Below are 56,464 nucleotides of genomic sequence, written 5' to 3' on the forward strand. Positions count from 1 at the left end.
AAAAGCGTTGATTGCGTGACCATTTTCGCGGCGACCGTGGGCGATGGCGTTGCCGTCCGCAAAGTGGCCGAAGGCTTCGACGCTACCGATCCCTTCTCCCGCCGCGCCACTTGGGCCAACCTGCCCATTTCAAGCCTGTGCGTCGGCGTTCTCGATGGCGCCGAGCGCGAATTCTTCGGCAATACCGAGGTCGAGAAGCTCTATGACTCGGCCATAGAAAATACCCGCGCCCTGGGCGCCACCATCGTCCCCTTCGACTATGCCCCGTTCCGCCAAGCCGCTGCCCTGCTCTATGACGGTCCCTGGGTCGCCGAGCGCCTGGCTGCTCTCGAAGATTTCTTTGCCAGCAACGAGGCCGATTTCGACCCGACCGTCCGCGCCATCATCGCCGGCGCCAAGGGCAAGACCGCGGTCGAAGCCTTCAACGGCAAATACCGGCTGGAGGAATTGCGCCGCATCACCGAAGCCGAATGGGCCAAGGCCGATGTGCTGCTGCTCCCCACATCGCCCACCACCTATACCGTGGCCGAAATGCAGGCCGACCCGATCCGGCGCAATTCGCATTTCGGCCGCTACACCAATTTCGTCAATCTGCTCGATTGCGCAGCCATCGCCATTCCGGCGGGCTTCGACAGCGCCGGCCACCTGCCTGCCGGCGTCACTCTTGTCGCTCCCGCCTTCACCGACGATGCATTGGCCCCCCTCGCCGACGCCCTGCACCGCCGCGCCGCCAGCGGCATGGGCCGCGACAAGACCGCGACCCTGCCCGAAGCCAGCAAGGTTCCGGCCGCGCCCGACGCCTTCATTCCCATTGCCGTCGTCGGCGCTCATCTGAGCGGCATGCCGCTCAATCACGAACTAACCGGCCCCGGCGGACGCCTGCTCAGAAGCTGCCGCACCGGAGCCGATTACCAGCTCTTCGCCCTGCCCGGCACAGTCCCGCCCAAGCCGGGCATGGTGCAGCAACCCGGCTTCGCGGGGGCTGGCCTCGAAGTCGAAATCTGGGCTCTCCCCGCCGCCGCCTTCGGCCAATTCGTCGCCCGCATTCCCGCCCCGCTCGGTATTGGCAAGATCAGCCTCGACGACGGCAGCACGGTTTCAGGCTTCCTCTGCGAAGCCCATGCCGTCTCCGGCGCCCAGGACATCACCCATCACGGCGGTTGGCGCAATTTCATCGCCTCCCGCACCTGACCAAGGAGACCAAAGTGCTGACCTGGCTCGCTAAACTTCGCCACCTTATCCAGCAGGGACTGATCGCCCGCATAGAGGCCATCGGCTCCCGCCGCTCCGTCGGCGATCGCCCCAAACGCTGAAGCCCCTTGCCGGCCGCGTGATCCTAGTAGGTCGTGCGGCCGCCGGAGAGGTCGAAGACGCTGGCGGTGGTGAAGCTATTATCCTTGCTGACCAGCCAGGCGACCATGGCGGCGGCTTCCTCGACCTCGAGGAACCGGCCGCGGGGAATGCGGACCAGCATATAGTCGATGAATTCCTGGGTCAGCGTTTCCAGGATGCGCGTTTTGGCGGTGGCCGGGGTGATGGCGTTGACGGCAATATCGAACTTGGCCAGCTCCTTGCCCAGCGATTTGGTGAGGCCGATCACGCCGGCCTTGGCGGCGGAATAGGCGGACAGATTGGGGTTGCCCTCTTTGCCGGCGACCGAGGAGATGTTGACGATGCGCCCGTAATTGCGGGCTTTCATCGATGGGATCACCACCTTGTTGACGTAGAATGTACCATTGAGATTGATCTCGATGACGCGCCGCCATTCTTCGGAATCATAGTCTTCAAGGCTGGCATTGCTGCCGGCGATGCCGGCTGAATTGACCAGGATCGACACCGGACCAATTTCAGCCTCGACCTGGGCGTGGGCAGCGGCGAGGCCGCTGAGGTCGGTGATATCAACGACTTTGCTGGACGCACCTTCGCCCAGTGCTGCTACGGCCTTGTCGAGCGCTGCGGCGTCGCGATCCCACAGGCTCACCTTGGCGCCGGAAGCCAGCATGCGGTGCGCCATGGCAAAACCCAGCCCTTGGGCGCCGCCGGTGATCACGGCGACCTGGCCATTCAAATCGATCTGGTTCATCTTGGAAAAGGCTTTCTACTCAAATAGTTGCGACATCAGTCGTCGGCGATGGTCGCGCCGCAACCGGCACATCGCAGACTCACTGGCGCCCCTCCTCAGGCGGCGCTTCATGCAGACAAGCTATCGCTCTATCGCAGCGCTTAGAAGTCAAAACCCATCTGCGAGAGCGGCGCAGATTTGCGTGGCTTGGCCGGTGCTGGCGTGTCTGTCACGACTTCTACCACCGGATCAGAAACCGGCGCGGGCGCGGGCTTGGCCACCGGGGCAGATACGGCTTTTTGCACGGGAGCCGGCGCCAGCGTTTCCAGCCATTTGCGCACCGGTGCCAGGCGCTTGGCCTGCAAGGCATAGTGGTTTTCCCGGCCCGACTTTTCCTCGCGGATCAGTCCGGCCTCGCGCAACACCCGCAGATGGCGCGAAATGGCGGGGCGGCTAATGTCGAATTCGGCGGCAAGGCGGTGGACCGGCGAAGGCCCGACTTGCAGCAATTCGATGATGCGGCAGCGCGTCGGATCGGCCAGCGCGATGAAGATGGGAACAGGGGCCATAATTCTCTCGTATCGAAGCCCGTCTAAGTAACCCAGGCGTTACCCGTCAAGCCGGAACCGCTTGAAGTAGCAGCTTGTTCACCGGAACGATGTCTTTGCCCTAGTACGGCCTTGACGATGCGATAGTCTTCAAATCTGCGGGCGCGATGCCGGCAAGGAGCCTTCACGCGTGCAAACGATCGTAAAGCCGACCTATTCATGGTGGAGCCGCCAGCAGCGGCCCTATACGATTGCCGAACTGGTCGTTGACTGTGCCGTCCACGTGCTGGGCCTGGTAGTCGCGGTTGCACTTGGCTCTGTCCTGCTGGCCTATGCCACGACCATCACGGCGCCTGAGGCCGTGCCAGCACTATCGCTTTATGTGGGAACGCTGATCGCCGTGTTAGGCGTATCGCTGGCTTACAATATGTGGCCGGTTTCGCCGATCAAACAGGTGTTGGCGCGCTTTGATCAGGCGGCGATCTTCCTTTTTATTGCAGGGACTTACACGCCATTCCTTGCGGTCATCGGCGGCACCACGGCCGGCATGGTGATGACCAGCTTCGTCTGGGGGGCCTCCCTTGTCGGCGTCGCCCTCAAGCTGATCGTGCCGCAGCGCTTTGGGCGGCTCGCCATCGTGCTCTATCTGGCCATCGGCTGGAGCGGCATCCTGGTGTTTCAGTCCCTGGCGCAGACGCTGCCCGCCAGCACGATGTGGCTGATATTGGCCGGCGGCGTGGTCTATTCCTTGGGGATCGTGTTCCACCTGTGGGAACGGCTGAAGTTCCAGAATGCCCTGTGGCACGTTTTCGTAGTCACCGGCGCGAGCTTGCATCTATGGGCCGTGCTCGATTGCATGGTGATCCACCGGCTCTAATTGGCGACGGGCGCCCCGACCCTCGGATGGTCCATCGTGTCGCCGGGCTTGAGCCCGATTTCCACCGAGCGGCCGCCAGGGATTTCCAGCACGAATTGCACCGGCCCGTCGGACGGAATGCCCGTTGGGTCGTGCGGGCGGGCATTGACATGGATGTTTTTCACCACGCCCTTGGCATCCACGAAGATCATGTCGAGCGGGATGAAGGTGTTGCGCATCCAGAAAGAGACTGGCTGTTCGCCTTTGAAATCGAACAGCATGCCGGCGTCATCGGCCAGTTCCTGGCGATACATCAGCCCCTGCGCGCGGCTTTCCGCCGTGTCGACCACTTCCACGTTGAACTTGTAATCGCCGGTCGATGAATGCAGCACCAGCTTGCCTTCATCGCTGCAGGCGGCCAGGGGCGATGCGGCGAGAATGACCGCCATGGCAATGCCAGCCCGGCGCAAGTTGGAGCCGATCCGATGGGCAGACAGGGTCATGCTGAAATTCCTAGTGCGAGGACGGTGCGTCGCCCCAATTATCCGGCCGGATTTCGGCGACCATAAGGCCCTTGGGGCCATTGCCGTAGCGCACCAGCACGAATTGGCCCGGACGCAGCTCGGTAATGCCAAAGCGGCGCAGCGTTTCCATATGCACGAAAATATCGGGCGTGCCCTCGCCGGCGGACAGGAAGCCGAAGCCGCGAATGCGGTTGAACCACTTCACCTCGAGCCGAACCATGCCCGAGGTCGGCTCGACCACGACATGAGTGCGTGGCGCCGGCATTTGCGCGGGGTGGCGGGCGGTGGAATCATCCATGGAAACAATGCGGAAGGCCTGGAGGCCACCGGGGCGGTTGAGCGCCTCTACGACAATCCGCGCGCCTTCATGGGCGGTCTGGTAGCCGTCGCGGCGCAGGCAGGTGACGTGCAGCAGCACATCGGCCATGCCATTGTCGGGGACGATGAAGCCAAAGCCCTTGCCGGCATCGAACCATTTGATGGCGCCGGTGATCTCGATCGTATCGAGGCCCGCTTCGCCTGGCTGAACCGACATGTCGGAACGGTCGCTCGCGCTGCCGTCACCCGATTGGGTTACGGGCTGATCGCCGTCGCCGCTGAACTTGGCCCCCATAGTCCCAAAGCCCTTTAAATACTCGACTCGCTACTGCGAGGTACTCCACACCCAAGCACTCTGGCCGATTCAGCGCCAAAAGTTAAGAAGGTGTTGCGATTTTGTTTAACCGCGGTTGGTCATGGCGCCGGTTGCGGCGGGGCGGCATGCTTGGTAGGCCAAGGTCCAACGGTTTTTGCCCAGGAGAAATGCCATGCAGTTTCTGCACACCATGGTTCGCGTTACCAATGTCGAGGACAGTCTTCGCTTTTATTGTCAAGGACTTGGCTTGGAGGAAGTGCGGCGGACGGAGAACGAAAAGGGGCGGTATACGCTGATTTTCCTGCGCGCGCCGGGCGATGCGGGCGGCGAGGTGGAGCTGACTTATAATTGGGACCCCGAGGAATATACCGGCGGCCGCAATTTCGGGCACCTGGCCTATCGGGTGAAGGATATTTATAAGCTTTGCCAGCATCTTGCGGATATGGGCGTCACCATCAACCGGCCGCCGCGCGATGGCCATATGGCATTCGTGCGCTCGCCGGACGGGATTTCCGTGGAGCTGATTCAGGAGGGCACTCTGCCCCCGCAGGAGCCATGGCTATCGATGCCAAACACCGGAAAATGGTAACGGACTGCTAACGCCGACGCGCGTTAAAGCTAAGGTTTCGCTAACCATCCGGGTTAGCCGCAGGTTAGCGAAACCGATCGTATTTTAGAGACTTCACAGGACCGAGCATTGCCTGTTGCGAATTTGCAACGGACCAGTCCCAGGAAGTCGCCGATGCACCCCCTCCTCCGCCCCATTGCCGCTGCCGTGGTTTGTTCGCTCACTTTGGGAGCCTGCGTGCCGATGGCCATGTTCGCCAGTTCGAGCGGCTCGGCCTATTCGGGCAAGCGCAATGACTGGGGCACGTTCGTCGCCAGCCGGGAGGTGAATGCATTGTGCATCACCCCCAAGCTCAGATTCGTGATTTGGGAATTCGAGGGACGGTTCGGGCGCAAGGTCATCATGAATTCGGGCTATCGCGACGGCCAACACAATTCGGCGGCCGGCGGCGCCGACAGTTCCTACCATACCAAATGCATGGCGGCCGATTTCTACATTCCGGGCGTGCCCAAGCAAGAGCTGATCGCCTTTGCCATGCGGGTTGACGGCGTGGGCGGGCTGGGCTGCTATCCCGGTCGCCAGTTCATCCATGTCGATGTGCGCGACCGGCCGCGCGGCTACAACCGCCCGGTGACTTTCTCAGGCTGTTGAAAAAAGTCACTTTCATGTCGTCAAATGGGTTGCGCATCACGAGAGGCCCAACTATACGAACCCAGCGCTTAGGCGCCCTTCGTCTATCGGTCAGGACGCCACCCTTTCACGGTGGAGAGAGGGGTTCGATTCCCCTAGGGCGTACCATTCTTCTTGCTGAAGTTTGGCCAAGTAGCTAACACTGAGATCCTTGCTCCGCGCCCATCGTCTAGCGGTCAGGACACCGCCCTCTCACGGCGGGAACAGGGGTTCGATTCCCCTTGGGCGTACCAAGCGAACCAGGGGATCAGGTTTCCCCCTTCCCTGATCTGTGTGATTTTCAGAGAAAATAGTGAGAGCTTGGCAGAAAATGGCTGCCTCGCCGCCTTCTCTGTTCTACACTCCCCGAGCGGCAAAACAATCAAAGCACTCAGCCATCGTCCTATCATGGGGCGCGCGCGAGCATGGGATAGTTCCCCTTTGATTTCCGGAGCAACTTGCCCATGATCGAGGCAATCAAAGACATTATTCGCGGTGCGACTGGCATTCCGGATCAGGCGCTGCATGTTTTGCTGGGTCTGACCGTGTACTTCCTCTGTGTGCTGATTTTCCGCGTGCCGTTGCGGAGCTGGTGGCCGTGGCTTGCGGTACTGGCATTACAGCTGATCAATGAGGCGTCTGACGCGATCGGAGATCTGCCGCGGCGCAATGGGATCGAGGTTCGTGGGACGATCCTGGATACGGCAATCACGCTTTTGCTGCCGACGATCATCGTGCTGGTCGCCAAGCTTGCCTTCATGCGGGCCCAAAGGCTGGCGCCGCGCTAGGGATCGGCTACGCCTGTGCCTCAGCCCGTCTCCCGGGGCGCTGTTGGGATGACGGGCGCCCAAGCGCCCGGAACGGCCTGCGCCGTCTCCTCTTTTCGGCGCGCAGCTTTATGCCGTTGGGCCTTGAGGTCTATACCGAGCAATAGCAAAGCCGTCAGATCGGTTTTGAGTGCCAGCTTTTCGATGAGAATGGGTCCGAACAGGCCCATGAGGAATGCCGGCAGGAAGATCAGCTCGGGCGGCATGGCGGGCCAGAGTTTCTGGAACACCTCCCGCGTGGTACCCGTGAAAATCACATGAAACAGGAAGATGGCGTAGGTGTGGGTCCCGAAATAGAACAGGATTTTGGACCGGGGCTTGAACAGGAACAGGAACAGCGCGCTGCACAGCCCGAGGATGACCCGATGGACATTGACGATCGGTCGCGGCAGGTGGAGCAGTTCGAGGACCAATGCGGTGTTGACGACAAGCAGCAGCGCCAGAAGCACGCCCAAGACGACGGTCAGCCAGGCCGGCAGGTCTCCCTCATCGCGTCGCGTCCGGTGGCGTAAATAATAGGCGAACAGGTGCCCTGAAAGGAAGAAAGGCGCCAGATAGCTCCCCTGGAACATCGACATAACGTTGGGTTCCCAGCGCCCGACGAAAATGAAAAACGGCACAAAAAATACAAGCAGCACTACGGCCGCTAGGTCGCTACGCCCCTTGAGCAGGAGGCTCACGGTGAGGAGCAGCGCCGTCAGCACGAATGTGGCCTGCAGGAACCAATAGTGGGCGTATTGGACGAAGAAAATGGACAGGAACGGCTGCTGATCGTAATCCGCTAACGCCCGCATGGCGTAAAAGATGGCGCTTACTACCGCCATGGGTACAAGCAGGCGTTTTACCTTGCTGAGCATAGCCCCCTGCCACTGGCTGACGCTGACAATGGCCGCGCTCAACACAAAGCCGGAGATAAAGGAAAAGATGGGCATGCGCGAATTATCGAGCCCATCATTGACTACGCGCAACGGGTGCCATTGATCCAGCATCAGACCGTCAGTGAGATTGGTGCCGGTAACGTGGAAGGCGACGAGCAGCAGGCAGGCCAGGCCACGGATAGTTTCGACATATTCGAGCCGTCCAGATCTTGCTTGCACCTCAGACCTCACTGGTCGTGACAAACCGAACCGGGCGCCAACAGAAGGCCCGACCTGCTGCGGCTATCGAAGGGCTGCTAGCCATGGCGCATCTGCGTCATTTCAGGCTCACCACCGACCCTTTCCAGACCCACTTCGAGACTGTCGAGAAGGTCGGCGAGCTCGCCTAATCCGGCTAGAAGCCTTCCCTGGCAAAGGGCCGGTCGGCCAGTGTCGAGATCAGAGATACTGCAGGTGACTTTGAATTCGGGCCGAATGTCGCATCTGCCGAACATAGCATTCTCCTCGCATCCTGTTTGCCGCCGCCTGTTGTTGATGTCGTTTATGCCCGAGATCGCCGCTCCTTGTCGGCCCCCAGTATTTGTCGGTCAGGTCTTCCGCCGGATATTTCCACCCAATGGCGGGCAGACCTTCACGCTCGAAAAGCTTGGCTGGTCAGAGAATGGCACGAATAGCTGCAAGCATAGCGCCGCTATTGCGAAACCACTCAAATACATCTGCACATGGTCTTGCATTTGTCATGTCAATATGCAGGCCGTTCAGCGCCAATATTTGACAGTACAGATATTGTCTTCAAATGAACAAGCACAAATTTACTTGCGACGGGCATGCGGGGGATCACCCCCCATTTGTATGATTGCGACAAGCGCGAGCGAGCTGCAGCCAAGCTGGGCTGCACGCCAAGGCGAGCTTCACATGCAGTTGTGTGAACGTTCTGTCTAACTTACTGACATCTCGACAGTGCCGCCGCTGGCACACCAATTTACCTCAGTGCGCGCCCGTCCCCTCCCGAATCCAGTTACGGTGAGGTCGGCGCGACAGACGCCGTCGGGCAGAGTGATCGTCTTGACGCAAAGAGTCGCGCTCTGCCACCCGCACGGCTCCCCCTCAACAGTCCCACCCGTCACCCAAATCTTGCTAATGTCACCACTGTAAGGGGCGATCGTGAGTTTCAATGTGTAGCTAGCCGCAAAGCTGGGTGTAGCTGTCAGCGCGAGTGCAAACACGGCCGCAATAATCTTCTTCATGATGTCCCCCAAGGTAATGAGGTCAGAAGATCGGTCCGGACGATCGTTGTCAATTCGAGCGCAGTTACCCCTCGGGCCATTGCACCAGCGCCCATTCACTTCAATGTTTAGGAACCGCAGCAAGCGTGTGTTCAACAATAGTGAAAGTGAGCAGCTTGCAGCGCGACGTCCGCATTTTTCTGTGGTTAATGCAGCAGATTCGTGCTCAATATTTGTTGAGCCCAGATTTCTGGGAACGCCCACGAGAGAATGGCCCTGATGTCACGTCTCTCGGATCTGAAGAATGGCCGCTACGCCTGTAGCTGCCAAGCTTTGTGTCGGGGGCAGAAATGGCGATCTTCAAGATACGGACACTCGCTGGCGATCTGGTCACTGTAGAAGACGGGCGGGACCTGACCACGCTGTGCAATACGTTGCGGGACCTGGGCTATCTGCAGGTGCAACGGCGCGATTCCCACTATTCCCCCTCGATGATGACCCTGGTGTCCTTCATGGCGCATGCGGTGGTTTCGATTGAGCTGGCCTCGGCCGCCGGGGAAGTTGAAGGCGCGGTGTCCTCCAATATCTCTCTTCCAGGGACCTACAACGGCCGGCGTTGATGTCGCGGCGCGGTGCGCGGCACACGGTCGGTTTCAAACAGCTGCAGCGTGTCATCCTCCGGCCGGGGGCGGTAGGCCAGCTCGATCGCCGCTTCTAGCGCGACCCCGATATGGACGCGTAGGGGCGCAGCGTCCGGCGCCCTGGGCGCAATGGCCAGCGCCTGCTCGAGATGGTCGCGGACGCATTCATAGCGGGGATCGGGAAGATTGTGCTTGAGCATGGCGGCCTCGTTGTAGGTAGCCGCACGAACAGGTTGCCCTGATCTGGTTCCCGAGCTGTCAAAGCCGGAGTGGCGATTTTATTCGAATGCGAGTTTCCACAGGGCGGAGGGCCGCCCCTTTCCCGTTGCCTGAAAGCGGCTGGCATCGCATAGCTATCAGGACCGCAGCGAGGGAGGATCGGGCGTGGATTTCATGCGCCTGCTCAAGTCCGTAGAGGAATTGCTCTACGAACTCGTCACCTGGATCTTGTTCTATCCCCTGACGCTGTGGCGCTGTCTGCGGCATCCGGTGCGGATGATGAACTATGCCAGCACCGAGCTGGGTGACGCCGAGGCCGAGCAATATGACGATGCACTCAGCCCGCCGATTTTCCTGCTGCTGACGCTATTCATCGCGCATCTGATCGAGCTGCGCTTCGGCGTGGCGACCAAGGTGGTGTTGCCGGATGTATTTGCGGACGAGCGCAATCTGCTGTTCTTCCGCGCCATCGCCTTCAGCCTGTTCCCGTTGCTGCTGGCGCTGCAAGATGTGCGGCGGCGTGGCGCCAAGCTGACCCGCCGGACATTGAAGCCGGCGTTTTATAGCCAGTGCTACGCGGCGGCGCCGTTCATCCTGTCGATCGATCTGGCGGTGATCATTGCGCAGCATTCCAATGTGGCGGCTGTTGTCGCGAGCCTTGCGGCCTTTGTTGCGGGCCTGATCTGGTATGTGGGCGCGGAGACTGCCTGGCTTTTGCTGGATGGCCGCCTTGGCCGTCCGCGAGCGCTGCTGAACGCCAGCGGGGCTATTGCGCTTGGATTTGTCGCGGTGCTGGTCGTGCTGGTGCTGACGGCTTGGACGATTATGGCGCCGGCCTAAGCCGCCGTCTTCGCTCCGATATGGTGGCGGCCGATGGGTACGATCATGGGGGTGTCGGAGATGGGGTCGATGACCACGCGGGAGGCCATGCCGAAGATTTCGGCGACGATGGCTTCGGTCATGACTTCGGAGGGCCTGCCTTCGGCCACGAGGCGGCCGGCTTTCATGGCAACGATGTGGTCGGCATAGCGGCAGGCCAGGTTCAGGTCGTGCAGCACGACGACGATTGTGCGGCCATTGTTGCGGACCAGATCGGTCAGCAGGTCGAGGACTTCGACCTGGTGGTTGATGTCGAGGAAGGTGGTCGGCTCGTCGAGCAGCAGCAGATCGGTTTGCTGGGCCAAGGCCATGGCGATCCAGACGCGCTGGCGCTGGCCGCCGGAGAGCTCGTCGACGGGGCGATCAGCCAGTTCGAGCGTGTCGGTGGCGCGCAGGGCTTCGGCGACCGCAGCGTCATCCTCGGGGGTCCAGCGGCGGAACCAGCCTTGATGGGGATAGCGGCCACGGCCGACCAGATCGGCAACGACGATGGCGTCGGGGGCGATGGGCGATTGCGGCAGCACGCCGAGGATGGTCGCGACTTCGCGGGTCGGCATGGTGTGGATGGGCTTGCCATCGAGATAGACCGCGCCGCGCGTGGGCGCCAGCAGCCGGGCCATGCCGCGTAGCACGGTGGACTTGCCGCAGGCATTGGCGCCGACAATGACCGTGAGCTTGCCGGGCGGAATGGCCAGGTTGAAATCGGACACGACCTGGCGGTCGCCATAGCCCAGATCCATGCCGGCGGCGATAAATTGGTGTTCAGCGGACATGTGTGTCTCCCGGCATTAGTTGACCCGGCCTGCCCGATTGGATGCGATGAGCAGCCAGAGCAGGAACAGCGCCCCGAAAACGCCGGTGACGACGCCGACGGGCAATTGAATGGATGGCAATGCGTGTTGGGCGACCATGTCGGACCCCAGCATGACCAGCGCGCCGACCAGCGCGGCTTGCAGGAAGCCATTGCCGGCGCCGTTGAGCAGGCGGCGGGCAATCGGGCCGGCGACGAAGGCGACAAAGCTTACCGGGCCGACGGCGGCGGTGGCAAAGGCGGCGTAGCCGACGGCGGCCAGGATCAGGCCCAGCCGGGAGAATTCGACGCGGGCGCCGAGCGCGGTGGCGGTGTCGTCGCCCAATTGCATGGCGTCGAGCGTGCGCACCAATGCGATGGTCAGCGGGATGAGCACGACGAGCGCCATGGCGAGCGGGTAGATATCGCCGGGATTGGCGGCGTTGAGGCTGCCGATCAGCCAGGCCAGGGCTTGCTGGACTTCGAACAGGCGGGCCCGCGTGAAGAGATAGGACATGACGGCGCCCATGATGGCGGCCATGCCGATGCCGATCAGCACCACGCGATAGGCGGTGACGCCATTGCGCCAGGCGAGGCCATAGATGGCCAGAGCCGTCAGCACAGCACCGGCAAAGGCGCCGACCGAAACCCAGAGCCCGGACAGGCCCAGCACGATAATGCAGAACACGGCCGAGGCGCTGGCGCCGTGTGAGATACCGATAATGTCGGGGCTGGCCAATGGGTTACGCAGCAATGTTTGGAAAATGATTCCGGACAAAGCGAAGGACATGCCGGTGAGCACGGCCAGCACGGCGCGTGGGACGCGCACATTGAGCACGATGAAATCGACGCCCTTGTTGACCTCGCCGGTCAGCGGGGAAAGCAGCGAGCGCAACACATCGAGCGGGACGACGGGGAAATCGCCGAGATAGAGTGCGAGCGCGAAGGCCAGGGCTAGCGCGACGGCAAGGCCCACCGTGACGTTGCGCCGGCGGGTGGCGAGGCGGCCGCGAATGGCATGGACCGCTGCGGATGGGGCGGGGGCGATACTCATAGCGAGGCGAGCTTGCGGCGGCGCACCAGCGCGATGAAGAAGGGCGCGCCGAGAAAGGCGGTGACGATGCCGACCTGCACTTCGCCGGGCGGGGCGAGGACGCGCCCCAGCACATCGGCGCCGAGCAGCAGAATCGGCGCCAGCAGCATGGAATAGGGCAATATCCAGCGGTAATTCGGGCCGGTTATCGCGCGCGCCACATGGGGCACGGTGAGACCGACAAAGGCGATGGGGCCGGCGGCGGCAGTAGAGGCGCCGGCCAGGACCACGGCGGCAAGGCCGGCAATGGCGCGGGAGAGGCCTATGCGCTGGCCCAAGGCGCGGGCGACATCTTCGCCCATGGAGAGGCCATCGAGCAGGCGGGCGGAGGCCAGAGCCAGCACGATGCCGACGGCGAGGAAGGGCGCGACCTGGATGACGATATCCATGTTGCGGCCGGCCAGCGACCCAACCTGCCAGAAGCGGACCTCATCGAGCGTGCGGGGGCTGGTGAGCAGGATGGCGCTGATGACCGATTGCAGCGCCGCCGTCATGGCCGCGCCAGCCAGCGCCAGTTTGATCGGCGTGGCGCCTTCCCGGCCCAGCGAGGCGACGGCGTAAACAATCAGCATAGCCGCCCCTGCCCCGGCAAAGGCCAACCAGACATAGATGCTGAGCTGGCTGATGCCCAGGATGGCGACGCCCAGCACGACAAAGAGCGCAGCGCCGGCGTGGATGCCCAGGATGGATGGATCGGCCAGCGGATTGCGGGTGGCGCCTTGCAGTACGGCACCGGCCAGGCCCAAAGCGGCGCCGACCAATAAGCCGATCACTGTGCGCGGCAGTCGCAATTCCCAGATGATGCGGTGATCGGTGGAGTCGGGATTGTAGGCGGTCAGGGCCGCCCAGACAGTGTCGAGGGTCACGGGTCGGGCGCCGACGGTGATCGACAGGAAGGCGACGCACAGCACGATGGCCACGAGCCCGAGGAGGCCGAGCAGGAGAGGCACGCCGCGGCGGGCGTCGAATGTCGGCGCGGAAACGGTCATTGCGCGGTGGTCAGGTTCTCGTCGGCGGCCGCGACCACGGCGGTGAGCTTGTCCAACTCGCCGGCGTAAGCACTGTAATTGCGCAGCCAATAGGCCGGCCATTCGCCGATGGCGCCGGCCGCGGCGGCTTTCATGGCGGTCCAGGTGGGCTTAGCCTCGGCGCTGGCGCGATTGGTCGGCTTGCGATTGTCGATCAGGATTATGTCGGGCTGGTAGGTGTCGGAGCGTTCCCAGCTGACGGTTTCCCAATAGCCGCTATCGGGGTTGAGCCCGGTTTTGAGGAAGCCCAGGCCCCAGCGCTTGAGATCCATCAATTCGGCGGAGCCTTCGGGCGCGGCAACCCATAGCCCGTCATCGCCGGCCCATACGGCCAGGGCGGTCAGATTTGGCTTGGCTTTGGCGGCGGCGGAGAAGGCGTCGCGGGCGCGCTCGAAATTGGCTTTGGCAGCAGCGATTGCGGGGGTCGACAGATCGGCGCCGAAGCTCGTGGCGAGCTTCTCGTATTCTTCGATCAGGCCGACGACGCTATCGAGCTGGGCCGGGCCGGTGACCGGGGCCAGGGCGCGCAGCTGGCCATCCTGGCCCGTGACGGCAGGGCCGCCGCCCCATTCGCGGTCGCCGGGCCAATATTCGGCAATCACCAGGTCGGGTTGCAGCATGGCGGCTTTTTCGATGTCGACTTCGTTATAGGCGACGCCGACCATTTCGATGCCGGTGAGATCGAGCCCCTGCAGCGCCCGCGATTCCTGGGGCTGGCTGCTGGCGATGATGCCGACGGGGCGGATGCCCAGGGGAATGAGCGCGGCGGCGGCGTCCTCGGTGGCGATAATGCGCTGGGGTACGGCGTCGAGCGTGATCGTTTCGCCGGCGCCATCGGTATAGGTCCAGGACTCGGCATGGGCCGCCAGGGGCGACGCCGCGAGCACGAGGGCGAGCAGGGTCTTGAGCGCGGTGTGCATCGCTTACTCCGAAAGGTTCGCGTCGGCGGCTTTGATGGCTGCGGTCAGCTTGTCGAGCGCGCCGGCATAGGCGCCGTAATTGCGCAGCCAATAGGCCGGCCATTCGGTGACGGCGCCGGCAGCGGCGGCTTTGATACTGGTCCAGGTGGGCTGGGCCTGGGCGATCTGCAGCTGGGTGCTGGTGCGATTGTCCAGCATGATCAGGTCGGGTTGGTATTTGTCGGCATTTTCCCAGCTGATATTTTCGAAATAGCCGTGCTGGTCGATGGCGTCCGGCACGATGATGTCGAGGCCCCAGGTCTGGAAATCGGTGAGTTCGGAACTGCCATGCGGGGTGGCGATGTAGAGTGCATCGTTGCCGGCAAAGGCGGCCAGGGCGGTGAGGCCGGGCTTGGCTGATATGGCGGCCTTAAAGGCGTCCCGCGCGGCTTCGAAGCGGGCGCGTTCGGCAGCGATATCGGAATTGGCCAGATCGGCGCCCAGGCTTTGCGCCAGGGTTTCGTAATCCTCGATGATGGCGATGACGGATTCGCCGACGGTGACGCCGGTTATTGGCGCCAGGGCACTCAGCGGGCTATCGGGGCCGGCCAGCTTGTTGCCGCCGCTCCATTCGCCGGAGACGGGCCAATATTCGGCGACGATGAGATCGGGCTGCAGCGCGGCAGCTTTTTCGATGTCGATTTCGCCCCAGCTCTGGCCGATGATTTCGATGCCGGTGAGGTCGAGCCCCTGCAGGGCCTTGGCATCGGCCACGGGACTATCGGCATAAATGCCGACCGGGCGAATGCCGAGCGGGATCAGCCCGGCTGCCGCGTCCTGGCTGGCGATGATGCGGGCGGGAATGGCGTCGAGCGTGACCGTCTTGCCGGTGCCATCGGTATAGCTCCAGCCGGCCGCGAAAGCGGTGGCAGACAGCGACAGGAACAGCGCCAGGAGAGCGAGGCGCAACGAGACTCTGATCATGATCGGCAGCTCCGTCGCGTGGTGGCGAAACGGGGCTACCTAACGGGCGCAAACATGAGAGGTCAAGTCATGTTTGGCAAAACCCGCCCGATCACGCGGGTTTGCGGTATTGGTAGATGCCGACGTCGATCGAGCCTTCGGTGAAGCCGGCCTCGCAATAGCTGAGGTAATAGACCCACTTGCGCTTGAATTCCTCGTCATAGCCGAGCGGGGCAATCATCGGCCAGCGTTCAAGGAACCGCTCGCGCCACAGCTTGAGGGTCTTGGCGTAAGACAGGCGGAAATTCTCCACATTTTCGAGCACCAGGCCGACCTTGTCGCCGAATTCGCGCATCACCGTCTTGGTCAGCAGCATGCCGCCGGGGAAGATGTAGCGCTGGATGAAATCGGGGCCGGAACGATAGCCGTCGAAATCGGCTTCGTTGATGGTGATGGCCTGAATTGCCGCCGTACCGCCGGGCTTGAGCCGATCATGCACAGTCTGGAAATAGCTGGGCCAATTGTCCTCACCCACGGCCTCGATCATTTCGATGGAGCCGATATGGTCGAACTGGCCTTCGGTGTGACGATAATCCTCGAACACCAGGGTGGCGAACTGGTCCAGCCCCTGCTTGGCCAAGCGCTCCTGGCCATATTTGAGCTGTTCGGCCGAGAGGGTGATGCCGCGCAGATTAGCCTTGTAGTCACGCGCGACGGTTTCGGCAAAGCCACCCCAGCCGCAGCCGATCTCGAGCACCGAGGAGCCCGCGGTAATGCCGGCCATATCGGCCACGCGGTGGTATTTGGCCAGTTGGGCTTCCTCGAGGCTTTGATCGCCGGAGGTGAAGACCGCCGAGGAATAGGTCATCGAGGGGTCGAGCCACATGCCGTAGAAGTCGTTGCCGAGATCATAGTGCTCGGCAATGTTCTTCTTGGAGCCTTCGAGCGTATTGCGGCGCGACAGATGGTAATGCAGGTCGCCGGCAGCGCGGCGGAAAAAGCCTGGATTGGCGCTTTCGAACATGTCGCGATTCTGCAGGAAGAAACGGAACAGCGCCGTCAGGTCATCGACCTCGATATCGCCGCGCATATAGGCGGCGGCAAAGCCGACCGTACCGCGCTGCATGGCTTCGGTCAGCACCTTGAAATTGTTGAGCCGCAGCACCGCGTGCTCGCCCGTTGCGGGGCTGCCGACGGTTCTGGTGCGACCATTGGGAAAAATGACGGTAATGCCGCCGTGGCGGGGATGCCCGATCAGCGCAACGCCGATGCGCTCCACGAGCCAAGATACAAAATGAGTCCACGGCGTGGTGCCGGGGCCGGTATTCTCAACTGCTGTTTTGGTCATTGAGCCGCTGGTCCAAATATCGAAAAGCTTGGCGGCGGCTCCTCAGCTGTCGCCTGAATTCAAGCGTCGGCGGCATACCTTTGAGCTACAAAACCAGTGCTTCCCAGTGCATGCCCATGACTACTTTAGCTGTCATAAATGGATATGCAAGCAGCAGTTTCAACTGGGTCACGCCGGATGGCGGGTGGGTCAAAGCACTGAAAATGCTGCTGGAGTGGGCCGAGCCACGACTCACCCGCCCTTTTCGCGGCGCTTGCTCAAAGCCATCCTTACCCACGGTGTCATCCCGGCGCAGGCCGGGATCCAGGTCCGTGGTGATCAGCACACATCCAGCCCCGGGACGGCCTTCAGCATGGATTCCGGCCTGCGCCGGAATGACACCGTGGGCGGTTTCAAATTCAGCGAAACGGCCGTCAGCCCTTGGGCCGGGCCAGGTCGGTCAGGCGGAACTGGACCTGTTCGCGGCCCTGATAATGATCGATGGAGAGGCCGCCGGCGAAGTGGAAGGCGGTGTCGGTTTCGCGCAATAGCGCATCGCCAATGGGGGTGTTGGCGGCGCGGAAGGCGATGGCTTTGAGGCGGGCGCCATCGCCCGACGTCAGGGTGAAGCTGACATGGCCGCCCTTGCCCACGATTTGGGGGAATTTGGCCCGGTGCGCGGGGAAGGCGAAGACCGGATTGGGATTGCCCGAGCCATAGGGGCCGGCCCGCTCGATATCGTGGATGAGATCGACCGTGGCGCCGCGTGCGGTAAGGGCCGCGTCGATCTTGAGCGCGGTCATGGCGCGGGCGGCGGTGACATCGAGCGAGAGCGCCTGGGCCAGGAACGAGCGGAATGGGCCGAGCTGGCCCGGCTTGATGGTGACGCCGGCCGCCATGGCGTGGCCGCCGCCCTTGGCGATGAGGCCGGTTTCGACCGCCTCGATGACGGCGCGGCCCAGATCGACGCCGGGCATGGAGCGGCCCGAGCCGGTGCCGGTGCCGTCGGGCTGCAGGGCGATGGCGAAGGTGGGGCGTTCGAAGCGCTCGCGCAGCCGGGCGGCGATGAGGCCGACCACGCCGGGGTGCCAATTGGCGGAGGCGAGGACCAGTACGGGCGGCCCCTCCCCGCTGCCGATTTCCATTTCGGCGACGGCGGCGGCTTCTTCGACGGCTTCGATCTCGATGCGTTGGCGTTCGGAATTGAGTTCGTCCAGCCGTGCGGCGAGGGCGAGCGCGTGATGTTCGTCATCGACCGTCAGCAATTCGGTGCCCATGGCGGCATTGCCGATGCGGCCGCCGGCATTGATGCGCGGGCCGACGAGGAAGCCCAGGTGGTAGGGATTGAGCGGGCCGCTGACGCGAGCGGCAAGAGCCAGTGCGGCAATGCCCTTGTTGTCGCCGCGGCGGGCGACTTCGAGGCCGCGCACCACGAAAGCGCGGTTGAGGCCGACCAGAGGCACCACGTCGCAGATTGTGGCGAGGGCGACGAGATCAAGCAGCTTGAGCAGGTCGGGCAAGCCGGTGTCGCCGCGCAGACGCAGCGCGCGGTTGACGGCGACCAGCACCATGAAGGTCACGCCGGCGGCGCAGAGATAGCCCAGGCCCGAAATGTCGTCGGGCCGGTTGGGATTGACCAGCGCAGTGGCGTTGGGCAGGTCGTGATCGGACAGGTGGTGGTCGATGACCAGCACATCGGCGCCGCGGGCGCGGGCGTGGGCGATGGGGGCGTCGCTGGTGGTGCCGCAATCGAGTGTGATGATGAGGCTGGCGCCGCCATCGATCAACTTGTCCATGGCCGCGCTATTGGGGCCGTAGCCTTCGAAGATGCGGTCGGGGATGTGCACCTGCGGATTGATGCCGAAATGGTTGAGATAGCGGGCCATCAGGGCGCAGGAACAGGCGCCGTCCACGTCGTAATCGCCGAATAGGGCGATGGTTTCGTTATCGGCAATGGCCTTGGCGAGGCGATCGGCCAGGGCATCCATGGCGGTGAGCGTGGATGGGTCAGGCATCAGGCCGCGAATGGTGGGATCGAGGTGCTTTTCGGCATCCTCCAGCGTCACCTCGCGAGCGGCGATGATGCGGGCCAGGATTTCCGAAATGCCGCTGCGCTGGGCGATGGCGGTGGCCATGCGCGTGGCATTGCCATCGAGACGATCCGTCCAGGCGCGACCGGTGACCGAACGGCTGACGTCAAGAAAAGGGCGAGGCGCTTCGAGCATGGGCGAGAGGTAGGCGATTTAGGGGAGCGGGGGAAGTCCCCTCTTCCTTCTCCCCTTGAGGGAGAAGGTGCCCCGCAGGGGCGGATGAGGGGTTCTGCGCCATCCTCAACGGTGAAGCATGGGATGGCGCAGCACCCCTCACCCTGGCCTTCCGCTGAACGCGTCAGGCCGTCCCTCTCCCTCAAGGGGAGAGGGGTAGGGATCAGCGTGCGTGCTGCGCCTTGATCCAGCGGACGGTCTGGCTCCAGCTGCGCATGACGAGAGTGTTGGTTTCGACCGAGTCGCGGCGCAGGCGGACGCCTTCGAGCAGGGTGCCGTCGGTGACGCCGGTGGCCGCGACCAGGACGTCGCCGGCGGCGAGTTCGGTTACGTCGTAGATGCGGTTGGGGTCGGTGATACCCATGGCGTGGGCGCGCTCGCGTTTGGCAGGGCTATCGAGGATCAGCTTGCCCTGCATCTGCCCGCCAATGCAGCGGAGCGCCGCGGCGGCCAGCACGCCCTCGGGCGCGCCGCCGGAGCCGAGATAGATATCGATGCCGGTATCCTCGGTATTGACCGCATGGATGACGCCGGCAATGTCGCCATCGCTGATCAGCTTGACCGCGACGCCCGTGGTGCGCAGTTCTTCGATCAGCCCGGCATGGCGGGGGCGGTCGAGCACGATGGCGGTGACTTCGCTGAGCGGCACGCCCTTGGCGCTGGCGAGCGCCCGGACATTTTCGGTGGCCGACCAATCGATATGCACCGTGCCGGGCGGATATTCGGCGCCGATGGCAATCTTGTGCATATAGACATTGCGGGCGACATTGAGCAGGCCGCCGCGCTCGGCCATGGCCAGGACCACGATGGAATCGGGTTGGTTCTTGGCGCAGAGGGTGACGCCTTCGAGCGGATCGACGGCGATATCAACCTCGGGGCCCTCCCCCGCGCCCACCGGCTGGCCGATGAACAGCGCGTCGCATTCATGCTCTTCGCCTTCGCCGATGACGACGCGGCCGGAAATGGCGACGCGGTCGAGTTCGGCCTTCATGGCATGCACGGCGGCATCGTCGGCGGCTTTTTCGTCGCCCTTGCCGCGCCATTCGGCGGCGGCAATGGCGGCGCGCTCGGTGACGCGCACCAATTCAAGGGTCAAGCTGCGGTGCAGATGCGCAGGGTTTCTGTCACCCTCAACTTTGGACAGTCTCATGCTTCCTCCCGGGCCTCCGATTTGCCCGGGAACGGGTATCAGAGCGTTTCGATCCGGATCAATTGCGGTTCACCCACTATGAACCCGTCGGCGGCGATCTGCGCAAGCGAGTCGCGCACGTCTGATTCCAAAGTCTGCTGCGTGATCATGACCACGGTGCGGGTCGGCGAGCCGTCCGGCGCGACTGCCTTAGCGCTCAAATCGGACCGCTGGATGACGGAATCGATGGAAATGCCGCGTTCGCCCATGCGGGTGGCGATGGCGGCCAGGGCGCCGGGCACGTCCTTGGCATTGAGGCGGATATAATAGCCGCCCTGATGGGCGCGCATCGGCGCCTCGCGATAGGGCATCAGCTCGTCGCTGGGTACGCCGAGCGGCGGCACGCGGGTGCCGCGGGCAATGTCGAGAATGTCCGACAGCACCGAGGAGGCCGTGGGCGGGCCACCGGCGCCGGGGCCGGCCAGCAGAAGCTCGTGCACGTGGTCGGTTTCGAGCGCCACGGCGTTCATCACGCCATCGACGCCGGCAATGGCGCTTCCCTTGGGCACGAAAGTAGGGTGGACGCGCTGCTCGATGCCATCATCGGTGCGCTGGGCGATGCCGAGCAGCTTGATCTTGTAACCGAGCTCGGCCGCGACCTTGATGTCGTGCTGGCTGATCTTGGAAATGCCCTCGACGCGGATTTTGTCGGGCGCGATTTCGTAGCCGAAGCAGAGCGTGGCAAGGATGGAGAGCTTGTGGGCGGTGTCGTAGCCCTCGACGTCGAAGGTCGGGTCGGCTTCGGCATAGCCGAGCGCCTGCGCGTCTTTCAGGCAATCGGCGAAGGAAATGTCCTCATTGCCCATGCGCGTCAGGATGTAATTGCAGGTGCCGTTCATGATGCCGAACACCTTGGCGATGCGGGCCGAGCCCAGCCCTTCGCGCAGGGTTTTGATCACGGGAATGCCGCCGGCGACCGCAGCCTCAAAGCCGAGCTGGGCGCCGGATTCCTCGGCCAGTTTGGCCAGCAGCACGCCATGCTTGGCCAGCAATGCCTTATTGGCCGTGACGACGGGGCGGCCGATTTCGAGGGCGGCTTTGACGGCGGCAAAAGCCGGGCCGTCTTCGCCGCCGATGAGTTCGACGAACAGATCGATGCCGTCGGACTTGGCGAGCGCCACCGGATCGTCGAACCAGTCGAGCCCAGAAATATCAATGCCGCGGTCGCGGGAACGCGAGCGCGCGGCAACGGCCGTCACCACCAATTGGCGGCCAAGTTTTCGCGTCAGCTCGGCGCCGTCCTTTTGCAGGATGCGCACCAGCGTGGCGCCGACATTGCCCAGGCCCGCCACACCCACGCGCAGCGGCGGCAGCGCCTCGCCATCGCCGAAATCCTGCATGGCCTTGAGGATGCGCGCCCGCGTATCGGAACGCGGTTCGCGGCCCTCGCGCAGGTCGAACACGAACAGCGGATCGCCCGCAACGGTGCGGCCGAAGCGGGTCGGGGTCCAGCCGCGTGCGGCGATAAAGGATTCAACGGTTTGGCGGAAGGAAGCGATATCACTCATGGTGGCGACATCTGCATAGGAATTCGCCTAGCCGTCAATAGGAGTTTGCGCCGAAGGGCGGGACTTCCCTGCCAGACCGCAGGGAAGTCCTAGACGGAAGGAAGGCCCCTACCCCGCCAGCGGCACTACGTTGCTGGTGCCGGGCTTGGAGCCCAGCAGCTTCTTGATGTTGCGGGCGGCCTGGCGGATGCGTTGTTCGTTTTCGACGAAGGCCAGGCGGATATATTGATCGCCATATTCGCCGAAGCCGACGCCGGGGGCGACGCCCACGCCGGTTTCCTTGATCAGGAGCTTGGCGAATTCGAGCGAGCCCATATGGGCGAATTGTGCGGGAATGGGCGCCCAGGCAAACATGGTGGCCTTGGGCACCGGAATGTCCCAGCCCGAGCGGCCGAAGCTTTCGACCAGCACGTCGCGGCGGTATTTGTAGATCTTGCGAACCTCGTCGATCACGTCGTCGCTGCCGTTGAGGGCGGCGGTTGCCGCCACCTGGATCGGGGTGAAGGCGCCGTAATCGAGATAGGATTTGACGCGAGCCAGGGCCGCGATCAGGCGTTCATTACCCACGGCAAAGCCCACGCGCCAGCCGGGCATGGAATAGGTTTTGGACATGGAGGTGAATTCGACGGTGATGTCGATGGCGCCGGGCACCTGCAGCACCGATGGCGGGGGGGCGTCCTCATCGAAATAGATCTCGGAATAGGCGAGGTCGGACAGGATGAAGATGTCGTTGGCCTTACAATACTTGACCACCTCGGTGTAAAAATCGAGGTCGGCCGTATAGGCGGTCGGGTTGGCCGGATAGTTCAGCACCAACGCGATCGGCTTGGGGATCGAGTGCCGCACGGCACGATCCAGCGAGCGCATGAAATCCTCATTGGGGTCAGCCGGCATGGAGCGCACGACACCGCCACTCATGATGAAGCCGAAGGAATGGATGGGATAGGTCGGGTTGGGCACCAGCACCACGTCGCCGGGGGCGGTGATGGCCGAGGCCATATTGGCAAAGCCTTCCTTGGAGCCCAGGGTCGCGACGATCTGCGTATCGGGGTTCAGCTTCACGCCAAAGCGGCGGCCGTAATAGCTGGCCTGGGCCTTGCGCAGGCCGGGAATGCCGCGCGAAGTCGAATAGCGATGGGTGCGCGGGTCCTTGACCGTTTCCTGCAGCTTTTCAACGATGTGCTGGGGGGTCGGCATATCGGGATTGCCCATGCCCAGGTCGATGACATCGACACCGTCGGCGCGGGCCTTGGCCTTGAGCGGATCGATATGGGCAAAGACATAGGGCGGAAGACGGCGGATTTTGTGGAAGTCGTCGCTCATGATTTCCTCGGCGGCCCGCTGGGGACCTTGATCTGGGCCGCGACGCGCCTGGTGCGCTACGCATCTGATACAGATGTCGTGATTATCGCGGAATTATGGTTGTGAACGGGTTAAACGGCCCCGTTTGGGGCGCTTTTCTCATGTTCGGCTCTTCCCGGCCCTTTGGCGGGGCCATTCGGGAAGAGCTAGCGGGCGTTCGCGCCCGCCGCTGCAAAGGCGGCCGCCGACACGAAATTGCCGGCGAGCGAGGCTCCAACCAATGCAAATGTGTACAGGGACGGCATATGTCTTGCCCTTCAGAAGCGTTTTTTGTAATGAAACCAGCTATCGATAAGGCCGTTCATAAATCCTCGTCGGGGTATTGTAAATGGTCCGGAGGACGCCAACCTTCGGGATCAGAACGGCGTATGTGAGGTAATATCTTGAAGCGGATTGCCCTTGTTACAATCGGCACGCAAGGCGACGTTCAACCCTACCTAGCCTTGGCCATTGCGCTCAAGGAGCGCGGCTATTCGGTTGTATTGGGAGCCTCCGAGGAATTCCAGGACATGGTGGAAGGCTATGGCGTGGAATTCCACACGCTCGGCCCCTCCATCCAGGCCTTCCTGCTGCAGCAGCGATTCGAGAATGCGATGAGCCAGTCCATGCTCATCAACGGCCCTTCCCTATTGCGGCAAGGCCAGCAAATTGTGGACACCGCCGCGCGTCACGCCTGGAATATGTGCCAGGGCGCGGACATGCTGATCCTCAACATGAATACCAGTTTCGGCATCGACATTGCCGAGGCGCTGCATGTGCCCGCCGTGATGGTGGCCCTGCAGCCGCTGAACTCGACCAGCGAATTCCCGCTCTGCATCTATTACGGCGCCGATTTCGGGCCGGCCTTCAACAAGCTGACCTATACGGCCATGACCGTGCAGCAGATCTATTACAACCTGCCGCGCAACAAGCTGCGCCGGGAGCTGATGGGGCTGGATTCGCGCAAGAAGGGTGGCTTCTTCCGCAATACGGACGGCACGCCGCTGACCACGCTTTACCCCTATTCCCCCGAGATTTCGCCGCGCCCGCGCGATTGGCCGAAAAGCGCCATCGTCACCGGCTATTGGCAACTCAAGGACCGCACCGACTGGCAGCCTTCCGAGGCGTTCCAGAAATTCCTCTCCGAGGGCGAGGCGCCGGTCTATATCGGGTTTGGCTCAATGCCGTTTGGCGCCGAGCGCAATACCAAGATCTTGAAGGAAGCCGTGGGCATGTGGGGCGGCCGTGCCGTCGTCGCGCGCGGCTGGGGCGGCATCAACCCGCAGGATTTGCCGGATAGTATTTTCGCCATCGAAAAGGCGCCGCACGACAAGCTGTTCAAATATGTCTCGGCGGTGGTGCATCATGGTGGCGCCGGCACGACATCGGCGGGGCTGCATCTGGGCCGGCCGACCTTCGTCGTGCCGCAGACGGTGGACCAGCCCTATTGGGGCCGCCGCGTCTATGAGCTGGGCTGTGGCCCCAAGCCGGTGCGGCTGCGCAAGCTGACCTCGGAAATCCTGGCCGGGGCTTTGGCTGACCTGTCCACCAATGAAGACTATCGTCGCAAGGCCGCCGATATCGCGGAAAAGCTGCATGCCGAGAACGGCACGGACAAGGCGATCACCATCATCGAGCGGGTGATGGCGAATTATGTGCCGCATGCGAACAAGGTCAAGAAGGTCAAGAAGCCGTCGCTTAAGCTGGTTGGTTGAGTTGCGACGGGGCCGTTGGTCCCGCGCCCTACCCCCGACGTTGCAATTTCCCACGATGTCATTCCGGCGCAGGCCGGAATCCATGCTGAAGGCCATCCCGGCGCTGGATGTGCGTGGATAACCACGGACATGGATTCCGGCCTGCGCCGGAATGACCCGGTGCGTGTGGGGAGCTTTGGGGCACAAAAAAGGGAGGCTCGCGCCTCCCTTTTCCATTTCAGCGATGCAACCAGCTTATTGCGCCGGCACGCCCACTTCATCGAGCGCGTCGATGCTTTCGCCGCGGTCGTAGACGTCCTGATTGAGGATGCCTTCGCGCTTGGCGACGATGGTGGGGATCAGGGCTTGGCCGGCGACGTTGACCGCGGTGCGGCCCATGTCGAGGATCGGATCGACGGCGAGCAGCAGGCCGACGCCTTCGAGCGGCAGGCCCAGGGTGGAGAGCGTCAGCGTCAGCATGACCACGGCGCCGGTGAGGCCGGCGGTGGCGGCGGAGCCGATCACCGAGACGAAGACAATGAGCAGGTAGTGATGGAATTCCAGCGGGACGCCGTAGAACTGCGCCACGAAGATAGCAGCGATGGCCGGATAGATCGCCGCGCAACCGTCCATTTTGGTGGTGGCGCCGAGCGGCACGGCGAAGGCAGCGTATTCACGCGGTACGCCCAGATTCTGCTCGGTGACGCGCTCGGTGAGCGGCAGCGTTCCGATCGAGGAGCGGGACACGAAGGCCAGTTGGATGGCCGGCCAGGCGCTCTGGAAGTAGCGGATCGGGTTGAGGCCATGGGCCTGCAACAGGATCGGGTAGACTACGAACAGCACGAGCGCGAGGCCGATATAGATGGCGGCCGAGAACCAGCCGAGCTGCGCCAGCGCATCCCAGCCATAGACGGCGACGGCGTTGCCGAGCAGGCCAATGGTGCCGATCGGGGTCAGGCGGATCACCCACCATAGGATCTTGTGCACGACCTTGAGGAAGGAGCGGTTGAACGCCAGAAACGGATCGGCAGCCGGGCCGACGCGCAGGGCGGCGACGCCAACGGCGATCGAAACCACCAGGATCTGCAGCACGTTGAAGCTGAGGCTGGTGGTAGCCGAACCATCGGTGACGCGGGTCGAGGCGGTGAGGCCCATAATGTTAGAGGGGATCAGACCCTTGAGGAAATCGAGCCAGGAGCCGGTCGAGGACGGCGCCTTGGCAGCGGTTTCGGCGACGGCGGTATTGAGGCCGGGCTGGATGATCAGGCCCAGCGCAATGCCGATGGCCACCGCGATCAGCGCGGTGATGGCGAACCAGAGCAGGGTCTGCCAGACCAGTTTGGCGGCATTGTTGAGTTCGCGCAGATTGGCGATGGACGCCACGATGGCGGTGAACACGAGCACCGGCACCAGCGCCCGCAGCAGCGAGACGAAGGAGGAGCCGATGGTCGACAGCGTCTGGGTCAGCCAATTGGCATTGCCGGCCGCGTCGGGGCCCATATTGCGGGCGATGAAGCCCAGGATGAGGCCGATGACCATGGCGGCGAGCACCTGGAAGCCGAAGGTCCGGTAGAACGGCTTGGGCGCACGCGCCGGGCGCGCGGCAGAAACAGTGGTTGGGGACATGTCAAACCTGTGAAGCACCGAGGAATCGCACACCAATTGAGCGAAGCGCCTCGAAATTAGCCACAAGATAGGCCGGCAAGGCGCTTTTTTCTGCGCATCGTTTTCCGTTTGGCTCAGGCGAGGAGAAAATTCTTCTCGGACGCAGGGCTGTTGCGGCAATGCTGATGCGTGATCAGAGGCGGCGGCACAGTATCGTGGCTAAGCCTGCAATGGCGGGCAGCAAGACCAGCGTCACGGCATAGGCGGTGATCAGCAGACCAAGGCCGGGGTCGAACCACGCCAGAGCCAGCAGAACTGCGCCGGTAAGACCACAGGCGATCCCCACAATGCGATGCACCAGTTTCCACGCTCGGTCCGAAACGATGGGCCAGGGCATGCGCAGGCCGGCATAGGTGTGCCGCTCGGCCTCGAAGAACACGATGCCCAGGATCAGCAGCACGATGCCCAGCCCTGCCCCGGTCAGCCGCACCAGATCGATATCCGAGCCGATGCCGATGACCAAGAGGCCTAACTGGATTGCCGTGACGACGGCCAGCAGCAGCGTCAGCGCGGGATCGAGGATGTGCTGGACCTTGGCGAAGTGATTTTTGCTCAGCAGGCGCCCGAGCAGGAAGAAGGCGGCGAGTATCAGCACTTCGATCAGCGGCGCCACCGGCAGGGCGAGATCGCGCGGCCAGAGCCAATCGGCATAGCTGCCCGACCAATGCGCCGGATAGGCGAAATCGGCGGGAACGCGGAGGAAGCCAACGCCGGTAATGGCGATTGTAACTGCGAGCAGCAGGAGGTGGAAGCGGGTGACGAGGCGTTGCATGGGCGAGGTCCGGAAGGCCAACCAGATATAGGCAGCGGATGCAGCTTGGGAAGAGACAGGCGCCTGCTGACACCATGTGTCATGCCGCCATGACAGGTTGGCCCGGCGTCAACAATTCGCCAATCGCAAAAAGGAGATGACACATGTTCATCATTTTGGGCGCTAGCGGCAATATCGGCTCGCAAGTGGTAAAATCATTGAGCGAAGCGGGGCAGCCGGCGCTGGCCGTGGTGCACAGCGCCGAGAAGGCCAGGGCTTTCGAAGGCGGGAAGGTCGCGGCGGTGGTCGCCGACGTCACGGACAGCGATGCACTCCGCGCGGTGTTTCGGCGTGGCAAGCGGGCCTTTCTGCTCAATCCGCCCGGCGATACGAGCGGCGACAGCAACGCGGCGGAACTGGCCACATCGCGCAGCATCACCGATGCCCTCGCCGATAGCGGGCTTGAGAAGATCGTGGTGGCGTCGACATATGGCGCCAGGCCGGGCGCTGGTGTCGGCGACCTCACGACCCTCTACGACTTCGAGGAGCGGGCGAAGGCCAGCGGCATTGCCACGGCTATCAATCGCGGCGCCTACTACTTCACCAACCTGGCCATGCTGGCGGAGCCGGCCAAGGGCGGGACGCTGCCTGCCATGTTCCCGGCCGCGTTCACGCTGCCAATGGTGCATCCGGCCGATCTCGGAATCGTGGCCGCGGAGCGGCTGCAAAGCCCGATCGACGATACTGGCGTCGTCTATATCGAGGGGCCTGAGCGCTACAGCTTCGGTGATGCAGCGGCTGTGTTTGCGCGGCATCTGGGGCGCGAGGTCACGGTCGCCACGACACCGCGTGAGCAGTGGGAAGACAGTTTTCGCAAGATCGGTTTTTCTGATGAAGCGGCCCGCTCCTATGCGAGGATGACGGCGGCAACGCTGGATAAACTCGATGTTCCGCCATCGCCACGGCGCGGGCGCGTGACGCTGGATGAGTATGTGGCGGGGCTGGTGGGCGGATAAGACCAAAATACCCGGCCATCACCCTCCCCCACAGTGCGGGCAAAACAAAAGGGCCGGTTTCCCGGCCCTTTCGCAAAAATCGATATACCGAAGCTTAGCGCTTGGAGAACTGGAAGGACTTGCGGGCCTTGGCCTTGCCGTACTTCTTGCGTTCGACGACGCGGCTGTCGCGGGTCAGGAAGCCACCCTTCTTGAGGACCGGGCGCAGGGCCGGCTCGAAGAAGTTCAGCGCCTTGGAGATGCCGTGACGAACGGCACCGGCCTGACCGGAGAGGCCACCACCGGCAACGGTGACGACGACGTCGTACTGGTCATTGCGTTCGGTCGCGACGATCGGCTGCTTGACGATCAGCTGCAGAACGGGACGAGCGAAATAGGTAGCGAACTCGCGACCATTGACGGTCACAGTGCCCTTGCCCGGCTTGATCCAGACGCGAGCAACGGCGTTCTTGCGCTTGCCGGTGGCATAGGCGCGGCCGAGCGAATCCAGCTTCTGCTCGTGGATTGGGGCGGTGTTGACGACCGGAGCGACCGAGCTGGTGCCGAGATCTTCGAGGGAGTTGATGGTGTCGGCCATATTACTTCACCCGCACATTCTTGGAGTTCATCGCAGCAACATCCAGCGTGGCCGGGTTCTGCGCTTCATGGGGATGCTCGGCGCCGGAATAGACGCGCAGGTTCTTGAGCTGGGCACGGGTCAGCGGGCCACCAGGCATCATGCGGCGAACGGCGTTCTCGAGAACGCGCTCGGGGAAACGGCCTTCCAGCAGTTCACGAGCGGTACGGTCCTTGATGCCGCCGGGGTAACCGGTGTGCCAGTAGAAGCGGTGCTGGTCGAGCTTGCGGCCGGTCAGCTTCACCTTGTCGGCATTGATGACAATAATATTGTCGCCCATGTCCATGTGGGGGGTGAAGGTCGGCTTGTGCTTGCCGCGCAGGCGCGAAGCGATGATCGAAGCGACACGACCCACGACCAAGCCTTCGGCATTGATCAGGACCCACTTCTTTTCGATCTCGCTCGGTTTTGCCGAGTAAGTGCTCATCGTTGAATTCCTTAGATTTCTGGCTTGCCGACCTTCGTCCAAGGAAGAAAGCAGCATGTTCGGCGGTCCGTGTAGGAGGGAAACGCGATGCCGTCAAGAGCCTTAATAAAGACAAGCAATTTCAATCACTTATCTTTGCGGTATTATGATACCACTCGCTTTGCCCGGATCAGATCGGCCAGATAGAGCGTCCCGGCCCCGGCCAGCAGGAAGGCCATGGCCTGGTGGGCGACCGCCAGATCGATCTGCACCATGGTCAGCAGCGTCGCAATGCCCAGGCACACTTGCAGCAGCACCATGATGGCGAGCCGCGGCAGCCAGGCATTGGCGCCGGCAAAACCCTCGCGGCCAGCCTGTAGCCAGAGCAACACACCCAGATAGAGCACGATGCCATAGGCGATGCAGCGGTGAATGAACTGCACGGTGAGGCCATTTTCAAAGAAATTGCGCCAGAGCGGGTCCATGCGGCCCAGCCCGCTGGGAATCAGCGCGCCATCCATCAGCGGCCAGGTGTTGTAGCCCATGCCCGCATCGATGCCGGCGACGAAGGCGCCTGCTGCGATCTGGAGGATGACGAGCGCGACGAAAGCGCCGGCTGTCCAGAAATGGACGGGTTTGACACTGCCGGTGATATGGCCGGGATGCAGGCTGCGCGGCACATAGACCAGCGCGATGAACAGAATCGCGGCGGCGGTCAGGTGCGCCGCAAGGCGATATTGGGACACCGAGGTCAGCTCGGTGAGGCCCGACGAGACCATCCACCAGCCCAGCACGCCCTGGAAACCGCCGAGCAGGAACAGGCCGAATAGCGGCCAGGCCAGCTGCGCGGTGAAGCGCTTCTGCACCAAAAAGACCAGGAAGGGCACGATGAACAGCACGCCCAGGAACCGGCCCAGCAGGCGGTGGAACCATTCCCAGAAGAAGATCATCTTGAAGTCGTCCACGCTCATCCAGGTATTGTTGACCTGGTATTGCGGGATCTGTTTGTAGGCGTCGAATTCGGCCAGCCATTGCGCGTCATTGAGCGGCGGAATGATGCCGGAAATCGGCTTCCAGCTGGTGATGGACAGCCCCGACTCGGTGAGCCGTGTGATCCCGCCGACCACCACCATGAGCAGCACGAAGGCTGCCATCACATAGAGCCAGATGCGAACCGGGCGAAGGCGATCGGCCGGATAGCTGGTCTGACTGAGGGCGGGCGAATGGGTCGAAGTCACGGCGGTTTCCCGGTATAAGTTGGGGCAAGGGAGTGGTATGCCCCCCCGAACTATCCCGCAAGAGCACCGATGCCGCACATGACCCAGAGCCACCGCAAGTTGATCGGCGTGTTTTTGACCATGATCTCGATCGCCCTGTGGGCCGTGCTTGGCACCGCGATCTATCTGTTGCTGCCGCCCGGCCTGCCCGGCTGGGTGCTGATCATCTATTTCATCATTGCAGGAATGGGCTGGCTGCTGCCGTCGATGGCGATCATTCGTTGGATGGCAAAGCCGGATGTGGCGGGCTGATCAGCCGGTCAGCTTGCCCATGGTTGAAAAGATCACTCCGGTCGCAAATACATCGACATAGCGCCGAGACTGGAAGTAACCGTTGAGCGAGATGCGCGGCAAAGCGTGCAGGCTTTGGGCGTGGTGGGCATAGAGCCCGCCGGGGCGCGTGGTGACGCCGCTGACAAAGCCGAGGTCGCGCGCCATGTCGAATTCGCGCTGGCCCGCCGAGGCCGGGCCGCCAATGGGGTAGGAAATATGGCTGGGGCGTTGGCCGAACTGGGCCAGTAGCACTTCGGCTGATTGCTGCATTTCGGAGCGGGCCTGATCGGCGTCGAGCTTGGCCAGTTCGTAATGGTGCACAGTGTGGGCGCCGATGGTGCAGAGCGGATCATCGGCCAGTTTGCGTAGTTCCTGCCAGTCCATGATCAGGGTGCGGCATTGCTGGGCCAGGTCGTAGCCGTAGCTGCGGGCGAAGCTGTGCATCAGCGCGACGCGGTCGGCCTCGGGCATTTTGCGCATGCGCCAATAGAGCGCGTCATAGGCCTGCTGCTTCTCGGCCGTGGTCCGCGTATCGACATAATCGGTCTCATCGCCCTGGGTGAAAGCAACCGCATCCTGGCGGGCGATAATGTCCTCGATGGCCTGCCACCAGATGTCGCCGACGCCATCGACCAGCGCGGTGGGTACATAGAGCGTGAACGGCGCATTGTGACGGCGGAGCACGGGCAGCGCGTATTGCAGGTTGTCCTTATAGGCGTCGTCAAAGGTCAGGACGACGAAGGGACGGCCCTTTTCGCTGGCTTTGAGCCGGTCGATGGCTTCGTCGAGGCTGACAATGTCGATGCCCAGGTCGCGGACCCGCTCGATGACATAGTCGAGGAAATCCGGCGTCACCTGCAGGATGGCATTAGGCGAGAAATCGGCCGGTGCACCGGGCAGGACCCGGTGCAGGGTGAAGATGACGCCGCGCGAGGCCGATAGGCTTCGCAGCAGGCCGGGCAGCCGGGACAGCCACAGCGCCTCGAACATGGCCCTGATGACGGTATATTTCAGCGACATTGCGGGCTCCGCTCAGGCAGCAACACGCTCGGGGACGGCGGCGATCTCGATCGAACCGAAGCCGGCTTCAGCCAGCTGGATGCGGGTCTGCTCGATGGCTTCGAAGGGTTCGTCCTTGGGAGCGACCAGCAGGATGCGGCCATCCAGCGCGCCGAACATGGACAGGGTAGAGGCCATGCCGACCGGGCCGGTCATGATGACGACCACTTCGTAGATATCGCCCAGGGCCTCGATCAGGGTGATCGGCTTGCTGGAGCGGCGGTCGATTGCGGTCCCCTGCCCCCATGGAATTTCGGCGAAGCTGTTATCGGCCGATTTGTGCACGACATCGCCAAAGCTGACGCTTTCGGTGCTCAGATCGGTGAGGCCCGCCTCGTCGGAGGCACGGCCGCTGCCGGCGTCGACCAGGGCCACGCTCAGGCCCTTGGCGAGCGCGTCGCCCACCAATTCCTCGGCGAGGTCTTCGCAATCTTCGTTGGAGCTCTGGCCGGCCAGGATGACCAGATGGGTGCGGCCCAGCACGAGGTCCGAGGCGAGCTGGCTATAGCTGATGGTGTTCGCGGGTGGCAGGTTTGCACGAACTGGCTCGGCAGGCGCTTTGGCTTCCGCCGTGATCTCTGGCTCGGCCATGATCGCTTGCACCGGCTCCTCGACCGGCTTGGCTGGTGCGACAGGCTCATCTTGCACGGCGACCACAGGCTCGATCCGCTCGGGCGCCGGCTCGTCCTTCACCGGTACGGCCTCGGCCACCGTGGGTTCTTCCCAACGCTGGTCGGGCTCGAGTTCGTCTTCGGAAAAGGGCACTGCTTCCAGTTCGTCCTGCGGGCGGACGCCGGGAACGATGGCCCGACCCGAGATCAGTTCGGAGAAGATGATGATACCGACCTGCAGCGCCACCGAAACGATGCCGACAGCCAGCAGCACCATTGCGGTGCGCGGCGAGGCCGGGGAGACGGACGGGGCCGCGACGCTGATGACGCGGACGTCCGGCAGGGCCGAATTGGAGTCGGTGCGCGAAATGGCTTCGTTATAGCGCTGCAGATAGCCTTCGAGCAGGTCGCGCTGGGCCTTGGCCTCGCGCTCCAGGCCGTCAAGCGTCACCGTATCCTGTGTGGCGGTGGAGGCGGAGGATTTGACGCGAGTCAGGTCCGCCTGCAACGAGGTTTCGACATCGGCCTCGACCTGCGCTTCGGCCTCAAGGGCTTCGGCGACACGGCGGCCTTCGATGGCGATCTGGTTGTTGAGCTCGGCAATCTGGGCGGTCAGCGCCCGGATGGTGGGGTGATTGTCCAGCAAAGTGGCCGAGCGCTGAGCCTTTTCGCCCTGCAACCGAGCCTTTTCTTCGCTCAATTGCTGGATGGCCGGGGATTGGCGCACATCGTTGAGGCTATCGATGGGCTGGCCGCGATCGAGCAGGCCGCGAATGACCGCGGCGCGCGACAGGGCAGTATTCTTGCGCTCCTGGGCGGCGCTGATCTGGCTGGCAATGGTGGAGAGCTGCTGATCGACCAGGCTGGTATTGTTGCCGCCGGTGAACAGGTCATTGTTCACCTTGAAATCAGCAACGGCCCGTTCGGCATCGGTCACGCGGACGCGCAGCTTGTCGATTTCCTCGCGCAGCCAGGTGGATGCCTCGGCAGTGTCGGACAGCGAGAGCTGGGCGCGGCGGGTGACGTGGGCATTGGCGACGGCATTGGCAATGTCGGCGGCCAATTGCGGATTGGTCGAGCGGACCAGCACCGACATGATGCGCGAGTCGCGGGCCTGGATCACGGTCATGCGGTCGTAGAGCGTGCTCAGCACGATTTCATCCACGCTGACCGGCGCCGATTTGCGGCCCAGCATCTGGGTGATCACCGCCATGGGCGAAAAACCGCCGCCGGCCGAACCGTTGAACTCGGGGACCGAGCGCAGGTCGAGCTGATCGACGACCTTAAGCAGGGTATCGCGCGACTTCAGCAGCTCCATCTGGCTGGAAACCACGCTGGCATCCGTCGGATTGGGCGCAACAGCGTCATTGGAGGCGCGGGTATAAACGTTGTCGCGCGGCTCGATCAGGATGGATGCCGAGGATTCATAAAGCCGCGGCTGAAACATCAGGAAGGCGAAGGCAGCAGCCAGCAACAGCAGTGTAATGAGAATGATGCGCGGCAGACGCTTGAAGACGGCGCCAAGCACCGCTCCCACGTCTATTCGCGCATCGCGCACGGCCGGCGACTCATAAGTCATCGCAATCCCTCGTTTGTTGGCAGGATTTATGGCCGCAACGTAGTAAGCAATCCGTTAAACTTCATGCAGATCGCAATAGTACGATGCCGCCTTAAGGGAATTCTTAACCATAGCCGGATGACATTGGCGCCACCTCAAATGCGCGAGATTCTGATGCGCTGGCTGCCAATTCTCATCGTCGCTCTCATGCCGCCGCTGGCGGGTTGCGCCACCACGGGCTCGGCTACCTATCTGGTGGAAACCAAGGGGCCGTATCAACTCGACACCGGCGACTCGGTGCGCGTCACCGTTTACGGCGATGCCGAACTCAGTTCGACCTATCGCGTCGACGACGCCGGCTCCATCGCCTTCCCGCTGGTCGGGCCAGTGCAGGTGCGCGGCACGACGACGACAGGCGCCGCCGCCCGGCTGGCGGCAGCGCTGTCCAACGGCTTCATGCGCAATCCGAACGTGGCCGTGGAAGTGGCGGAATACCGCCCCTTCTTCATCCAGGGCGAAATCGCCCGGGCCGGCCAGTTCCCCTATGTCTATGGCATGACCGTCCGCGCGGCGATCAGTACGGCGGGTGGTTTCTCCGATACGGCCAACCGCGACGAGGCGGTCGTTTACCGTAGACAAGGCAATGAGATGGCCAAGGGCGTTGTTGGGCTCGACTTCCCGATCTTCCCGGGCGATACCATCGTCATCCAGGAAAGATGGTTCTGACGGAGCGATAGATGGCCGAGCCCAAGCTGCGCATCCTGCAAGTGATGCGCGCTCCCGTGGGTGGCCTGTTCCGGCACGTTGCCGATCTCACGCGCGCACTCTCCGAAATGGGGCATGATGTTGGCCTCGTGGTCGACAGCCTTGCCAATGATGCCCAGACCGAAAGCAAGCTTGGGGCGCTGCTGCCCTATGCAAGCCTGGGCATCCATCGCTTTGCCATGCCGCGCGTGCTCGGGCGCGGCGATCTGGTGACGCCGCTGGGCGTGCGCAAGCTCGCTAAATCGCTGGATATCGATGTGCTGCATGGCCATGGCGCCAAGGGCGGCTTTTATGCAAGGCTGGCCCGGATGGGGGGCGGCAAGGCCATTGCCGTCTATACCCCGCATGGCGGGGTGCTGCATTTTTCGCGCGCCTCGCGATCGGGCCGCATCTTTCACCGGCTGGAGCGCCTGTTGATGGGCCAGACCGGCGCCATCATTTTTGAAAGCGCCTATGCGCAAAAGACCTATTCGGCGCTGATTGGCGAGCCCACCTGCCCTACGCGCATCATTCACAATGGCCTGACGCCGGATGAATTCGTGCCGGTGCCGCCCGATGCGGATGCGGCCGATTTCGTGTTTGTCGGCGAATTGCGCGACCTCAAGGGCATTCATGTGCTGGCCGAGGCGCTGGTGGGCGTCCACCGCCCCGATGGTCAGCCCGCAACGCTGACGCTGGCCGGCGACGGTCCCGACCGGGCGGCGTTGGTCGAACAGATTACCCGGCTAAATCTCACAGACCGGATCACCCTGCCCGGCGCGCAGCCAGCGCGGGCAATGTTTTCGCGCGGCCGCTGCATAATCGTGCCCTCGCTGGCCGAATCCCTGCCCTATATCGTGCTGGAAGCGGCCGCCGCGCGGCTGCCGGTGATTGCCACCAATGTCGGCGGCATTCCCGAAATCTTCGATGGCAGCGCGGAAAGCCTGATCCCGCCCAGCGACGTTCCGGCCCTACAACAGGCCATGCAGCGCGTGCTGGATGATCCCCAGGCGGCGCAGGCGGAAATGGAAATACGGCTGGCGCGGATCGAAAGTGCTTTCTCGCTGGCCAACATGGCCGGGCAAATCGAAGCGCTCTATCAATTGCTGTTGGTAAAGACTTAGGCAGTCGGTTTCACCGAGTTTTCATTCCTTGAACTCAAGATGTCGCCAGTTTCGAAGACTGGTGGCATCAGAATGTATCGTGTCGATGCAAAACAAGCCGTGCTGGATCATGTATCCAAGCAGGGCGCGGCGGGCGAGCGTCAGCTTTCGCCCGAGGCGGAGGCGATTATCGCGGCGCCGGTTGAGCGGACGCTGTCGGGCGCCGTGGTCGTGGGCATCGCGCAGGTGATCGAGGCCGTGTTGCTGGCGGGCCTGGGCTATTTCATCTTTGAAACGCTGGTGGCGATCGGCGAGGCCGAATTCTATGTGCCGGTGATCCTGGCATCGTGCCTTCTCGCCAATGTGCTGTTCAACGCCGCCCGCACTCACCGCATTGTCGCCTATCGCACCCTGTTCAATCAGATCGGCCGGGTGCTGGTGGGCTGGACGCTGGTGATGACGGTGCTGGCCGTCGGCATCTTTTTCTTCAAGGCCGCTGACTTGTTCTCGCGGCTGTGGCTGTTGAGCTGGTTCGCCGGTGGCGCCGTGCTGCTGGTCGCCTATCGGCTGGCATTGCGGGCCATAGTCATGCGCTGGACCGCCGCCGGACGGCTGCGGCGCCGCACGGTCATCGTGGGTGGCGGCAAGGATGCCGAAGTGCTGATCGAACAGATCCGCGCCAGCGCCAATAACGATATTCGCCTGCTCGGCCTGTTCGATGACCGGGTCGATGCGCGCTCGCCCGACAGCGTCGCCGGCTCGCCCAAGCTGGGCAAGGTTGCCGATCTCATCGAATTTGCCCGCCGTACGCCGATCGACCTGGTCATCGTGTCCATGCCATTGTCGGCGGAAAAGCGCGTGCTGGAAATGCTGACGCAACTCTGGGTGCTGCCGGTAGATATCCGGCTTTCCGCCCATATGAGCAAGCTGCGCTTCACCGACCGCGCCTATTCCTATGTCGGCGATATCGCCGTGTTCGACATGGCCGACCGGCCGATTTCGGACTGGAACCTGGTGTTCAAATGGGTGTTCGACAAAGTGGTGGCGCTGACTGCACTGATCCTGCTGTCCCCCGTCATGGTCGCCACCGCCATTGCCATCAAACTCGAAAGCAAGGGGCCGGTGTTCTTCATGCAGAACCGGCACGGCTTCAATAACGAGCTGATCAAGGTCTATAAATTCCGCTCGATGCGCACCGACATGCTCGACCACAACGCGGTCAAGCAGGTCACTAAGGACGATCCGCGCGTCACCAAGGTTGGCAAGATCATCCGCAAGAGCTCGATCGACGAGCTGCCGCAATTGTTCAACGTGCTCAAGGGCGAACTGTCCATCGTCGGCCCCCGCCCCCATGCCCTGCAGGCCAAGGCCGACAACAAGCTCTATTACGAGGCCGTTGAGGGCTATTTCGCGCGCCACCGCGTCAAGCCCGGTATGACCGGCTGGGCACAGGTCAATGGCTGGCGCGGGGAAACCGACACGATCGACAAGATCATGCAACGGGTGAACCACGACCTCTATTATATCGAACACTGGTCGATCCTGTTCGATTTCTACATCGTGCTGCTGACCCCGGTGTCGCTCGTTTCCAAGAATGAGAATGCATATTGAGCAGCATCGGCACGGTTGATGGCGGCGCCTTTACGGCCGGATCCAAGGGGTTCGGCTTTGCCGTGCTGCGCTCCAAGACCGGGCGGCTGCTCGATATCCTGGTGGGGTTCTGGGTTTTCACCGGCGCCATGGTGTTTATCGAGCCCTCGCCTTATGAGGTGAGCTTTGCCGCCATGCTGCCGGTGGCGATCCTGGCCGGCATGGGCCTCTATCGCTCCACCTTCGGCCTCCTTGCCATCATGATCGGCTTTATTCCCTTTGCGCTGATCGCGGTGTTTCAGGTGCGGATCACCCCGCTCGATGATGCGCTGATTTTCACCGCCGTCACCATCTTCCTGCTGCTGACCAGCTATTTCATCGCCAATTATCTTGCCGAAGACACGACGCGGCGGTCGCGCATCGTCATAGGCGCCTATACGGCAGCGGCGGTAGTGGTTTCGCTGATCGGCACGCTCGCCTACCTCCGGCTCATCCCGGCCGCCGATCTTTTCGTGCTCTATGGCCGCGCCAAGGGCACGTTCAAGGACCCCAATGTGTTCGGGCCGTTTCTCGTGCTGCCGGCCATGTTCGCCTTGCAGCGCGTGCTGCTGCTCAAGGGGCGGCGGGCGCTGTTTGCCGGCATGGTTTATGGCATCCTGTTCGTGGGCGTGTTTGCCAGTTTCTCGCGCGCCGCCTGGGGGCATTTCGCCTTCTCCTCCATCATGGTGATGGGGCTGGTGTTCTGGCTGGAGGCGGCGGCGCGCGACAAGGTGCGCATCATGATCATGTCGCTGCTCGGGCTGGTCATGCTCGGGGTGGCGCTGGCCGGGCTGCTCAGCATTCCGGCGGTGTCGTCACTGTTCGAGGAGCGCGCCGCCGGGCAAAGCTACGATCAGGGCGAAACGGGCCGGTTCGGCCGCCAGGGCTATGCCTGGGACCTGGCGCTGGAAAATCCCTCGGGCATCGGCCCCAAGGAATTCCGCAACCTGCGGGTGAGCGAAGACCCGCACAATTCCTATGTCACCGTGCTGCTTGTCTATGGCTGGGGCGGCGGCTTTTTCTACTACCTGCTGATCGTCCTGACGCTGTGGCGCGGCTTTGCCGCCCTCGCCCGCCCCTCGCCCTACCGGCTGATCATGATTCCCCTGATCAGTACTTTCGTCATGCTGGTCGGCGAGTCGGCCATTATCGACACCGATCACTGGCGCCATTATTTCCTGATTGCCGGCATGATCTGGGGCATCTCCACCGCCATTCGCAACGATCACCGTTCCGGCGCGCCGCGCGAGCAGATGGTCATTTAGGCCAGAGCGCGCCGCGCAGGTAGCGTTCGGCCAATTGGGCGGTTCCGGCGGCGAAGCCCCGCTTATGGGTTTGCGCCAGCCGCGTTTCCGCATGCGAACCAATCCAGGCCAATAGCGCCATGCGGCGCAGCATGACCATGGAATCGATGGCCTCGACATGCTCGTCGTCCAAGGGCCGCACCGTGCGGTAGCCCTCGATCCAGAGCGAACGCAAAGCGGGAATGGCGGCATTGGTTTCGTGGAAGGAAATGGCGGCGGCAAAGTCGTAGACGAACCAGCAGAAGCCCGCATCGTCGAAATCGATCAACGTCACATTGGAGCCATCGACCAAAAGATTGCCCAGCCGCATATCGGCATGGATCAAACCAAAGCGGTCTTCGCCCAGGCCATATTCGCCCAGCCGCCGCCACAGGGCGGAATCGGTGCGATCGAGAACGGCCCGGATCGTCTTGTCGACGCCCGGCGCGATGCGCCAATCGCCCCATAGCCCATCGGCATCCAGAATGCTCGCGGCGCGCCAGACCGGCCGCTGGAAGCCCTCGGGCTGCTGCCATTGGGTGGCATGCAGGTGCAATTGCGCGGCGTAGCGGCCCAGAGTGCGGAACAGTTGGCACATATCGTCATCGGGCGTTGGCTCGGCGCCATAAGCAAAGCGGAACAGCACGGCGAGGCGGGTTTCCTCGCCCGAGGTCTTGAAGGCCTGCAGCAGCCGGCCATCGAGGCCTGGAATGGGTTCGGGAATCGGCACATCGGTATCGCGCCGCAGCGCCGTGAGCCAGGCCAGTTCGCTCTCGATAGCGGGACGCGACTGATAGCCGGGACGATGGATGCGCAGGGTGAAGCGGCCGCGGCGCTCGGTCTCGACCAGGAAGGTCTGGTTTTCCGAATGATTGATCAGCCGGGTGGTGCCCCCGGCCAGATCCGGCCACAGCGACAATGCCGGTTGAACGTCGCTTGCGCTGAGCGGCATCACGGCTCTCCAGATTGCATCGCACCCCGAGGGGGTAGCAAGAGGATCATCAATGAGGAGGGATTTGGTCGGAGCGGCCGGATTTGAACCGACGACCCTTTGTCCCCCAGACAAATGCGCTACCAGGCTGCGCTACGCCCCGACTGCGCGGAGACATACGGAAAGGGTGGTTTTGATGCAAGAGCTGTTTTCGGGAAAATGGCACAAACCCACATTGGCCACAGCCTAATCGCATTCGGACGCCGCCGTGAGTCCCCAAGCGAATGCGCTTTTTATGCTAATGCGATGGAACCGCTGAGGGAACCTGGCCGCGGGCGCCGCGTTTAGTATGAACAGGTTTGCCCCTGTGACCTCCAAACGACGTCATGTCGAGACCCCGGCCCCATGCACACAGGACCGGGGTCATTTTTTGTCTGAGGCCAGGAAGTCGTTGGGGCGGCTCAGGCAGGCCACGTAGAAATCGACCAGGCGGGCATCCAGAGCTGCGCCGAGCGTGGCACAACGTTCGATTTCGGCCTGTACTGGCCCCTGTTTCGCCAGCGTTTCCAGCAGATTGGCGTGCACGGCTGCCAATGCGATAAATGCCGGATTTTTGGCAAGTGTCTCGTCACCCAGCAGGAGGTAGACGGGCTCGCGTTCGCTCATGCCGCGGAGTTCCAGTGCGCCGGCCGGCAGGCAGGCCAGTTCCGGTGCGGCGGCGCGGGTTGGGGCCGATATCAGGATATCGTAATTCGCGATCCGGCAGGCGCCTTCGAGACGGCTGGCGACGTTGACGGTGTCGCCGACACACGAATAATTGAAGCGGCTTTCGAGCCCCATATTGCCCACCAGTGCCGGGCCGGTCGCCACCCCGACACCGATCGCGATGGGCTCGGCCGAGCCCGCATTGAGCCGCTGCAACGCCGCGCGCATGGAGAGGGCGGCGCGGCAGGCGTGCAGCGGGTGCCGGTCGAGCGTGGCTGGGGCATTCCAGAAGGCCATCACCGCATCGCCCATGAATTTGTCGATCGTGCCGTGCTGACCGATGATGGCGGCGCCCAGGGCGGCAAAGAGCCGGTTGAGGATGGCGACGAGTTCAGTGGGCGCGGTGCGCTCGCTGAGGGCGGAGAAATTGCGCACGTCGGAGAACATCACACTCATCTCGCGCAGATCGCCGCCCAGCTTGAGCAGGCTGGCGTCCTTATCGAGCCGGTCGAGCAGGGTCGGCTCGACATAATGGGCGAAAGCCTGCCGGACGCGGCGTTTGTCGGCATCGGTCACGGCGAACTGGAAGAAGGCCATGGCGGCATAGGTGAGCACGGCGCCGAACAAAGCAAAGCTGGGGTCGATCAGCAGGCCATATTGGCTGAAGGCAAACCAGCTGCCGGCCAAGGACAGAGCCGCGATCATCGACGAAAACAATAGGCCCACCAGCGGGCCGCTCGACAGCAGGACCAGCACGATGGCCAGCCCGCTCACCGCCAGGACGACGATTTCGAGGCCCGCCACCCAATCGGCGCGATTGAGAAAGGTGCCGGTCAATATTTGTTCGAGTGCCTGCACATGGATGGAGACGCCGGCCACCGCCTCGCCCAGTGTGCTGGCACGGATGTCGAGCAACCCGCTCGCCGAGGCGCCGATGAAGACGATGTGGCCCGCGACGAGTGGCGCGAGTGTGGCGTAATTCTGGGCGAGGAGATCGGCCGCCGGAACATAGATCGACGGCTCGAGGTGCCGGTAATAGAGCCACATATCGCCGGTGGGGCCGGTTGGCACGGTATAGTCGCCGACGCGCAGGCCTTCGACCATGCCGGCGCTGTCGCCCAGGACCACCAGTGTCGACGCCCCCTGCGCCACGCGCAACGCCTCCACTGATAATGTCGGCAACGGCGCCGTACCGTTGGACCACAGCAGCGGCAGGCGGCGGGCCACCCCTGCCCCGGTGGTGTCGAGGCTGGCGACACCCAGGCCCTTGGCCGCCTGCTCCAACAGGGGCAATGGCGATGCCGCCCCGCCCAGCGCTGGAAGAGCATTCAACGGGTCCGTTCCCGTCAGTGCGAAGCCCGATTTGGGCGCTGGCAGCGCCGCCTGGCTCTTCTCGCTGCGCGTGAGGCTCAAGATGCTTGGCCCGGTCGCAAGTGCGGTGGCGAATTCGGCGTCATAGTCGGCACCAATCGACAGGATCGAGGATGGCGAGAGGCGGTCTGGCTCGGGAAACAGCACGTCGAAGGCGATGGCCGCGGCACCCAGTTCGGTCAGGCGGTTGGCGATGGTCGCCATGGTGCGCCGCGACCAGGGCCATTGCCCAACCTTTGCAAGCGAAGTTTCGTCTATGTCGATGATCCGCACCGGCAGATCGGCGGGCGCGGGGCGTGGCCGCAATTGCTGGAAGGTGTCGAAGGCGGTCTCGCGCGCCACCTGGACGGGATAGGGATCGCTGGCGCGCAATGCCACCAGCAGGCCGACGATGACGGCGCCGAAGACCAGGGCCGACAGCCGCCGTTTCCACATGGAATTAGTTGATGCGCCTGCGGTTTGGCGTCCGCACCGTCACCGGCGCGCCGGGCCGGGTGCGCACATCGCGGCGGAAATCGCTGGGCGAGGTGCCGGCGATCTTGCGGAAGGACTTGTTGAAAGCACTGAGCGAGCCGAAGCCGCTGTCCATCGCCACCTGCAGCACATTGGCCTCTTCCTGCATCAGCAGGGCCTGCGCATAGCTCAGCCGCATCAGGTTCACATAATCGTTGAGCGTCATGCCCGTGGTCTTCTTGAACACGTTCATCGCGTATTTCGGGTGAACATTGGCCGCTGCGGCGATATCGGAGGAATCGATGTCCTCACGAAAATTGTCGGCGATAAAGTCGCAGATGCGCACCACGATCGGGGAGGAATGGTGATCCAGCCCCTCCACCGCATTGGCGATATCGGCGCGGCCGGGCAGCAGCGAATAGGCGTCAAAGCGCACCCGCTCGATCCGCAACAGCAATTCGTCGACGGCCATACCGGCCTTCATCGGATCGCCCGAACGGGCATAATCGTTCCAGCGGGCAAAGTTGAGCGTGTCGGACGCGTCGGTGGCCTGAGTGATCAGCGTCGCGCCCTGCATCAGCTTGGATTGCACATCCTGGGGCAGCCGCAGCCGGAAGAAATGCACCAGCGGCAGGTGTCCGCCGGCATAGACGACATCATCGGCCGCATCATCCAACTGGTGGGGCAGCCCGCCCCAGAACAGGGCCATGTCCCCTTCGCTGAAGCGCACCTCGTGGCCGCTCATCTTATAGTGGACCCAGCCGCGCACGATGTAATTGACCTCGACCTGGGCATGCCAATGGGGCGCCCGCATTACCGGCGGCGCCGCATGAAACATCGACAGCACGGTGGGCAGCCGCTCTACCCCGTTGGCATCCGGCACATAATAGATCCTTTCGGTCATCTTACTTTCCGCCAACTCCGCATGCCTTTTCGCATGGACGTATTGCACCAGAGGCATAGCTTAGGAAGGGCTCGAGCTAAGAGCAAATGAAAAGGGAGGACTTACATGATCCGCATTACATCGCGGTGGCGCAATACGCTTGCTGTTGCGCTGACCGGCGTGAGCCTGTTCAGCGTCGCCGCCGCCTCGGCAGCCGAAATCACCGTCTGGTGCTGGGACCCCAACTTCAACGGCGCGACGATGGAAGAGGCATTCTCGCGCTACAAGGCCAGCCATCCCGACGATACGATCAAGGTCGAAATCTTCGACAAGGCCGCCATGGAGCAGAAGCTGCAGGCGCAGCTCGCATCCGGCGCCACCGATGGCCTGCCCGATATCGTGCTGATCGAAGATTATCGTGCGCAGAAATATCTGCAGTCCTTCCCCAGCTCCTTCGAGCCGCTCAATAGCCATGTCGATTACTCGACCTTTGCCCCCTACAAGGTGGAACTGGCGACCCTCAACGGGCAGACCTATTCCATCCCCTTCGATTCCGGCGTTACCGGCTATTTCTACCGTTCCGACCTGCTGGCTGAAGCCGGCATCACCCCGGACCAGCTCAACAACATCACCTGGGATCAGCTGATCGAGATCGGCAAGACCGTCAAGGAAAAGACCGGGCTGCCGCTGCTGCCGATCGATCCGACTTCGTCGGACTGGATCCGCATCATGCTGCAATCGGCCGGTAGCTGGTATTTTGATGCCGATGGCAATGTGACCATCAAGGACAATCCGGTCTTCAAGGCCGCTGTGGAAACCTATCAGCGCCTGATGACCGCTGGCATCACCACGCCGGTTTCGGGTTGGACGGAATATACCGGCTCGTTCACCTCGGGTAAGACCCCCTCGACCTTCTCGGGCGTGTGGATGACGGCCACGATCAAGGCGAATGCCGATCAGTCCGGCAAGTGGGGCGTTGCCCCCTCCCCGCGCCTCGATGGCGTTGAAGGCGCCGGCAATGCGTCCAATCTGGGCGGCTCGAGCTGGTATGTCCTCTCCTCGGCTCCCGAGAAAGAAAAGGCCATAGATTTCCTGACCTCGATCTGGGCCAAGGATGTCGATTTCTACCAGAAAATCCTGGTCAACCAGGGCGCTCTGGGCACCTATCTGCCCGCCCGTGAAGGCGAAGCCTTCAAGGCCAGCGACGAGTTCTTCGGCGGCGAGCCCGTCTGGCAGAACTTCTCCACCTGGCTGGCCGCGATTCCGGCGGTCAATTACGGCATCTTCACCGAAGAAGCCGACACCGCCACGGTTGCACAAATCCCGGCGATTACCAGCGGCGGCAACGTCGATGAAATCATCGCCGCCATCGATGCTCAGGTTCGTCAACAGACCCAGTGATACCGGCATCCCGGGGGCGGCCTAGCCGTCTCCGGTCCTCCCGCGGCCTCGCGCTCTGCGCGGGGTCGTTGGCTCGACATGGCACAAAGGGGATACAATGGCGCAATCCGCATTGGCGCGCAGCGAACGGATAAACGGCTGGCTTTTTGTGATGCCGGCGCTCGTTCTGCTCGGCATTTTCATGGTCTATCCGATCCTGTGGTCCCTCTGGATGAGTTTCCAGGTCGGCCGCGGGATGAATTTCAGCTTTGGTGGCTTTGCCAACATCATGCGACTGACGCAGGACCCGGTTTTCCTGCGCGCGCTCAGCAATACGATGCTGTTCCTGGCCATGCAGGTGCCGATCATGCTGGTGCTGGCGTTGTTTTTCGCCAATGCGCTCAATGACAGCAAACTCTGGGGCCGGGGCTTTTTCCGCACTGCGATCTTCCTGCCCTGCGTGACCTCGCTGGTTGCCTATTCGGTCATCTTCAAATCGATCTTTGCGATTGACGGCATTGCCAACCAGACGCTGCTGGTGCTTCACCTCATCGAAAACCCGATCAACTGGCTGTCCGATCCGTTCTGGGCCCGCGTCGTTGTCATCACCGCCATCACCTGGCGCTGGACCGGCTACAACATGATCTTCTATCTCGCGGCCATGCAGAATATCGACCGCTCGATCTATGAAGCGGCCCGCATCGACGGCGTTCCCGCCTGGGCGCGCTTCTGGTTCATCACCGTGCCGCTGCTCAAGCCCGTGATCCTGTTCACCTCGGTCATCTCAACCATCGGCACGCTGCAATTGTTCGATGAGGTCAACCTGTTGACCCAGGGCGGCCCCTCGGATTCGACGCTGACCCTGTCGCTCTACATCTACAATCTCAGCTTCAAGTTCATGCCCAGCTTCGGCTACGCGGCAACCGTCAGCTATGTCATCGTCATCCTGGTGGGCATTCTCAGCCTGATCCAGTTTATCGTGGCCAAGGACCGCCGCGCATGAGCAATCCAATCGCCCTTATCGGCCGCGCCGGCACTTATCTGCTGCTGTCGCTCGCGGCCTTCCTGTCGATCTTCCCGTTTTTCTGGATGGTTGTCGGCGCCAGCAATACCTCGGCCGACATCATTCGCGGCAAGGGTACGCCCGGCGGCGCGCTGTGGGACAATATCGTCAAGTTCGTCAACTCGTTCGACATGGTGCGGGTGCTGTTCAACTCGTTCCTGCTGGCCGGCCTGGGAACCGTGCTGACCCTGCTGATCGCCTCGATGGCCGGCTATGGCTTCGAGATGTTCCGCTCGCGCTTCCGCGAAAAGGTCTTTGGCGGCCTGTTGCTGATGCTGTCCATCCCGTTCGCGGCCTTGATGATCCCGCTGTTCATTTTGATGGCGCAGTTCAAGATCATCAACACCTACCAGGCCGTGCTGCTGCCCAGCATCGCCTCGATCTTCATCATCTTCTACTTCCGGCAGGCGACCAAGGCGTTCCCGAGCGAGTTGCGCGACGCGGCCAAAATCGACGGGCTGAAGGAATGGCAGATCTTCCTCTATGTCTACATGCCGGTGATGCGCTCCACCTATGCGGCGGCGACCATCATTGTCTTCATGGCAAACTGGAACAGCTATCTGTGGCCGCTGATCGTGCTGCAGACCAATGAGATGAAAACGCTCACCCTGGCGGTAGCGACGCTGGCTGCCGGCTACACGCCCGATTTCGGCGTCATCATGGTCGGCGCGATCGCGGCCACCCTTCCCACCCTCGTCATCTTCTTCCTGCTCCAGCGCCGCTTCGTCGAAGGCATGCTGGGCGCGGTCAAATAAGGTTCAGTCATGAGCAGTTTGAAACTTACGGCCGTACGCAAGTCCTACGGCAATGTCGAAGTCATCAAGGGCGTTGATCTGGAGATCAAATCCAAGGAGTTCGTGGTTTTCGTCGGCCCCTCGGGCTGCGGAAAATCGACGCTGCTGCGGATGATTGCGGGCCTCGAGCACATTACCGGCGGTGATCTCGAAATCGGCGGCCAGCGCATGAACGATGTCGACCCGAGCAAGCGCGGCATCGCCATGGTGTTCCAGTCCTATGCGCTTTATCCGCATATGACGGTGCGCGACAATATGGGCTTCGCGCTCCGCTTTGCCGGGGTCGCCAAGGAGCAGATCGCCAAGCAGGTGCAGCAGGCCGCCCGCATCCTGGCGCTCGAACCCCTGCTCGATCGCTATCCCAAGGAACTCTCCGGCGGCCAGCGCCAGCGCGTCGCCATCGGCCGGGCCATTGTCCGCAATCCGCAGGTCTTCCTGTTCGACGAGCCGCTGAGCAATCTGGATGCCGAGCTGCGCGTGCATATGCGCATCGAGATCGCCCGGCTGCACAAGGAATTGCAGACCACGATCATCTATGTGACGCACGACCAGGTCGAGGCTATGACGCTGGCCGACACCATCGTGGTGCTGCGCGATGGCATTATCGAGCAGGTCGGCCATCCGCTCGATCTCTATGACGATCCGGCCAACCAGTTTGTTGCCGGGTTCATCGGCTCGCCGCAGATGAATTTCCTCGCCGCCACCATGGTCGAGAAAACCGCTGACAGCGTCACTGTCGAATTGACCAACCATGGCAAGACCCGCCTCACCCTGCCCGTTTCGGGTGGCGCGGTGGGCGACAAGGTTTCCCTCGGCGTGCGCGCCGAGCATTTCGGCGAAGCCGGGGCCGGCAGTTCCGATCTGACGCTACAGATCGACGTGGCCGAACATCTGGGGTCCACCAGCTATGTCTATGCCAATGCCGGCGGCGAGTTGGTGGTGATCGAACGCGAAGAATCCCGGCACGAGCTGGGCCACGACGCGATCACGGTCTCCATCGACGCCAACCGCGCCTACCTCTTCGACGCCGCGGGCCATCGCCTGCGCTAATCCATTTCACCCGGGAGCACGCCCCCGGGATCAGAAAGCCGTTTCAACAAGGACTATTATCATGTCGACCGATCAGAAAATCCGCTGGGGCATTATTGGGCCGGGCAGCATTGCCAAGGCCTTCCAGGGCGGTGTAGCCGGTTCCAAACACGGCGTTCTGGCCGCCATTGCGACCCGCGACCCCAATAAGCCGAACCTGGCCAAGGACTTCCCCGGCGCGAAAATCGTGCACGGCTATGATGCCCTGCTGGCCGACCCCGAAATCGACGCGGTCTATATCGCCGTGCCCCATACCGGCCACGCCGAATGGGCCATCAAGGCGGCCGAAGCAGGCAAGCATGTGCTGATCGAAAAGCCCTTGGCGCTGTCGGCCTTCGAGATCGATGCAGTGTTCCACGCCCATCGCAAGGCGGGCACCTTTGCGGGCGAAGCCTTCATGTATCGCCTGCATCCGCAGACGGCCAAGCTGGGCGAACTCATCCGCTCGGGCGTCATCGGCGATGTCCGCATGATCCAGTCGAGCTTCGGCTTCTCCATGGGCAAGTTCCAGCCCCAGCATCGCCTCTTCGCCTCGGACCTCGCTGGTGGCGGCATTCTCGACGTCGGCGGCTATCCCGTTTCCATGTCGCGCTTCATCGCGGGCGCGGCTCTGGGCAAGCCCTTTGCCGATCCGATCAAGGTTTCGGGCACGGCCAAGCTCAATGCCGAAGGCACCGATGATTGGGCGGCTGCCGTGCTCACCTTCGAGAACGGCATTGTCGCTCAGGTCTCCTGCGCGGTGATGGTCAACCTCGACAATGTACTGCGCATTCACGGCTCGGAAGGCCGCATCGAGGTGCCGGACTTCTGGTTTGCCGGTGGCGACCGCGACAAGGGCGTCGGCAAGATCGACATCGTCAAGAAGGACGGCAGCCGCGAGACGATCAGCGTCGGCGAAGAACGCCATGTCTATTCCTTCGAGGCCGATGCCGCTGCCGAAGCCATCTTCGCCAAGCGCCAGGAGCTGGCTGCGCCGGGCATGAGCTGGGCCGATAGCCTGGGCAATGCCCGCGTGCTCGACGCCTGGCGCAAGGATGCCGGGATCGAATATTCGGTCGAAAAGCCCGCCACGCGCGTCAACACGCTGGCCAATCGCCCGCTCGGCCCCAATGGCACTGTCATCCCCAAGCGTTCCATTCCGAACCTGCCCAAGCAGGCTTCGGCGGCAGCCCTCGGCTTTGAGGATTTCAAGAGCTTCGCCTCGGGCGCTATCCTGCTCGATGCCTTCTGGGAAAAGGGCGGTAATCTGTTCGACACCGCCTTCATCTATGGCGGTGGCTATACCGAAAAGCTGTTCGGGCAGTGGCACACCAGCCGCGGCACGCGCGAGCAATCGGTGCTGATCGGCAAGGGCGCGCATAGCCCGCTGGTTTATCCGGACGTGATCGCCAAGCAGTTGACCCAGTCGCTTGATCGCCTCCAGACCGACTATGTCGACATCTATTTCATGCACCGCGACAATACCGATGTGCCGGTGGGTGAATTCGTCGACGCCATGGATGCCGAGCTCAAGGCCGGCCGCATTCGCGGGCCGTTCGGTGGTTCCAACTGGACCAAGGAACGGTTCGATGAGGCTATCGCCTATGCCGAACGCACCGGCAAGACCAAGCCCAGCGCCTTGTCCAACAACTTCGCTTTGGCCGAAATGCTCGACCCGATCTGGGACGGCTGCGTCACCTCTTCGACACCGGATTGGAAGCAGTGGCTCAATGACCGCCAGGTCACCAATTTCTCCTGGTCGAGCCAGGCCCGTGGCTTCTTCACCGACCGCGCCGGTCGCGACAAGACCGACAATGAGGAACTGGTCCGCGTCTGGTATAACGAGCAGAACTTCGGCCGCCGCGACCGCGCCATCGAGCTGGGCAAGCAACTCGGCAAGAGCCCGATCCACATCGCGCTCGCCTATGTCCTGGCCCAGCCCTTCCCCAGCGTCCCGCTCATCGGCCCACGCACCCTGGGCGAGCTGGACGACAGCATGAATGCCTTCGACATCAAGCTCACGGCCGACCAGGTGAAGTGGCTCGAAAACGGCTAGGTTTTGACGGGAGGGGGTGGCCACTGGGCCAGCGCTACCCTCCTAACCTCCCCCTGATAGGGGGAGGGATATCTCCACTCTTGGGACAATATGGAGTCCCAACCTCAAAACGGTCCCTCCCCCTATCAGGGGGAGGCTAGGAGGGGGTACTCCGATGCCCGTATCTCCCAGAACGAAGTCACCCCGACCTCTTCCACCCACCGCGTCTCCCTCGGGCCTGACCCGAGGGCCTTTCTCAATCGGGCGCAAGCGGCGAGTGGCCCTCGGGTCAGGCCCGAGGGAGACGCGGTGGTTGATTGAGGTTCCATGTGTCTCGCACCACAGTCCTGCCACCGGGTCATTCCGGCCTGCGCCGGAACAACGCCGTGGCCGTACCGCGCCGCCGCCATCCCACCCAAGCCCTTCCCCGCGCAAAACTTTTCCGCACTGTTCACGCAGCGCGTCCAGTATCATGCGTGTGTCTTCTTGCGCGCGTTAATCCCCTGCCCTATCTTCATCGTTGCGAGACGATGGTTCTCGCATTCGTTCTCAGGGCGGGGTGTAATTCCCCACCGGCGGTAAAGGGGAAAAAACCTCAAGCCCGCGAGCGCCTTGCCACATGCAAGGGTCAGCAGATCCGGTGTAATTCCGGGGCCGACGGTCATAGTCCGGATGAAAGAGAACGGGACAAACGCTGCTTGCCGGCGTCTGTGCCTTTTTGGCCGGGCGCTTGCTGCTGCGCCGCCTCCCGTAACCCTGAGGAAACTGGTTACGGAAAGGACTTTAGATGAGCCAGATTTCCTCTACTTCCCAAAACGCCACCACCGGCGCCCTCTTCATGGTCACCGCGAGCCTTGCCTTTGCCGGCACCAACGCGCTTCAGTCCGTGCTGCCCTGGCAATTCGGCATGAGTTCCACCGGCATGGCCTTCTGGCAATATGTCATCGCCTCCGTGCTGGCCCTGCCGCTCATTCTGCGGATCGGCGTCGATAAGCTGCGCACGAGGCACCCCTTGGCGCACGAGGTCCGCGCTTTCGTTTCGGCGCTTGGCGTTCATGTCTTCGTCTATGGCTTTGCCGCCGGCGTGCCGATCTGGCAGATGGTGACCCTGCTGTCCACCGGCCCGCTGTTCATCATTCTGGGATCCACGCTGTTCCTGGGCGAGCGCGCTTCCGCCCCCCGCATCGTGGCAGCGATGGTCGGTTTCACCGGCGCCATCATTGTCTCGGGCGTCGGCAGCGAAGGGGTCACCTGGCACACCCTGATCCCCGTCGCCGCAGCCGCCCTTTGGGCCGTGACCGATGTGCTGACGAAATATCTCGCCCGCGAAGAGCCGCCGGAAACCCTCACGCTTTCCCTGCTCGTACTGGTGACACCCAATCACCTGTTCATTCTGCTGGTGGTGAATGCGCTGGCATGGCTATCGCCTGCCACTGTCCCTGCTGAATTGGCCACTGGCTTCCCCTTCCAGCTCCCCACGGGCGCAGGACTGTGGCTGCTCCTGCTGCTTGGCGCTCTGACGGCGCTGGCGCGATATTTTTCCAGCTTTGCCTATAAGAAAGCCGATGCGACTTTCCTGCAGCCGTTCGGCGATCTGCAAGTGCCATTGAGTGGCCTTATCGGCTGGATTTTCCTGGGCCAGGTACCATCCATGTGGTTCTGGCCGGGCGCCGCGCTGATCCTGGCCGCGTCCTCGTTCATTCTATGGAGCGAGACCGACAGGGGGCAGAGGCTGAGTTTGGCTTAGAGCCAATCGACATTCAGGTTTTTCGCAGCTGGAGAGCCCCGATCCGGTCTCTCCCCCTTGAGGGGAGGGTTAGGGTGGGGGTGCCGATGTCTCTACAAACTCCATGCCGGCGGGTAGCTCGACACCCCCACCCTCGTTCCCTCCCCTCAAGGGGGAGGGAGGCAGATCGTGGCTCGCTGAGTACGCGTTCGATTGCCTCTAAACCTCTACCCAGCGCTGCTCCTCGTGGCTCCGTGCCATGGCATGCACGGTCCGCTCGATGACCAGCCCCTTGGCAAAATCGATCACCCGGGCCGGCTGCCCGGCAATGGCATTGAGCAATTCGTGGCACTCGATGATCTTGAGGTCGTTGAAGCCCAACCCATGTCCCGGCGCTGGAATGAACCGGTCATAGGGCGCATGCTGCGGCGCGGTCAGGATGGTTCGATAGCCCCGCTCGGTGCCCGGCCCATCGGTGGTGTAGAGCTGCAATTCATTCATCCGCTCCTGATCATAGACAATCGAGCCCTTGGACCCGAATATCTGCAGCGCAATGCGCCCTTTGCGGCCCCAGGCTGAGCGGTTGAGCGCCATGACGCCACTGATCCCCTCGCCCATCTCGAACAGCACGCTGGCAATATCGAAGGTTTCGACGGCCCGCGCCGCCCCGTCCTTGGTGGGGCGCGTCGGATATGGCTTGGCCAGATGCGCAAAGACCCGCGTCACCGAGCCGAACAGAATGTGCAGCAGGCTCAGCGGATGCACGCCAAAATCGTCCAGCGCGCCATAACCTGAACTGGCCTCGCTTTTCCAATAGAACAGCGCCTCCGGGTCGGCCATGAAGTCCTCGTCCATTTCCAGCCGGACGTGGTTCACCTGGCCGATGGCGCCCTGCTCCAGCAGCGCCCCGATATGGCGCACCAGCGGGTTCTGAATGTAATTGTAACCCAGCACCGCAACCTTGCCCGAGGCATTGGCCACAGCTGCCATGCGTTCGGCATCGGCCAGCGCCACCGCCATCGGCTTTTCACACCACACATGCTTGCCGGCTTGCAGCGCCGCGATCGCCATTTCGGCGTGGAAGGCATTGGGCGTGGTGACTGAAACGACATCCACTTCCGGATCCGCAATCAAGTCGCGCCAATCGCCCGTCGCCTTGGCAAAGCCGAACTCGTCGGCCTTGGTCTGCGCAATGTCGGCATTCACCTCGGCCAGATGCACGAGGCGCGGCTGTGGCCCGCTGCCGAAGACCGGTTTGACGCTGTTCCAGGCCAGCGCGTGGCATTTGCCCATATAGCCGGTGCCGATCAACCCGACGCCAATTGATGCTTTCATTCCGTCCTCCACTCCTATCGAAATGGATATGCCATTTGTTCTATTTTCGGAATAGGCTTTCTAATAGCACTTGATTGGCGGCACGGATTGGGGATTATGGGGGCAAAAAGGGGGACGGAATGGTCGAGAAGATGCAGCCGCCGGGGGATTTTGATGCGCTGCGGGCGGCCATTTTGGAACGCAAGGGCGAGTTGCCGAAGCGTCTGACGCAGGTGGCCGCCTATGCGCTGGACCATCCCGACGAGATCGCCTTCGGCACCGCGGCCAGCATTGCGGAATCAGCCGAGGTGCAGCCGTCGACGCTGGTGCGCTTTGCCCAGCACTTTGGCTTTGAGGGTTTTTCCGGCCTGCAATTGCTGTTCCGCGCCCGATTGCGCGAGCGCACATCGTCCTATGAGGACCGGCTGCGCACGCTGGAGCAGAATGGCGCCGCCTTGGCCGAGAGCACCACGATTTTCAATGGCTTCGCCGCCGCCGCGCACCGCTCGATCGATGCGCTGACGGCCGCTGTGGACCCCGACGGCTTCGAGCGCACCGTGACTTTGCTGGCCAATGCCGAAACGATTTACCTGATCGCCAAGCGGCGCTCCTACCCGATCAGCAGCTATATGGCCTATGCCTTTGGCAAGCTGAAGGTGAGGTATCAATTGGTCGGCACGGCGGCCGGCATTGACGACGATATGCTAGCCATGGCGACGCCGCGCGATGCCGCCTTTGCCATCAGTTTCTCGCCCTATGCCTCCGAAAGCGCGACCCAGGCGCGGGCCATGGCGGCGCGGGGCATTCCCGTCGTGTCGCTGACCGATTCGGCGTTTTCGCCGCTGGCCGAGTGCTCGCGCGAATGGTTTGAGGTAGTGGAGGCCGACCATGCCGGGTTCCGCTCGCTGTCGGCCAGCATGGCCTTTGCCATGGCCCTCACCGTTTCCATCGCCGAGAAGCGCCGCCGGCGCTGATGTCACAGCTTTGCCGTGGTAATGGTGCATTCTAACGTTTGGAATGAACATTCCATGTTGACGAATTGCCGGAACCCATGTTTCATAATCGCAAGCGCCGGACAGGCGCAGGAATAGCTTAGAGACCGGCGCAAGCCGAGGGGAGGACCGATTGACGAATGCGCAGCCAGGCCACGGGCGCCAGACGCTCGACGTCATCACCATCGGCCGTGCCTCGGTTGATCTCTACGGCCAGCAAATCGGCACTAAACTCGAAGATATCGGCAGCTTTGCCAAATCCGTTGGCGGGTGCCCCGCCAATATCTCCATCGGCACGGCGCGGCTGGGGCTCAAATCGGCCCTGATCACCCGCGTCGGCAATGAGCAGATGGGCCGCTTCATCCGCGAGCAATTGGTGCGCGAAGGCGTCGACACCGCCGGCATCGCCACGGACAAAGAGCGCCTGACCGCGCTCGTGCTGCTGTCGGTCGAGGCCGAAGGCGTCTCCCCGATGATTTTCTACCGCACCGATTGCGCTGACATGGCGCTGTCGGAAGAGGATATTTCGGAAGCCCATATCGCCTCTTCCCGCTCCATCGTGGTCACCGGCACCCATTTCTCGCGCCCCAATAGCGAAGCGGCGCAGAAAAAGGCGATCCGCTTTGCCAAAGCGCATGGCGGCAAGGTGGTGTTCGATATCGATTATCGCCCCAATCTATGGGGTCTTGCCGGGCATGAGGCCGGGTTCGAGCGCTATGTCGCCTCCGATCACGTGTCGCAGAAATACCAGTCCGTGCTGCCTGATTGCGATCTCGTCGTCGGCACCGAAGAAGAAGTGCTGATCGCCTCGGGCGAGGCCGATCTGCCGGCGGCGCTGAAGACCATTCGCTCGCTGACCGCGGCAACCATCGTGCTCAAGCGCGGCGCCATGGGCTGCATCGTCTATGACGGCGCCATTCCCAATGATCTGGAAGACGGCATTGTCGGCGCGGGCTTCCCCATTGAGGTCTATAATGTGCTGGGGGCCGGCGACGCCTTCATGTCGGGCTTCCTGCGCGGCTGGCTTAGGGGTGAAGACCTCCAAACCTCGGCCACCTGGGCCAATGCCTGCGGCGCTTTTGCCGTGTCGCGCCTGATGTGTTCGCCGGAATATCCGAGCTGGGCCGAGCTTGAGAGCTTCCTAACCAAGGGCAGCACCAAACGCGCCCTGCGCAACGACGACAACCTCAACCACATTCATTGGGCCACCAATCGCCGCCGCGAGTGGCCCAAGCTGATGGCGCTGGCTATCGATCATCGCAGCCAGCTCGAGGACATGCCGGGCGCCAAGGAAGACTCCATTGCCGCTTTCAAGGTGCTGGCCGTGGAAGCCGCCGCGCGCGTCGCCAATGGCCGGCCGGGGTTCGGCATGCTGCTCGATGACAAGCATGGCCGCAAGGCGCTGTTCGCCGCCGAGGCCAAGGGCTTTTGGCTGGCCCGCCCGGTCGAACTGCCCGGCTCGCGCCCGCTGCGCTTTGAATTTTCGCAGGATCTTGGTTCGCGCCTGCTCGATTGGCCGGTCGAGCATTGTCTCAAGGTGCTGTGTTTCTTCCATCCCGACGATCCCGCCGCGCTCAAGGCTGAGCAGATCGACAAGCTGCAGGCCGCCCATGATGCTGCCCGCAAAATCGGCCGCGATATCCTGATCGAAATCATCGCCAGCAAGCATGGCGCGCTCAAAGCCGACACCACTGCCCGCGCGCTGACCGAACTCTACGATGCGGGGCTCAAGCCCGATTGGTGGAAGCTCGAGCCCCAGGCCGACCGGGCCGCCTGGGCCGCGGTGGATGCAGTGATCGAAGCGCGCGATCCATTCTGCCGGGGCGTGGTGCTGCTGGGGCTCGAAGCCCCCCAGGACGCATTGGAGGCCGGCTTTGCGGCGGCGCATGCCTCGCGCACGGTCAAGGGTTTTGCCGTGGGCCGCACGATTTTCGCCGAAGCGGCCCGGAAATGGCTGCTGGGGGAAATCACCGACGAAGAGGCCGTGGCCGATATGGCGCGCCGCTTCAGCGCACTGGTCGAGATTTGGGAGCGGCTGGGGGAGACGAAGGCGGCTTAGCCTTCGCGCCGGACCGACCCGCAATATACACTGACCGGGCGAACCCGGCTGATCTTTGAGGAACAGGCCCATGAGCCAGAACACGATCCGACTAACCATGGCGCAGGCTGTTGCGCGGTTTCTGACGATGCAGAAGACCGTGATCGATGGCGAGACGGTGCCGATTTTTGGCGGGGTGTTCGCCATTTTCGGACATGGCAATGTGGCCGGCGTGGGTGAGGCGCTGCATTCCATCAAGGATACGCTGCCGACCTATCGGGCGCAGAACGAGCAGGGCATGGCCAATGCGGCGATTGCCTTTGCCAAGGCCAGTTTCCGCCAGCGCTTCATGGCATGTACCTCTTCGATCGGGCCGGGCGCGCTGAACATGGTGACAGCGGCCGCCCTGGCGCATGTGAACCGCCTGCCGGTGCTGCTGCTGCCGGGCGACGTGTTTGCCAATCGCCTGCCCGACCCGGTGTTGCAGCAGGTGGAAGATTGGGGCGATGGTTCGGTTTCGGCCAATGATTGCTTCAAGCCGGTGAGCCGCTATTTCGACCGCATCACGCGGCCCGAACAGATCATTCCCGCCCTGCGTCGCGCCATGCAGGTGCTGACCGATCCGGCCGAATGCGGCCCGGTGACTCTTTCGCTGTGCCAGGATGTGCAGGCGGAAGCCTATGATTATCCCGAGAGCTTTTTTGCCGAGAAAATCTGGGTACCCCGCCGGGTGATGCCCGATGCCGAGGAATTCGCGGCCGCCGCCGCGGCTTTGCGCATGGCCAAGAAGCCGGTGATCATCGCGGGGGGCGGCGTACTTTATTCGCAGGCAACCGACAGCCTGCGCACTTTTGCCGAGGCCCATGGCATTCCCGTGATGGAAACGCAGGCGGGCAAAAGCGCCCTGCCCCATGACCATCGCCTCAATATGGGTTCGGTTGGCGTTACCGGTTCATCGGCATCCAACGCGCTGGCTCAAGACGCCGATGTGGTGCTGGCCGTGGGCACGCGGCTGCAGGATTTCACCACCGGCTCCTGGGCGCTGTTCCAGAACCCGGACCTCAAGATTATTGGCCTCAATGTGCAGCCCTTC

Annotated in this window: 51 protein-coding genes, 3 tRNA genes and 1 riboswitch (2 of these 55 cut by a window edge); of the genes, 25 read left to right on the forward strand and 29 right to left on the reverse strand. The window is 62.7% G+C overall.

Annotated elements, in window-relative coordinates; translation table 11 throughout:
- A protein-coding gene (gene atzF / locus N8A98_RS21305; RefSeq protein WP_262168322.1) for an allophanate hydrolase crosses the window boundary here: on the forward strand, positions 1-1,191 show its 3' portion. 615 nt of this gene lie to the left of the window's left edge; only the last 1,191 of its 1,806 coding nucleotides appear in the window; its start codon lies beyond the left edge, outside the window; the stop codon is at positions 1,189-1,191.
- A 145-nt stretch (positions 1,192-1,336) separates the two neighbouring features.
- Here the strand turns inward: atzF and N8A98_RS21310 are convergent, their stop codons facing one another.
- Both N8A98_RS21310 and N8A98_RS21315 read right to left on the reverse strand, forming a co-directional pair.
- A complete protein-coding gene (locus N8A98_RS21310; RefSeq protein ID WP_262168324.1) occupies positions 1,337-2,083 on the reverse strand; it encodes an SDR family NAD(P)-dependent oxidoreductase in 747 nt (248 codons plus the stop codon).
- A 140-nt stretch (positions 2,084-2,223) separates the two neighbouring features.
- Positions 2,224-2,631: an ArsR/SmtB family transcription factor gene (locus N8A98_RS21315; protein ID WP_262168325.1), complete on the reverse strand. Its 408-nt coding sequence runs from the start codon at positions 2,629-2,631 to the stop codon at positions 2,224-2,226.
- 169 nt (positions 2,632-2,800) lie between these two features.
- On the opposite strand from N8A98_RS21315, the gene trhA reads away from it, so the two are divergent.
- On the forward strand, positions 2,801-3,487 hold the full coding sequence (trhA, locus tag N8A98_RS21320; RefSeq protein ID WP_262168327.1) for a PAQR family membrane homeostasis protein TrhA: 687 nt from the start codon (positions 2,801-2,803) through the stop codon (positions 3,485-3,487).
- Here the strand turns inward: trhA and N8A98_RS21325 are convergent.
- Both N8A98_RS21325 and N8A98_RS21330 read right to left on the reverse strand, forming a co-directional pair.
- Positions 3,484-3,969: a DUF192 domain-containing protein gene (locus N8A98_RS21325; protein WP_262168329.1), complete on the reverse strand. Its 486-nt coding sequence runs from the start codon at positions 3,967-3,969 to the stop codon at positions 3,484-3,486. The two genes, trhA and N8A98_RS21325, sit on opposite strands and share 4 nt — an antisense overlap.
- A gap of 10 nt (positions 3,970-3,979) precedes the next feature.
- Positions 3,980-4,525, reverse strand: a complete 546-nt coding sequence (locus tag N8A98_RS21330; RefSeq protein WP_262172103.1) for a cold-shock protein — start codon at positions 4,523-4,525, stop codon at positions 3,980-3,982.
- 271 nt (positions 4,526-4,796) lie between these two features.
- On the opposite strand from N8A98_RS21330, the gene N8A98_RS21335 reads away from it, so the two are divergent.
- From N8A98_RS21335 to N8A98_RS21355, 5 genes are all read left to right on the forward strand, one after another.
- A complete protein-coding gene (locus N8A98_RS21335) occupies positions 4,797-5,213 on the forward strand; it encodes a VOC family protein (protein ID WP_113122896.1) in 417 nt (138 codons plus the stop codon).
- Positions 5,214-5,366: 153 nt separating this feature from the next.
- Positions 5,367-5,843 (forward strand): YcbK family protein, encoded by a 477-nt coding sequence (locus N8A98_RS21340; RefSeq protein ID WP_113122897.1) that lies wholly within the window; start codon positions 5,367-5,369, stop codon positions 5,841-5,843.
- 72 nt (positions 5,844-5,915) lie between these two features.
- A tRNA-Glu gene (locus N8A98_RS21345) sits at positions 5,916-5,990 on the forward strand.
- 50 nt (positions 5,991-6,040) lie between these two features.
- Positions 6,041-6,115 (forward strand) — tRNA-Glu (locus N8A98_RS21350).
- A gap of 210 nt (positions 6,116-6,325) precedes the next feature.
- The gene (locus N8A98_RS21355; protein WP_262168331.1) at positions 6,326-6,649 is read left to right on the forward strand and encodes a hypothetical protein; all 324 of its coding nucleotides are present in this window, start codon (positions 6,326-6,328) and stop codon (positions 6,647-6,649) included.
- A 20-nt stretch (positions 6,650-6,669) separates the two neighbouring features.
- On the opposite strand, the gene N8A98_RS21360 is transcribed toward N8A98_RS21355, so the two are convergent.
- Positions 6,670-7,797 carry an acyltransferase family protein gene (locus N8A98_RS21360; RefSeq protein WP_262168333.1) on the reverse strand — a complete coding sequence of 376 codons (1,128 nt, stop codon included), beginning with the start codon at positions 7,795-7,797 and terminating at the stop codon, positions 6,670-6,672.
- Between the two features lie 1,345 nt (positions 7,798-9,142).
- Here N8A98_RS21360 and N8A98_RS21365 point away from each other — a divergent pair.
- On the forward strand, positions 9,143-9,412 hold the full coding sequence (locus N8A98_RS21365) for a hypothetical protein (RefSeq protein ID WP_262168334.1): 270 nt from the start codon (positions 9,143-9,145) through the stop codon (positions 9,410-9,412).
- Here N8A98_RS21365 and N8A98_RS21370 read toward each other — a convergent pair.
- On the reverse strand, positions 9,394-9,633 hold the full coding sequence (locus N8A98_RS21370) for a hypothetical protein (RefSeq protein ID WP_113122911.1): 240 nt from the start codon (positions 9,631-9,633) through the stop codon (positions 9,394-9,396). The genes N8A98_RS21365 and N8A98_RS21370 overlap by 19 nt on opposite strands.
- A gap of 184 nt (positions 9,634-9,817) precedes the next feature.
- On the opposite strand from N8A98_RS21370, the gene N8A98_RS21375 reads away from it, so the two are divergent.
- On the forward strand, positions 9,818-10,492 hold the full coding sequence (locus N8A98_RS21375) for a permease (protein ID WP_262168336.1): 675 nt from the start codon (positions 9,818-9,820) through the stop codon (positions 10,490-10,492).
- Here N8A98_RS21375 and N8A98_RS21380 read toward each other — a convergent pair.
- The 11 genes from N8A98_RS21380 to N8A98_RS21430 all read right to left on the reverse strand — a co-directional run bounded on the left by N8A98_RS21380 (position 10,489) and on the right by N8A98_RS21430 (position 22,915).
- Positions 10,489-11,304 carry an ABC transporter ATP-binding protein gene (locus tag N8A98_RS21380; RefSeq protein WP_262168337.1) on the reverse strand — a complete coding sequence of 272 codons (816 nt, stop codon included), beginning with the start codon at positions 11,302-11,304 and terminating at the stop codon, positions 10,489-10,491. The genes N8A98_RS21375 and N8A98_RS21380 overlap by 4 nt on opposite strands.
- A gap of 15 nt (positions 11,305-11,319) precedes the next feature.
- Positions 11,320-12,375 (reverse strand): FecCD family ABC transporter permease, encoded by a 1,056-nt coding sequence (locus N8A98_RS21385; protein WP_262168339.1) that lies wholly within the window; start codon positions 12,373-12,375, stop codon positions 11,320-11,322.
- Entirely contained in the window at positions 12,372-13,403 is a 1,032-nt protein-coding gene (locus N8A98_RS21390) for a FecCD family ABC transporter permease (RefSeq protein ID WP_262168341.1), read from the reverse strand. The genes N8A98_RS21385 and N8A98_RS21390 overlap by 4 nt, the downstream gene beginning before the upstream one ends.
- Positions 13,400-14,362 carry an ABC transporter substrate-binding protein gene (locus N8A98_RS21395; protein WP_262168342.1) on the reverse strand — a complete coding sequence of 321 codons (963 nt, stop codon included), beginning with the start codon at positions 14,360-14,362 and terminating at the stop codon, positions 13,400-13,402. Before N8A98_RS21395 ends, N8A98_RS21390 begins: the two co-directional genes overlap by 4 nt.
- 3 nt (positions 14,363-14,365) lie before the next feature.
- Positions 14,366-15,325 carry an ABC transporter substrate-binding protein gene (locus tag N8A98_RS21400; protein WP_262168344.1) on the reverse strand — a complete coding sequence of 320 codons (960 nt, stop codon included), beginning with the start codon at positions 15,323-15,325 and terminating at the stop codon, positions 14,366-14,368.
- 91 nt (positions 15,326-15,416) lie between these two features.
- Positions 15,417-16,652, reverse strand: coding sequence for an SAM-dependent methyltransferase (locus N8A98_RS21405; RefSeq protein WP_113122918.1), 1,236 nt, complete (start codon positions 16,650-16,652; stop codon positions 15,417-15,419).
- 85 nt (positions 16,653-16,737) lie between these two features.
- Positions 16,738-16,977: a DUF1365 domain-containing protein gene (locus N8A98_RS21410; RefSeq protein ID WP_262168346.1), complete on the reverse strand. Its 240-nt coding sequence runs from the start codon at positions 16,975-16,977 to the stop codon at positions 16,738-16,740.
- Between the two features lie 88 nt (positions 16,978-17,065).
- The gene (gene recJ / locus N8A98_RS21415) at positions 17,066-18,856 is read right to left on the reverse strand and encodes a single-stranded-DNA-specific exonuclease RecJ (RefSeq protein WP_262168347.1); all 1,791 of its coding nucleotides are present in this window, start codon (positions 18,854-18,856) and stop codon (positions 17,066-17,068) included.
- A gap of 202 nt (positions 18,857-19,058) precedes the next feature.
- Positions 19,059-20,045, reverse strand: coding sequence for a class II fructose-bisphosphatase (gene glpX, locus N8A98_RS21420; RefSeq protein WP_262168349.1), 987 nt, complete (start codon positions 20,043-20,045; stop codon positions 19,059-19,061).
- A gap of 38 nt (positions 20,046-20,083) precedes the next feature.
- A complete protein-coding gene (locus N8A98_RS21425; protein WP_262172104.1) occupies positions 20,084-21,424 on the reverse strand; it encodes a homoserine dehydrogenase in 1,341 nt (446 codons plus the stop codon).
- Between the two features lie 276 nt (positions 21,425-21,700).
- The gene (locus N8A98_RS21430) at positions 21,701-22,915 is read right to left on the reverse strand and encodes an LL-diaminopimelate aminotransferase (RefSeq protein ID WP_113122922.1); all 1,215 of its coding nucleotides are present in this window, start codon (positions 22,913-22,915) and stop codon (positions 21,701-21,703) included.
- A 422-nt stretch (positions 22,916-23,337) separates the two neighbouring features.
- Here N8A98_RS21430 and N8A98_RS21435 point away from each other — a divergent pair, with 422 nt between their 5' ends.
- Positions 23,338-24,648 (forward strand): glycosyltransferase, encoded by a 1,311-nt coding sequence (locus N8A98_RS21435; RefSeq protein WP_262168351.1) that lies wholly within the window; start codon positions 23,338-23,340, stop codon positions 24,646-24,648.
- Between the two features lie 234 nt (positions 24,649-24,882).
- On the opposite strand, the gene N8A98_RS21440 is transcribed toward N8A98_RS21435, so the two are convergent.
- Together N8A98_RS21440 and N8A98_RS21445 are read right to left on the reverse strand one after the other, a co-directional pair.
- A complete protein-coding gene (locus N8A98_RS21440; protein WP_262168352.1) occupies positions 24,883-26,253 on the reverse strand; it encodes a dicarboxylate/amino acid:cation symporter in 1,371 nt (456 codons plus the stop codon).
- 172 nt (positions 26,254-26,425) lie between these two features.
- Positions 26,426-27,064, reverse strand: coding sequence for an SdpI family protein (locus N8A98_RS21445; protein ID WP_262168354.1), 639 nt, complete (start codon positions 27,062-27,064; stop codon positions 26,426-26,428).
- 143 nt (positions 27,065-27,207) lie between these two features.
- Between N8A98_RS21445 and N8A98_RS21450 the strand changes: the two genes are divergently transcribed.
- A complete protein-coding gene (locus N8A98_RS21450) occupies positions 27,208-28,059 on the forward strand; it encodes an NmrA family NAD(P)-binding protein (RefSeq protein WP_262168355.1) in 852 nt (283 codons plus the stop codon).
- Positions 28,060-28,153: 94 nt separating this feature from the next.
- On the opposite strand, the gene rpsI is transcribed toward N8A98_RS21450, so the two are convergent.
- From rpsI to N8A98_RS21465, 3 genes are all read right to left on the reverse strand, one after another.
- Complete coding sequence (rpsI, locus tag N8A98_RS21455) at positions 28,154-28,636, reverse strand: 30S ribosomal protein S9 (protein WP_262168357.1); 483 nt, start codon at positions 28,634-28,636, stop codon at positions 28,154-28,156.
- Position 28,637: 1 nt separating this feature from the next.
- Positions 28,638-29,102 carry a 50S ribosomal protein L13 gene (gene rplM, locus N8A98_RS21460; protein ID WP_113122928.1) on the reverse strand — a complete coding sequence of 155 codons (465 nt, stop codon included), beginning with the start codon at positions 29,100-29,102 and terminating at the stop codon, positions 28,638-28,640.
- Between the two features lie 143 nt (positions 29,103-29,245).
- On the reverse strand, positions 29,246-30,319 hold the full coding sequence (locus N8A98_RS21465) for a COX15/CtaA family protein (RefSeq protein ID WP_262168359.1): 1,074 nt from the start codon (positions 30,317-30,319) through the stop codon (positions 29,246-29,248).
- 69 nt (positions 30,320-30,388) lie between these two features.
- Here N8A98_RS21465 and N8A98_RS21470 point away from each other — a divergent pair, with 69 nt between their 5' ends.
- Positions 30,389-30,610, forward strand: a complete 222-nt coding sequence (locus N8A98_RS21470) for a DUF2842 domain-containing protein (RefSeq protein WP_262168361.1) — start codon at positions 30,389-30,391, stop codon at positions 30,608-30,610.
- Here the strand turns inward: N8A98_RS21470 and N8A98_RS21475 are convergent, their stop codons facing one another.
- Positions 30,611-31,651, reverse strand: coding sequence for a polysaccharide deacetylase family protein (locus tag N8A98_RS21475; protein WP_262168362.1), 1,041 nt, complete (start codon positions 31,649-31,651; stop codon positions 30,611-30,613).
- A gap of 12 nt (positions 31,652-31,663) precedes the next feature.
- Positions 31,664-33,880, reverse strand: coding sequence for a Wzz/FepE/Etk N-terminal domain-containing protein (locus N8A98_RS21480; protein WP_262168363.1), 2,217 nt, complete (start codon positions 33,878-33,880; stop codon positions 31,664-31,666).
- Positions 33,881-34,018: 138 nt separating this feature from the next.
- On the opposite strand from N8A98_RS21480, the gene N8A98_RS21485 reads away from it, so the two are divergent.
- The 4 genes from N8A98_RS21485 (at position 34,019) to N8A98_RS21500 (ending at position 38,600) form a co-directional block, all read left to right on the forward strand.
- Positions 34,019-34,585, forward strand: a complete 567-nt coding sequence (locus N8A98_RS21485; RefSeq protein WP_262168364.1) for a polysaccharide biosynthesis/export family protein — start codon at positions 34,019-34,021, stop codon at positions 34,583-34,585.
- A gap of 11 nt (positions 34,586-34,596) precedes the next feature.
- Positions 34,597-35,727, forward strand: coding sequence for a glycosyltransferase family 4 protein (locus N8A98_RS21490; RefSeq protein ID WP_262168365.1), 1,131 nt, complete (start codon positions 34,597-34,599; stop codon positions 35,725-35,727).
- A gap of 72 nt (positions 35,728-35,799) precedes the next feature.
- Complete coding sequence (locus N8A98_RS21495) at positions 35,800-37,317, forward strand: undecaprenyl-phosphate glucose phosphotransferase (protein ID WP_262168366.1); 1,518 nt, start codon at positions 35,800-35,802, stop codon at positions 37,315-37,317.
- Positions 37,314-38,600, forward strand: a complete 1,287-nt coding sequence (locus N8A98_RS21500; protein ID WP_262168367.1) for an O-antigen ligase family protein — start codon at positions 37,314-37,316, stop codon at positions 38,598-38,600. The genes N8A98_RS21495 and N8A98_RS21500 overlap by 4 nt, the downstream gene beginning before the upstream one ends.
- On the opposite strand, the gene N8A98_RS21505 is transcribed toward N8A98_RS21500, so the two are convergent.
- From N8A98_RS21505 to N8A98_RS21520, 4 genes are all read right to left on the reverse strand, one after another.
- Positions 38,593-39,570 carry a phosphotransferase enzyme family protein gene (locus N8A98_RS21505; protein WP_262168369.1) on the reverse strand — a complete coding sequence of 326 codons (978 nt, stop codon included), beginning with the start codon at positions 39,568-39,570 and terminating at the stop codon, positions 38,593-38,595. The two genes, N8A98_RS21500 and N8A98_RS21505, sit on opposite strands and share 8 nt — an antisense overlap.
- Before the next feature lie 65 nt (positions 39,571-39,635).
- Positions 39,636-39,712 (reverse strand) — tRNA-Pro (locus N8A98_RS21510).
- A gap of 260 nt (positions 39,713-39,972) precedes the next feature.
- The gene (locus N8A98_RS21515) at positions 39,973-42,060 is read right to left on the reverse strand and encodes a CHASE2 domain-containing protein (RefSeq protein ID WP_262168370.1); all 2,088 of its coding nucleotides are present in this window, start codon (positions 42,058-42,060) and stop codon (positions 39,973-39,975) included.
- 4 nt (positions 42,061-42,064) lie between these two features.
- On the reverse strand, positions 42,065-42,982 hold the full coding sequence (locus N8A98_RS21520; RefSeq protein WP_113122938.1) for a helix-turn-helix domain-containing protein: 918 nt from the start codon (positions 42,980-42,982) through the stop codon (positions 42,065-42,067).
- Positions 42,983-43,087: 105 nt separating this feature from the next.
- On the opposite strand from N8A98_RS21520, the gene N8A98_RS21525 reads away from it, so the two are divergent.
- The 6 genes from N8A98_RS21525 to N8A98_RS21550 all read left to right on the forward strand — a co-directional run bounded on the left by N8A98_RS21525 (position 43,088) and on the right by N8A98_RS21550 (position 51,048).
- Complete coding sequence (locus tag N8A98_RS21525) at positions 43,088-44,362, forward strand: ABC transporter substrate-binding protein (protein WP_113122939.1); 1,275 nt, start codon at positions 43,088-43,090, stop codon at positions 44,360-44,362.
- A 97-nt stretch (positions 44,363-44,459) separates the two neighbouring features.
- Positions 44,460-45,344 carry a carbohydrate ABC transporter permease gene (locus N8A98_RS21530; RefSeq protein ID WP_262168373.1) on the forward strand — a complete coding sequence of 295 codons (885 nt, stop codon included), beginning with the start codon at positions 44,460-44,462 and terminating at the stop codon, positions 45,342-45,344.
- Positions 45,341-46,159: a carbohydrate ABC transporter permease gene (locus N8A98_RS21535; protein WP_262168375.1), complete on the forward strand. Its 819-nt coding sequence runs from the start codon at positions 45,341-45,343 to the stop codon at positions 46,157-46,159. Before N8A98_RS21530 ends, N8A98_RS21535 begins: the two co-directional genes overlap by 4 nt.
- Positions 46,160-46,168: 9 nt before the next feature.
- Positions 46,169-47,248 carry an ABC transporter ATP-binding protein gene (locus tag N8A98_RS21540; RefSeq protein ID WP_262168376.1) on the forward strand — a complete coding sequence of 360 codons (1,080 nt, stop codon included), beginning with the start codon at positions 46,169-46,171 and terminating at the stop codon, positions 47,246-47,248.
- Between the two features lie 61 nt (positions 47,249-47,309).
- Complete coding sequence (locus tag N8A98_RS21545; protein ID WP_262168378.1) at positions 47,310-49,322, forward strand: aldo/keto reductase; 2,013 nt, start codon at positions 47,310-47,312, stop codon at positions 49,320-49,322.
- Between the two features lie 520 nt (positions 49,323-49,842).
- Positions 49,843-49,989: riboswitch (FMN riboswitch) on the forward strand.
- A gap of 99 nt (positions 49,990-50,088) precedes the next feature.
- Positions 50,089-51,048: a DMT family transporter gene (locus N8A98_RS21550; protein ID WP_262168380.1), complete on the forward strand. Its 960-nt coding sequence runs from the start codon at positions 50,089-50,091 to the stop codon at positions 51,046-51,048.
- A 198-nt stretch (positions 51,049-51,246) separates the two neighbouring features.
- Here the strand turns inward: N8A98_RS21550 and N8A98_RS21555 are convergent, their stop codons facing one another.
- Positions 51,247-52,362 carry a Gfo/Idh/MocA family protein gene (locus N8A98_RS21555; RefSeq protein ID WP_262168381.1) on the reverse strand — a complete coding sequence of 372 codons (1,116 nt, stop codon included), beginning with the start codon at positions 52,360-52,362 and terminating at the stop codon, positions 51,247-51,249.
- A gap of 119 nt (positions 52,363-52,481) precedes the next feature.
- On the opposite strand from N8A98_RS21555, the gene N8A98_RS21560 reads away from it, so the two are divergent.
- The 3 genes from N8A98_RS21560 to iolD all read left to right on the forward strand — a co-directional run.
- Positions 52,482-53,315 carry a MurR/RpiR family transcriptional regulator gene (locus N8A98_RS21560; protein WP_262168383.1) on the forward strand — a complete coding sequence of 278 codons (834 nt, stop codon included), beginning with the start codon at positions 52,482-52,484 and terminating at the stop codon, positions 53,313-53,315.
- Positions 53,316-53,466: 151 nt separating this feature from the next.
- The gene (locus N8A98_RS21565; protein WP_262168385.1) at positions 53,467-55,392 is read left to right on the forward strand and encodes a bifunctional 5-dehydro-2-deoxygluconokinase/5-dehydro-2-deoxyphosphogluconate aldolase; all 1,926 of its coding nucleotides are present in this window, start codon (positions 53,467-53,469) and stop codon (positions 55,390-55,392) included.
- Positions 55,393-55,462: 70 nt separating this feature from the next.
- Positions 55,463-56,464: the 5' portion of a 3D-(3,5/4)-trihydroxycyclohexane-1,2-dione acylhydrolase (decyclizing) gene (gene iolD / locus N8A98_RS21570; protein WP_262168386.1), read on the forward strand. It continues 846 nt past the right edge of the window; 1,002 of the gene's 1,848 nt are visible here — the first part of the coding sequence; its start codon is at positions 55,463-55,465; its stop codon lies off the right edge, out of view.

It is taken from the genome of Devosia neptuniae, from assembly GCF_025452235.1.
Lineage (GTDB): Bacteria > Pseudomonadota > Alphaproteobacteria > Rhizobiales > Devosiaceae > Devosia.

What these genes read in the sequence shown, in the direction of transcription:
- N8A98_RS21310 (WP_262168324.1), bottom strand. Translation starts at nt 2,083, where the DNA reads ATGAACCAGATCGATTTGAATGGCCAGGTCGCCGTGATCACCGGCGGC.
- N8A98_RS21315 (WP_262168325.1), bottom strand. Translation starts at nt 2,631, where the DNA reads ATGGCCCCTGTTCCCATCTTCATCGCGCTGGCCGATCCGACGCGCTGC.
- N8A98_RS21325 (WP_262168329.1), bottom strand. Translation starts at nt 3,969, where the DNA reads ATGACCCTGTCTGCCCATCGGATCGGCTCCAACTTGCGCCGGGCTGGC.
- N8A98_RS21330 (WP_262172103.1), bottom strand. Translation starts at nt 4,525, where the DNA reads ATGTCGGTTCAGCCAGGCGAAGCGGGCCTCGATACGATCGAGATCACC.
- N8A98_RS21335 (WP_113122896.1), top strand. Translation starts at nt 4,797, where the DNA reads ATGCAGTTTCTGCACACCATGGTTCGCGTTACCAATGTCGAGGACAGT.
- N8A98_RS21340 (WP_113122897.1), top strand. Translation starts at nt 5,367, where the DNA reads ATGCACCCCCTCCTCCGCCCCATTGCCGCTGCCGTGGTTTGTTCGCTC.
- N8A98_RS21355 (WP_262168331.1), top strand. Translation starts at nt 6,326, where the DNA reads ATGATCGAGGCAATCAAAGACATTATTCGCGGTGCGACTGGCATTCCG.
- N8A98_RS21365 (WP_262168334.1), top strand. Translation starts at nt 9,143, where the DNA reads ATGGCGATCTTCAAGATACGGACACTCGCTGGCGATCTGGTCACTGTA.
- N8A98_RS21370 (WP_113122911.1), bottom strand. Translation starts at nt 9,633, where the DNA reads ATGCTCAAGCACAATCTTCCCGATCCCCGCTATGAATGCGTCCGCGAC.
- N8A98_RS21380 (WP_262168337.1), bottom strand. Translation starts at nt 11,304, where the DNA reads ATGTCCGCTGAACACCAATTTATCGCCGCCGGCATGGATCTGGGCTAT.
- N8A98_RS21385 (WP_262168339.1), bottom strand. Translation starts at nt 12,375, where the DNA reads ATGAGTATCGCCCCCGCCCCATCCGCAGCGGTCCATGCCATTCGCGGC.
- N8A98_RS21390 (WP_262168341.1), bottom strand. Translation starts at nt 13,403, where the DNA reads ATGACCGTTTCCGCGCCGACATTCGACGCCCGCCGCGGCGTGCCTCTC.
- N8A98_RS21395 (WP_262168342.1), bottom strand. Translation starts at nt 14,362, where the DNA reads ATGCACACCGCGCTCAAGACCCTGCTCGCCCTCGTGCTCGCGGCGTCG.
- N8A98_RS21400 (WP_262168344.1), bottom strand. Translation starts at nt 15,325, where the DNA reads ATGATCAGAGTCTCGTTGCGCCTCGCTCTCCTGGCGCTGTTCCTGTCG.
- N8A98_RS21405 (WP_113122918.1), bottom strand. Translation starts at nt 16,652, where the DNA reads ATGACCAAAACAGCAGTTGAGAATACCGGCCCCGGCACCACGCCGTGG.
- recJ (WP_262168347.1), bottom strand. Translation starts at nt 18,856, where the DNA reads ATGCTCGAAGCGCCTCGCCCTTTTCTTGACGTCAGCCGTTCGGTCACC.
- glpX (WP_262168349.1), bottom strand. Translation starts at nt 20,045, where the DNA reads ATGAGACTGTCCAAAGTTGAGGGTGACAGAAACCCTGCGCATCTGCAC.
- N8A98_RS21425 (WP_262172104.1), bottom strand. Translation starts at nt 21,424, where the DNA reads ATGCAGGATTTCGGCGATGGCGAGGCGCTGCCGCCGCTGCGCGTGGGT.
- N8A98_RS21430 (WP_113122922.1), bottom strand. Translation starts at nt 22,915, where the DNA reads ATGAGCGACGACTTCCACAAAATCCGCCGTCTTCCGCCCTATGTCTTT.
- N8A98_RS21440 (WP_262168352.1), bottom strand. Translation starts at nt 26,253, where the DNA reads ATGTCCCCAACCACTGTTTCTGCCGCGCGCCCGGCGCGTGCGCCCAAG.
- N8A98_RS21445 (WP_262168354.1), bottom strand. Translation starts at nt 27,064, where the DNA reads ATGCAACGCCTCGTCACCCGCTTCCACCTCCTGCTGCTCGCAGTTACA.
- N8A98_RS21450 (WP_262168355.1), top strand. Translation starts at nt 27,208, where the DNA reads ATGTTCATCATTTTGGGCGCTAGCGGCAATATCGGCTCGCAAGTGGTA.
- rpsI (WP_262168357.1), bottom strand. Translation starts at nt 28,636, where the DNA reads ATGGCCGACACCATCAACTCCCTCGAAGATCTCGGCACCAGCTCGGTC.
- rplM (WP_113122928.1), bottom strand. Translation starts at nt 29,102, where the DNA reads ATGAGCACTTACTCGGCAAAACCGAGCGAGATCGAAAAGAAGTGGGTC.
- N8A98_RS21470 (WP_262168361.1), top strand. Translation starts at nt 30,389, where the DNA reads ATGCCGCACATGACCCAGAGCCACCGCAAGTTGATCGGCGTGTTTTTG.
- N8A98_RS21475 (WP_262168362.1), bottom strand. Translation starts at nt 31,651, where the DNA reads ATGTCGCTGAAATATACCGTCATCAGGGCCATGTTCGAGGCGCTGTGG.
- N8A98_RS21480 (WP_262168363.1), bottom strand. Translation starts at nt 33,880, where the DNA reads ATGACTTATGAGTCGCCGGCCGTGCGCGATGCGCGAATAGACGTGGGA.
- N8A98_RS21485 (WP_262168364.1), top strand. Translation starts at nt 34,019, where the DNA reads ATGCGCGAGATTCTGATGCGCTGGCTGCCAATTCTCATCGTCGCTCTC.
- N8A98_RS21490 (WP_262168365.1), top strand. Translation starts at nt 34,597, where the DNA reads ATGGCCGAGCCCAAGCTGCGCATCCTGCAAGTGATGCGCGCTCCCGTG.
- N8A98_RS21495 (WP_262168366.1), top strand. Translation starts at nt 35,800, where the DNA reads ATGTATCGTGTCGATGCAAAACAAGCCGTGCTGGATCATGTATCCAAG.
- N8A98_RS21505 (WP_262168369.1), bottom strand. Translation starts at nt 39,570, where the DNA reads ATGCCGCTCAGCGCAAGCGACGTTCAACCGGCATTGTCGCTGTGGCCG.
- N8A98_RS21515 (WP_262168370.1), bottom strand. Translation starts at nt 42,060, where the DNA reads ATGTGGAAACGGCGGCTGTCGGCCCTGGTCTTCGGCGCCGTCATCGTC.
- N8A98_RS21520 (WP_113122938.1), bottom strand. Translation starts at nt 42,982, where the DNA reads ATGACCGAAAGGATCTATTATGTGCCGGATGCCAACGGGGTAGAGCGG.
- N8A98_RS21525 (WP_113122939.1), top strand. Translation starts at nt 43,088, where the DNA reads ATGATCCGCATTACATCGCGGTGGCGCAATACGCTTGCTGTTGCGCTG.
- N8A98_RS21530 (WP_262168373.1), top strand. Translation starts at nt 44,460, where the DNA reads ATGGCGCAATCCGCATTGGCGCGCAGCGAACGGATAAACGGCTGGCTT.
- N8A98_RS21535 (WP_262168375.1), top strand. Translation starts at nt 45,341, where the DNA reads ATGAGCAATCCAATCGCCCTTATCGGCCGCGCCGGCACTTATCTGCTG.
- N8A98_RS21540 (WP_262168376.1), top strand. Translation starts at nt 46,169, where the DNA reads ATGAGCAGTTTGAAACTTACGGCCGTACGCAAGTCCTACGGCAATGTC.
- N8A98_RS21545 (WP_262168378.1), top strand. Translation starts at nt 47,310, where the DNA reads ATGTCGACCGATCAGAAAATCCGCTGGGGCATTATTGGGCCGGGCAGC.
- N8A98_RS21550 (WP_262168380.1), top strand. Translation starts at nt 50,089, where the DNA reads ATGAGCCAGATTTCCTCTACTTCCCAAAACGCCACCACCGGCGCCCTC.
- N8A98_RS21555 (WP_262168381.1), bottom strand. Translation starts at nt 52,362, where the DNA reads ATGAAAGCATCAATTGGCGTCGGGTTGATCGGCACCGGCTATATGGGC.
- N8A98_RS21560 (WP_262168383.1), top strand. Translation starts at nt 52,482, where the DNA reads ATGGTCGAGAAGATGCAGCCGCCGGGGGATTTTGATGCGCTGCGGGCG.